Genomic DNA, 54,620 nt, shown 5'->3' on the forward strand with positions numbered 1-54,620 from the left:
CGCCGCGACGAAGGCGTCGGCGATGCCCGTGCCGATCACTCCCCAGCGCAGGGCGGGGACGGAGGCGGGGTCGATCGTTCGCGGAGCGGGGAGGGTGACGGGCACCGCTGAATCCTACGGGCGCGGCCCCGCGGGATCGAGGGACGGGGAGGCCCCCGAGGGCTCCGGCCACGGGATCCCCTCGAAGACCGCCCTCAGCTTCGCTCCGCGGCCGGGATGCACCGCGCTCACCCAGGCGATCCGGCCGAGGAGGTGCGCCCGGAGGTCGGGCACCCCCGCCCGGTTCTGCCCGGCCGGCCCGTGCACGGCACAGTTGTGCAGGATCGCGTGCAGCCGGTCGACGTCGGCCCGCCGGACGGCCGGGTGCGCGTTGACCACGATCCCGGTCACGCTCTGCCGGGTGGACGCGGGGCGCAGCCGCGTCTTCCGCGGATTCACGGCGTAGCCCGCGTCCTCCACGATCCGCGCCGCCCCGCGGGCGAAGGCCTCCGCCCGCCGGGCGAAGCGCGCGTCGCCGCTGAAGGCGAGGTCGTCGGCGTAGCGGGTGTAGCGGGCGCCGGCCGCCTCGGCGTAGCCGGTCAGCCGGGCGTCGAGGCGGCGCAGCGCCAGGTTCGCCAGCGCGGGCGAGGTCGGCGCGCCCTGCGGCAGGTGCGCGAGGGCGAGGGAGCGGCGCAGCGCGGCCCGCTCCTCCGGCTCGCCGCCGGCGGGCATCCGGTGGATCGCGGCGACCGGCACGGCGTGAGTGCACAGCCCGGTCAGCGCGAAGGCGACCGCCTCGGTCAGCCCCTCGCCGCGCAGCAGCCGGAAGACCCGCGCCGCGGTGACCTGCGCGAAGAAGCGCTGCAGATCGAGGGTGATCAGCATCGCCGAGCCCGCGTGCAGAGCCGCCCCGGTGATCGCGCTGCGCCCCGGGACGAAGCCGTGCGCGGCCGGATGCACGGGGGCGAGGCCGACGATCTCGTCGAGGACGCTCCGCTGCACCGCGCGCAGCCGCGAGCGCGGCACCTCGAGCAGCCGCGGCGCCCGGCCCGGCCGCTGCCGCCAGACGTGGTCGTAGTTCTGGAGAGCGCCGGGGTGCGGAGCACCGTGCGGCGTCCGGCGGTTCCACTGCCCGAGGTCGGCGAACCCGTCCAGCTGCGAGGCGGCGAGCCCGAGCAGCCGCGCGAGGTCGTCCCGGCCGTCGATCGCCGGCACCGGCGAGGAGGAGGGCACAGCCCGCGCGGGAACCGGCGCGAGGTGCGCGACCACCGGCTGCGCGCGCTCCGGGAGCAGCCCCGCGACCACCTGCGCGAGCTCGCGCGGCGCGTCGAGCGGCGGATGCGGGAAGGCGACGAGCACCGCGGTGACCAGCGGGCCGATCCAGCGGCGGCGGGCGCCGAGGGAGTCGGCGGCCGCGGCGCGCAGCCCGGCGGGGGTCCACTCCGCGCCGAGGAACGCGTGCGCGAGCGCCTCGACCACCGCGTCCCGTCCGTGCACGACGACCCCCCGCCTCGTGCGCTCCAGCCTAGGCTGGGCGGCACCGCCCCTCCGGGCGAGGCGGACGGGCACGCGCTGCTCCGTCCTCTCCGGGGTCACCCCGGGGCACGTGGATCGACCAGGCATCACGCCGCAGGCACCCACCCGCGCTCCGCGCGGCACAGCGCCCGCACAGCTCGACAGGTCGCCCGGAGGGACGGCCTCGCCGCCCCCGACCGGAGTGGTCCCGAAAACGCACTCCCTCGATCCGGGGGTCGACGCGCGCGGGGGCCCGCTCTAGCCTTCAGGCACGTGCACGTCGTGACGACGCCGTGAACGATCACGGAAGGAGCCCGGATGGACACCTGGAGGCACCGTCTCCCGATCGAGGACTGGACCCCGCTGTTCTCCGGCCCCGTCGACTCCGTGCCCGCCGAGGCGCTCGACGCCGCGGCGCGCATCCTCCGCCTCCTCCCCGACATCGAGCGGCTCACCATCGGCACCCCCGACGGCCCGATCATCGCCGAGCGCGGCTCGTCGGCCTCAGCCTGGCAGGCGGCCGACCGGGTCGCGATGGCCCTGCTCGCCTCCTCCCCCGCGGTGACGGGGATCACCGCCTCCGCGTTCGACGCCCGCGACGGCGTCCGCCACGCCACCCCCGCCGACCCGTTCCTCACCCGCGAGGGCGGCCGGGCCGCGGCCCTGCGCGCCTCGATCGACCTCGGCGAGATCTCCGCCGAGGAGGCGGAGCGCCGGCACGCCGAGCTCCTCGCCGGTGAGGACGCCGACGATCCGCTCGAGGCCCTCTGGGACGCGGACTCCGCCTCGCGCCACTGACGCGCGCCGGCGGGGCCGGTCGCCCCGCCGCTCAGGACCCCCGGCGGTCGAGCCGGTCCAGCCGCGCGTTGTACGCCGCGAGCTCGGCCTCGCCGTCCCGGTCGGCCCGGCGGTCGTAGCGCTTGGCCGTCCGCTCCTCCGAGCGCACCCACTGCGCGACGACGACCAGCGCGATCAGCACCATCGGGATCTCGCCCGCCGACCAGGCGATCCCGCCGCCGACGCCCTGATCCGCGAGCAGTGCCTCCGTGTCGGTGTACCCGAGCGCCGTCCACCAGGGCGCGGCGAGGACGGTGGTCTGCGACATGATCGCCAGGCCGAAGAAGGCGTGGAAGGCCAGCGTCGCCAGCATCACCAGCAGCCGCAGCACGTGCCCCGGGCGGTCCGGCCCCGGGTCGACGCCGATCAGGACCCAGAAGAAGAGGTAGCCGGTCGCGAGGAAGTGCAGGGTCATCAGCACGTGGCCCTGGTGGCTGAACATCGCCCACTCGAACCAGCCGGTGTAGTAGAACGCGACGAGGCTCCCCGCGAAGAGCACCGCGGCGACCGGCGCCTTCGACAGCACGGCGAGGTAGCGCGAGTGCACGACCGCGAGGATCCACTCGCGCAGCCCCCGCCCGCCGTCACGGCGCACCGGCAGCACCCGCAGCGCGAGCAGCACCGGCCCGCCGAGCACCAGCAGCGGCGGCACGACCATCATCAGCAGCATGTGCTGGATCATGTGCGTGCTGAAGTGCACCTGCCCGTACACGCCCGGCCCGCCGCTGGTCGTGTAGGCGAGGGCGGCGCAGCCGGCCACCCAGGCGAGCGTGCGGCCGAGCGGCCAGGCGTCGCCGCGGCGCCGGAGCTTCAGCACCGCGTGCACGTAGAGGGCGGCGCCGACGACGGCGATCCCGAGCCACACCGCGTCGAGGTGCCACTGGTCGAGCATCCGCTCGGGCGTCACCTCGGGCGGGTAGCGGAAGCCGAGCAGGCTGCGCCTGGGATCGCCGCTCACCGGGTCCTGCGAGACCGGTGGCGCGCTGTTCGAGAGCGCCACCGAGACGCCGATCGTCAGCGCCATCACCAGCACCTCGCCGACCGCGACCGCGGTGAACGCGCGGCGATCGGCCGGGTCCGCGCGCAGCCGCGGGATCAGCCGCAGCCGGTGCCAGGCGCCCGCGCCGCCGAGCGCGAGCAGTGCGACGGCCTTCACGATCAGCAGCTGCCCGTAGGGCGTGCCGAGGTCCTCGAGCCCCTCGATCCGGAGCGACGCGTTGACGAGCCCGGAGAAGGCGACCGCTCCGAACGCCCATCCGGCCAGCACCGAGTAGCGCGCGACGACCGTGCCGATCTCGCCGCCGACGGTCCGCCGCAGCAGGATCACCGCGGCGAGCCCGCCCGCCCAGGCCGTCACTCCGATCAGGTGCACCGCGAGGCTGTTCACCGCGTTCGCGTGCTCGTCCGCGCCGGCCGCGTGCCCGGAGAGCGAGAGCGGCAGGAGCGCCAGCACGGCGATCGCGGTCGCCGCCGCCACCCAGCCGAGCCGCCGGGAGAAGAGGGTGAGCAGCAGCACCGCCGTCGCGCACGCCGTGGACGCCACGAGGGTCTGCCCCAGCTCGAGCTGCGTGGCGTAGAAGACGAGCTGGGTCCGGAAGCCCGGCGCGTCCAGCGGCTGCCCGATCGCGTTCGCCGCCGTGAAGACGAGCACGGCGAGCGCCGACGCCACCCAGACGGCCGCCGACCAGGTCGCCCAGCGCAGCGCCCGGTTCTGCGAGTACGAGACGATCCCGGGCGCGATCCGCTGACCGGGCAGGAGGAAGGTCGCGGCCGTGAGCAGGCCGATCGTCAGCGACGCGGCGGTGTCGTGCACGACTCGCGCGATCGGCAGGCCGCGGGTGACCAGCTCGCCGGGGTCGATCAGGCGCGTCTCGGTCGAGAACGCGCCGGTCCACGTCAGCCCGGCGAGCGCGACCGCGACCGCCGCGGGGACGGCGAGCAGCAGGGTCGCCTCCGCCGCGCGGAGCGGAGCGGCGGCCGGCCGCCCGGGCGGGAGGAGGTCGTCGTCGTGGTCGTCGTGGCCGAGGGGCGTGGAGGACGGTGCGTGCGCCACAGCAGTGGCTCCCTTCGCGCGGCCGGTCCGGAGGGACGGGGCATCGCGCACAGACCCCGCCCGCGGGCAGGGGTCGATGAGGACGCGCAGCGCGCGTCGAGGATCAGGAGGCGGGGGCGGCGGGCGGCCCGCGGCGGGGCACGGTGTCGGCGAGCACGTCCGCCACGACCGGGAGGATCGCGCGCGGCGCGGTCGACGAGCGGCGCCCGGTCGCCGCCGCGAGGACGGGGACGGCCGGCACCCGCACGAGTCGCGCGGCCGCGTGGGCCGTCGTCGCGGCGACCGCGATCAGCAGCGCCTCGCCCCGGTGCAGGACGGCGATCGTGACGACCGCCGCGAGCAGGTGCGCGATCCCCATCGAGGAGTCGTGCCCGCCCGCGTGGGCCGTCGCGGCGCTGACGTCGATCGGGCCGCCGTGGGCGTGCGCCGCACCGGCCGGCCCCGCCGCGGCGCCGATCTCGAAGAGCGCGTGGAAGAGCAGCTGGCTCACTCCGACCGAGGCGGCCAGGCGCGCGAGCGAGAGCCCGCGGCCGGCGAGCGCGACGCAGACCGGCACCGACAGCACGAGCGGCACCGCGAGTCCGAGGAGGCCCGGCAGTTCGCCGCCGCCCGCGACGTGCGAGAACAGGGCCGTGAGGGTCGCCACCGTCGCCGCCACGACACCGCGGAGGGTGCGGAGCGAGCGGGAGGACGACACCTCTCCAGTGTCGCAGGCGGATCGGCGCGGGCACCCTTCGCATCCGAGCCGATATGTGCAAAAGTGTGCATACGACAATACGTCCGCGGTCGTCGCGGTGAGCGGAGCACAGGGAGTCGCATGGGACACGACCACGGGCACGCCGGCTCCGCCGCCGCCCGCCACCGGCGCCCCCTCGTCATCGCCTTCGTGCTCACCGCCGCCTTCGCGGTCGTCGAGTTCGTCGTCGGCCTCACCACCGGCTCCCTCGCGCTGATCTCCGACGCCGCGCACATGGGCACCGACGTGATCGCGCTCGGGATGTCGATCGCCGCGATCTCGCTCGCCGCCCGCCCCGCCGCGAAGGCGCGCACCTACGGCTCCTACCGGCTCGAGGTGCTCGCCGCGCTCGCCAACGGCGTGCTGCTCTTCGGCGTCGCCGGCTTCGTGATCGTGGAGGCGGTCCGGCGCTTCGCCGAGCCCCCCGCGGTGCCCGGCGCGCCGCTCCTGATCACCGCCGTCATCGGCCTGGCGGTCAACCTGGTCAGCCTGCGCCTGCTCTCGGCCGGCGCGAAGGAGAGCATCACCCTGCGCGGGGCCTCGCTCGAGGTCCTCGGCGACGCCCTCGGCTCGATCGGCGTGATCCTCGCCGCGATCGTGCTCCTGACCACCGGCTGGGCCTGGGCCGACCCGATCGTCGGCGTGCTGATCGGCCTGCTCATCCTGCCGCGCACCTGGTCGCTGACCCGCCAGGCCCTCGGCATCCTGATGGAGTCGGCGCCCGCGCACGTCGACCTCGCCGCCGTCGAGCGCGACGTCCGCGCCGTCCCCGGCGTGCTCGCGCTGCACGACCTGCACGTCTGGACCATCACCTCCGGCATGGAGAGCGCGACCGGCCACATCGTCGTCGCCGCCGACGCCGACTACCGCGAGGCCCTCGCCGGAGTGCTCGCCGTCCTGCACGACGACCACGGCATCGACCACGCCACCATCCAGTGCGAGCCCGAGGCGTTCCCGGAGCGCCCGCACGCGATCTGAGCGCCGCCCCGCTGCCCCGCCACCCCGCCGTCACTCCTCCGCAAGAGTTGTCGTACTCGACGCCCCACTACGACAACTTCTGCGCAGGGCCGCAACGGAAGCGGGCACGCCTCCGCGAAAGTTGTCGTACTCGGCGCTCCGGTACGACAACTTCTGCGGAGTCGCGAGCACGCCCGTCGCCCTTCCGCCTGTTGACGTCAACATGTACAGTCGGAGGCACCGGGCGTGTTCACGTGAACAGCTCCCCTTTCAGAGTTGAAAGAGAGACGCATCGATGTCGATGTCCACTGCCAGACGCACTCGCCGGAAGGCGGGCCGGATCGCCGCGCTCGCCACGAGCGCCGCCCTCGCCGCCGGAGCGCTGCTCGCGCTCCCCGCGGCGGCCGCCCCCGCGCAGGCCGCCGACGCCTTCCGCATCACCCCCAACCCCGCCGCGGCGGGCGAGTCCTTCGAGGGCTGGGGCACCAGCCTGGTCTGGTTCGCCAACGCCACCGGGAACTACCCCGAGGCCCTCCGCGAGGAGCTGTATCAGAAGGTCTTCGGCGACGACGGCCTCGACCTCAACATCGCCCGCTACAACATCGGCGGCGGCAACGCCTCCGACGTGAAGGACTACCTCCGCCCCGGCGGCGCCGTCGAGGGCTGGTGGAAGCAGAACCCGGCCGGCGACGCCGCGACCTACGGCGGCACGAGCACGAACTACGCCGACCGCGACGCGCTCCTGGCGAAGTGGAACGCCGGCGACGCCTCCTCCTACGACTGGACGAGCGACGAGACGCAGCGCTGGTGGGTCGAGAAGCTCGCCGAGGAGAAGCAGATCTCGCACTGGGAGGCGTTCGCCAACTCCGCCCCCTACTTCATGACCGAGAGCGGCTACGTCTCCGGCGGCTTCAACGCCACCAGCGAGCAGCTGAAGCCCGCCGCAGAGGCGAAGTTCGCGCAATACCTCGCGACCGTCACCACGCACATGGAGGACGAGTACGGCATCGAGTTCGACACCCTCGACCCCTTCAACGAGCCGAACACCAACTACTGGGGCACGCAGCTCACCAACGGCGTGCCGACCGGCGGACGGCAGGAGGGCATGCACATGGGCCCGACCCGCCAGGCCGACCTGATCCCCGACGTGGCCGCCGCTCTCGCCGCGTCCTCCAGCGACGCCGGCATCGCCGCGATGGACGAGACCAACCCCAGCATCTTCAAGACGAACTGGGCCGCCTACTCCGCCGCCGTCCGCGCCGAAGTCGACCGGATGAACGTGCACACCTACGGCACCTCCGACCGCCTCGCCGTCCGCGACCTCGCCAAGCAGGCCGACAAGGACCTCTGGATGAGCGAGATCGAGGGCAACTGGGTCGCGGGCTACGACCCGGTCAACATCGAGAACGGCCTCGGCATCGCCGGCCGCATCAACGACGACCTCCGCGAGCTCGAGCCGAAGGCCTGGGTGCTCTGGCAGCCGGTCGAGGACCTCTACAACATGAGCCCGAAGGGCGAGAACCTCAACTGGGGCTCGATCTTCATCGACCTCGACTGCAAGCCGTACCAGGAGGCAGGGACCGAGGTCTGGAAGTCGGCGCGCCGCGTCGCGGACGCCGGCGGCGACTCCACGAAGGCCCCGGTCTGCGGCGTCGAGACGAACTCGAAGTTCAACACGATCCGCAACTTCACCAAGTTCGTCCACGAGGGCGACCACCTGATGCCCACGAACGACCCCTCCTCCACCGCCGCCGTCCGCGGCGACGGCTCGGGCGCGACCGTGGTGCACACCAACACCGGCGCGACGGCGAAGACCGTCGTGCTCGACCTCTCCCGCTTCGGCAGCATCGCCGCCGGCGCCACGGTCACCCCGTACGTCACGACGCAGGCCGCCTCGGCCGCCGCGCCCACCGGCAACGCGCTCGTCGCGAAGCCCGCGGTCGCCATCGACCGGGAGTCGCGCACCGCGACCGTGACGGTGCCCGCCAAGTCGGTCACCTCCTTCTCCATCGACGGCGTCTCCGGCGTCGCCGACTCCGCCCCCGCGCTGCGCGACGGCCACCGCTACCAGCTGGTCGGCACGCAGAGCGGCAAGGCGCTGACCGGCAACCCCACCGGCGCCGCGACCACGATCACCACCCTCGCCACCGACTCCACCGCCGCCGCGAAGCAGAGCTGGACCGTCCGCGAGGTCGCCCCCGGCGAGCGCGAGGCCACCCGCCGCGTCGTGCTGCAGAGCAGCGACGGCCGCGTGCTCGGCGCCACGAGCGCCGGCACCGACCTGCGCACCCTCTCGGTCGACGCCGCGAAGGCCGACGCCGCGACCCGCTGGATCGTCAGCACCACCGACGGCACCGCCTACACGCTGGTCAACGAGTCGATCGGGCTCTCGCTCGACGTCAACGGCCAGTCCAGCACCGAGAACACCACGGTCGGCGTCTACGGCTCGAACGGCGGAGCGAACCAGTCCTGGACGCTGCGCGACCTCGCCCCGTCCGCCGCGCAGACGGTCGCCGTCCGCACCACCGTCGGCGTCGCGCCGACCCTGCCCGCCTCGATCGCCCCGCAGTACGCCTGGGGCGCCGGCGCACCGATCGCCGTCACCTGGCAGCGCCCGGCCGACTCGGCCTACGCCGCCGCCGGCCGCGTCGAGGTGACCGGCACCGCGACCGACCTCTTCGGCCAGTCGATCCCCGTCACCGCGCTCGTCGACGTCGGCGGCCTCACCGCCACCGACCCGGCGTCGCTCACCGTCGCCGCCGGAGCCTCCGTCGCCGCGGTGCAGGCCGCGGCCCCCACCAGCGTGCCGGCCCGCGTCGGCGCCTCGACCAGCACCTTCGCGGTGCCGGTCACCTGGGACTGGACGCCGCTGACCACCGCCTCGCTCGCGGCGCCCGGATCGGTGACGATCTCCGGCACCGCGACGGCCGACGGCCAGACCCTCCCCGCCACGCTGACGGTGCTGGTCACCGCGGGCACACTCCGCAACTTCAACCCCGATGCGGGCATCGTCGCGACCGCGACCTCGTCCGAGTCGGGCTACGGACCGGAGCGCACCCGCAACGGCGTCGACGGCGACAAGGGCTGGTCCAACTGGACGAGCGGCACCAAGGCCGCGCAGAGCAGCCTGACCTACGCCTTCCCCGCCACCCGCCAGGTGCAGCAGGTGTCGGTGCAGTTCCAGCGCGACGGCGGCACCAGCTGGGCGCAGAGCTACCAGCTGCAGTACCAGGGCGCCTCGAGCACGACCTGGACCGCGGTCCCCGGCTACGAGTCCGCGGTCGCCCTGGCCGCGCCCGCCGACGGCACCGCGCCGACGCTGACCGCGACCTTCGCACCGGTGACGGCCAAGGCCTTCCGCGTCGTGATGAACGCCTACGCCAACACGCACCTCATCGTGTCGGAGACGAAGCTGTACGAGTCGGTGGCGTCGCCCGCCGCGGTCGCCACCCTCGGCGCCCTGCGCGTGAACGGAGTCGGCGTCGCCGGCTTCGAGCCGGCCCGCGGCTCCTACGCCGTGACCGTCGACGGCACGACGATGCCGGTGCTCACCGCGGTGGCCACCGACTCGGCGGCCCGCGTGCGCGTGACGCAGCCGACCACCGCGAACGGCGGAGTGGGCACGATCGCGGTCACCTCGGCCGACGGCACCGTCTCGCAGACGACGACCGTGACCGTGACGCTGAAGGCGCCCGCCGCCCTCGCCGTCGCGGTGACGGCCACGACCCGCTGCATCGCCGGCAAGGTCACCCTGACGGTCACGGCGCAGAACAACGCGACCGTCCCCGTCTCGATGACCGTCGCCTCCGCCTACGGCTCGAAGGAGTTCACCGGCATCCTCCCCGGCAAGAACGCCTCCGCCGCCTTCTCGACGCGCGCCGCCTCGGTGCCCGCCGGCCAGGCCACCGTCACCGCGACCGCCACCGTCGACGGCGCCCCCGTCACCACGGTGGTCCCGGCCGCGTACTCCGCGCGCAGCTGCTGACCCTCATGCTGGCCACGTAGCCGCGCACTGCATGCTGGTCGAGTAGCCGCGCAGCGGCGTATCGAGACCCACCCACCGAACACGTGGATCTCGATACGCCCGCTCCGCGGCCTACTCGATCAGCATGGAGCGGCGGACGGACCCAGCGGCTCATGCATGCTGGTCGAGTAGCCGCGCAGCGGCGTATCGAGACCCACCGTCCTCAGCACGGCGGGTCTGCAGACTCAGGTGCGGAGGGTGGTGGATCTCGATACGCCCGCTCCGCGCGCTACTCGATCAGCATGACCGCGCGAGCGGACCCGGAATGGGCCTTGCACCTCCAGCAGGGCCCCGCACGCGTCCACTCGTCCAGCCCAGCTCCCGCGAACGGACCCGCATCGGGCCCCGCAGCTCCGCCAGACCCCGTCCCACGTCCACTCGACGGCGCCCCATGCTGGTCGAGTAGCCGCGCAGCGGCGTATCGAGACCCACCCACCGAACACGTGGATCTCGATACGCCCGCTTCGCGGCCTACTCGATCAGCATGATTCCGCCCGCGGATCCGGGCGCGATCCATGCCAGAGGACCAGTACCCCTCCCATGCTGGTCGAGCAGTCGCGCAGCGGCGTATCGAGACCCACCACGGCCAGGACGCCGGCGCGTCAGTCCGTCGCCGCGTCGTAGACCGCGAGCAGGCGGTCGAGGAAGGCCTGCACCGTCGCGCGCTCGGCCTCCTCGAGGTCGGCGACGACCGCCTCGACGCCCGCGATCAGCGGGGCGACCCGCTCCTGCGCACGCCGCGCCGACTCCTCCGAGGCCGTCACGATCAGCTTCCGCCCGTCCGTGGGGTGCCGCTCGCGGCGGACGTGGCCGGCCGCCTCGAGGCGGTTCAGCACGAGGGTCATCGCCGCCGTCGAGACGCCGAGGCGCCCGGCCAGCTCGGTCGGCGTCAGCGGACCCGCGGACATCAGGTGCGTCATCGCGTCGAGCCCGACGGCGTCGATAGCGAGCGCGCGGGTGAGCGACTGCTCGAAGAGCCGCTGCCGCTCCGTCACCTGGCGCACGCGGGTCCGGATGCCGAGATCGGGCATGCTGTCACTCATGCCTCCACGATAACGGTGTAGATTGCCAATCTCATTGATTATCAACGAAGGCGGCAAACGTGACCCGTGTCCTGATCTCCGGCGCCAGCATCGCCGGCCCCGCTCTCGCGTTCTGGCTGCACCGCTACGGCGTCGAGGCGACGATCGTCGAGCGCGCGCCCGCACTGCGGCTCGGCGGGCAGAACGTCGACGTCCGGGGCGCCGGCCGCGAGGTCGCCCGCCGGATGGGCCTCGAGGACGACATCCGCGCCGCGACGACCGGCGAGGTCGGCACCCGCTTCGTCGGCCGGGGCGGGCGCACCCTCGCCGAGTTCCCGGCCGGCACCTCCGACAGCGGCGGCGCGACCGCCGAGCTGGAGATCCTCCGGGGCGACCTCGCGCGGCTCCTCGTCGACCGCACCGTCGAGCACACCGAGTACCGCTACGGCGACCGCATCACCGGACTGAGCGACAGTGGCACCGGCGTCATCGTCTCCTTCGAGAACGCCCCCGACGAGCGCTTCGACCTCGTCGTCGCCGCCGACGGCATCGGCTCGAGCACCCGCCGCCTCGTCTTCGGCACCGAGCCGGAGATCCGCTCGCTCGGCCTCGAGACCTCCTACGCCACCATCCCGCGCACCGCAACGGACGACGACTGGTGGCGCTGGTACAGCGCGGCCGGCGGACGCAGCATCACCCTCCGCCCGGACCCGCACGGCACCCTCCGCGTCGCGCTCTCGCAGGTGATCGACCGCCGCCTCGACCGCGCGAGCACCGAGCGCCGCTCGCTCGACGAGCAGCGCGCGCACCTCCGCACGGTCTTCGGCGACGCCGGCTGGGAGGCGCAGCGCGTCCTCCGCGGACTCGACGAGGCCGACGACCTCTACTACGAGCAGATCGGCCAGGTGCACGCCCCGCGCTGGTCGAGCGGACGGGTCGCGCTGGTCGGCGACGCCGCCTACTGCGCCTCGCCGGTCAGCGGGATGGGGACGAGCCTGTCGCTCGCGGGCGCGTACGTGCTCGCCGGCGAGCTCGCCGCGCACGTGGATCTGCGCGACGGCTTCGCGGGGTACGAGCGGATCATGCGGCCCTACGTGACGCAGGCGCAGGCGCTGCCGCCGGGGGTGCCGCGGGTCGCGAACCCGGTGTCGCGGCTCGGAGTGGCGGCGTTCGGGCTCGCGGTGAAGGTCGCGGCGACACCGGTGATCGGGCGGACGATGGGGCGGTTCTTCACGCCGCCCGCCGACGCGATCGCGCTGCCGGAGTACTCGCACCTGGAGCGCTGAGGAGGCGGGATCTCGATACGCCCCTGCGGGGCTACTCGATCACCAGAGGGAGGCCGGCCCACGGGCCACGCGATCAACAGGCAAGGCCCGCGGGCCACCTCCATGCTGGTCGAGTAGCCGCGGAGCGGCGTATCGAGACCCGACCCGTCAGTGCGCCTCGGCCGGCTCGCCGCGCTTCAGGACGCGGCGGACGCCCGTGACGGCGGCGACGACGATCAGGCCGAGCACGAGGCCGAAGATCATCGAGACGAAGGTGTCGGCGATCCAGACGACGACCGGGCCGCCGCCCTCGACCGCGTGGGTGACGGCGTGCACGACGTCGTACGGCCCGTGCCAGAACGTCTCGGCCAGGTTCGCCGTGACGAGGTGCCCGCCGACCCAGAGCATCGCGAGCGTGCCGATGATGCTGATGGTGCGGAAGACGGCCGGCATCGAGGCGACGATGCGCACGCCGAAGCGCCGGACGCCGCGCGCCGCGTTCTTCATCAGCCGCAGCCCGACGTCGTCGATCTTCACTAGCAGGGCGACCGCGCCGTAGACGAGCAGCGTCATGCCGAGGCCGACCACGGCGAGCGCCCCGAGCGTCCCGCCGACGCCGAGGTCGGTGTCGAGCCCGTCGAGCGCGATCAGCATGATCTCGGTGCTCAGGATGAGGTCGGTCCGCACGGCGCCGAAGACGAGCTTCTTCTCGTCGCGCGCCTCCGTCTCGCCCGCCGCGTGGTGCACGCCGAACCACTCGAGCACCTTCTCCGCGCCCTCGAAGCAGAGGAAGGCGCCGCCGACGATCAGCAGGTAGGGCAGCACCCAGGGCGCGAACGAGGAGAGCAGCAGCGCGATCGGGATGATGATCACGAACTTGTTGACGAGGCTCCCGAGCGCGATCCTCCCGACCACGGGCAGCTCGCGCGCCGGGGTCAGCCCCTGGACGTACTGCGGAGTGACGGCCGCGTCGTCGATGACGACACCGGCCGTCTTCGCGCTCGCCTTCAGGGCGGCGGTGAGGATGTCATCGACGACGGCGAGCAGGCCGACCGACATGGGTGCTCCTTAGCGAGGACGGGTGAGAAGCCTCACAGTATCGCCCGCAGCCGACACCTCCGAGCGGCCCGGGCGGCCCGGGCGCCTCAGCGCGGCGCAGGCCCCGTGCTCTCCCGCACGACGAGCTCCGTCGGCGTCAGCGTCACGCCCGAGCGCTCGCCCGACTCCAGCTCGCGCAGCAGGATGTCGACCGAGCGCCGCCCGGTGTCGCCGAACGACTGGTGCACGGTGGTCAGCGGCGGCCAGAAGCTCGCCGACTCCTCCATGTCGTCGAAGCCGACGACGCTGACCTCGCCCGGCACCGCCCGGCCCGCATCGTGCAGGGCCCGCAGCACGCCGAGCGCCATCTGGTCGTTCGCGGCGAAGACCGCCGTCACGGCCGGGTCCGCGGCCAACTCCCGGCCGATCCGGTACCCCGACGCGCTCGACCAGTCGCCGACGAGCGCCTCGGGCACGGGGGCGCCCTGCGCGCGCAGCGTCGACTCCCACGCCTCACGGCGCCGCTCGGCCGAGTAGGAGCGCTCCGGCCCGGCGATGTGGTGGACGGTGCGGTGGCCGAGCCCGAGCAGGTGCTCGACGGCCTGGCGCGCGCCCGAGACCTGGTCGGTGTCGACGACCGGGTAGCGGTCGCCGCCGGCCGAGTCGACGACCACGACGGGCAGATCCGGCGGCAGCACGATGTCGGCCTCGTCGAGCAGGTGCGCCTCCATGACGATGATGACGCCGTCGACCGCCTCCTCGCTCAGGCGGTGGAAGGCGACCGACACCTCGCCCTGGGTCGGGTGCGGCACGGGGATGAGGGTGATCGAGTACCCGGCGTCGGCCGCGGCGACCGCGATGGCGTCCAGGGTGCGCATGTTGCCGAAGGAGGACAGCGTGAACATGATCACGCCGATGCTGTGGAAGCGGCCGGTGCGCAGGGCCCGCGCCGCGCTGTTGGGCCGGTAGCCGAGGGCGCGCATCGCCTCGAGCACGCGCTCGCGCGTCTCGGTGTCGACGTTCTGCTTGCCGTTGGACACCCGCGAGACGGTCTGCCCGGACACGTTCGCGCGTCGCGCGACGTCGGCCATCGACACGCTCCGTCGGCGTGGGACGGCGGTCGCCGCGTTCGTCTCGATGGCCATGCCGTCCCTCCACGAGTCCCGCGCCGGTGGCGGAACAACGTTTCCCCATCGAAACCTAACGGATCGTGCGCGTGTTGACGTCGCCATGCTACGGTGGCGTCCTGCCATGTTGACGTGAACATGTCGGAACCGACCCCGAACGGAATCCCGCCGATGACGACGACGTCTCCCCCTGTCCCGCTGCGCGAGGTCACCCCGCCCGCCGCACCCCTCGCCGTCCCGCGCAGTCGCGCGAAGAGCGAGTGGAAGGGCCTGGCCTTCGTGGCCCCCTTCCTCGTGGTGTTCCTGCTCGTCTTCATCGCGCCGGTCATCTACTCGATCTACCTCAGCCTGTTCCGCGAGCAGCTCATCGGCGGCAACGCCTTCGTGGGCTTCGAGAACTACCTGGCGATCTTCCGCGACCCGAACTTCTGGGAGGGCTTCGGCCGCGTCCTGCTGTTCCTGGTCGTCCAGGTCCCGGTGATGCTGGTCCTCGCGCTCGTCGCGGCCCTCGCGATCGACAGCGGCCGGCTGCACGGCACCGGCTTCTTCCGCATCGTCGTCTTCCTCCCCTACGCGGTCCCCGCGGTCGTCGCGGTCCTGATGTGGGGCTTCATCTACGGCGACAACTTCGGCCTCACCGCCAACGTCAACGACCTGCTCGGCTCCGACCTGATCGCGCCGTTCTCGCGCGACTGGATCCTGGTCTCGATCGGCAACATCGTCACGTGGGAGTTCGTCGGCTACAACATGCTGATCTTCTACTCCGCGCTGAAGACCATCCCCGGCGAGCTCTACGAGGCCGCCGAGATCGACGGCGCCGGCCCGCTGCGCGTCATCCGCTCGATCAAGCTGCCCGCCCTGCGCGGCGCGATCGTCATCGCCTCGATCTTCTCGATCATCGGCAGCTTCCAGCTGTTCAACGAGCCGAACATCCTCCGGACGCTCGCGCCGAACATCATCACCACCTACTTCACGCCGAACATGTACGCCTACAACCTGTCCTTCGCGGGTCAGCAGTACAACGCGTCGGCCACGGTCGCCATCGTCATGGGCGTGATCACCGCGGTGATCGCCTACGTCGTGCAGCTCCGCGGCGCGCGCAAGGAGAACTGATGGCCATCGCAACCGCACCCCGTCCCACGAAGACCGCTCCGGCCAAGCGCCCCGCCCGCCGCGGCTCCTCGGTCGCCCCGAAGAAGTCGATCGCCTTCACGCTGCTGATGTCGGCGTTCATCCTCTACAGCCTCGTTCCGCTCGCCTGGCTCGTGATCAACGCGACCAAGACGCAGGCCGGCCTGTTCTCGAGCTTCGGCCTCTGGTTCGACGGCGACTTCGTCCTCTTCCAGAACATCGCCGAGACGCTCACCTACCGCGACGGCATCTTCCTCCGCTGGCTCGGCAACACGCTGCTCTACGTGGTGGTCGGCGCGGGCGGAGCGACCCTGCTCGCCACGCTCGCCGGCTACGGCCTCGCGAAGTTCCGCTTCGCCGGGCGCAAGGCGGTCTTCGCGGTCGTCCTCGGTGCGATCGCCGTCCCCGGCACCGCGCTCGCGGTCCCGACCTTCCTGATGTTCAGCCAGCTCGGCCTCACCAACACCCCGTGGGCGATCATCATCCCCTCGCTGATCAGCCCCTTCGGCCTCTACCTGGTCTGGGTCTACGCGGTCGAGTCGGTGCCCACGGAGCTGCTCGAGGCGGCGCGGATGGACGGCGCGGGCGAGTTCCGCACCTTCTTCACCATCTCGATCCGCCTGCTCGCCCCCGGCATCGTCACGGTGCTGCTGTTCTCGGTCGTCGCGACCTGGAACAACTACTTCCTCCCGCTGATCATGCTGAGCGACCCGCAGTGGTACCCGCTCACCGTCGGCCTCAACCAGTGGAACGCGCAGGCCACCGGCGTCAGCGCGCAGCCGATCTACAACCTGGTGATCACCGGCTCGCTGCTGACGATCATCCCGATCGTCGTCGCGTTCCTCGGCCTCCAGCGCTTCTGGCAGTCCGGCCTGAGCGCCGGCAGCGTCAAGGGCTAGGCCCTCCCCACGAACCCGTCCCCCCGGTCGGAGCGTCCTGCCCCGAACCACTCCACCCGCACCACCCCACAGCACGAAGAAGTGAAGGGAATCACCATGAAGATCGCCCACTCCGCCCTCCGGCGGACCCTGACGGTCGTCGCGGCCGCAGCACTCGCCGCGGGCTCGCTCGCCGCCTGCTCGTCCGGCGGCACCACCGGCGGCGGCACGACCGCCTCCGGCACCGCGGCCGACCTCGACGCCGCGCTCGAGACCGGCGGCAAGATCACCTACTGGAGCTGGACCCCCAGCGCCGAGGCCCAGGTCGCCGCGTTCGAGAAGGCCTACCCGAAGGTCGACGTCGAGCTGGTCAACGCCGGCACGAACAAGGACGAGTACACCAAGCTCGAGAACGCGATCAAGGCCGGCTCGGGCGCCCCCGACGTCGTCCAGATCGAGTACTACGCCATGCCGCAGTTCGCACTGTCGGACTCGCTGCTCGACCTCTCCCAGTACGGCATGGGCGACCTCGAGGACAAGTTCTCGGCGTCCACCTGGGGCAGCGTCAACATCGACGGCAAGCTCGTCGGCCTCCCGCAGGACTCGGGCCCCATGGCGATGTTCTACAACAAGAAGGTCTTCGACCAGTACGGCATCGCCGTGCCGACCACCTGGGACGAGTACATCGCCGCGGCGAAGTCGCTCCAGGCGGCCGACCCGTCGAAGTTCATCACCGCCGACACCGGCGACGCCGGCTTCGCGACCAGCATGATCTGGCAGGCGGGCGGCGAGCCCTTCACGACCGACGGCACGAACGTCACCGTGAACCTCAAGGACGAGGGCACCGAGAAGTGGACCGGCGTCTGGAACCAGCTCGTCGAGGGCGGCCTCCTCTCCGACATCCCCGCGTGGGGCGACGAGTGGTACAAGGGCCTCGGCGACGGCTCGATCGCCTCGCTGATCACCGGCGCCTGGATGCCCGGCGTGCTCGAGTCCAGCGTCCCCGACGCCTCCGGTGACTGGGCCGTCGCGCCCATCCCGACCTACGACGGCACCGCCGTCAGCGCCGAGAACGGCGGCGGCGGCCAGTCCGTCACCAAGCAGAGCGAGAACCCGGCGCTGGCCGCCGCATTCCTGCGCTGGCTGAACAGCGACGAGGCCTCGGTCGACGTCTTCCTCGAGAGCGGCGGATTCCCGTCGACCTCGGCCGACCTCAGCAGCCCGGACTTCACCGGCGCCGAGTCCGAGTACTTCGGCGGCCAGAAGATCAACGAGGTGCTGACCCAGGCCTCGACGGACGTCCGTCCCGGCTGGTCGTACCTGCCCTTCCAGGTCTACGCGAACAGCGTCTTCGGCGACACCGTCGGCCAGGCGTACGCCAACAAGTCGAGCCTCGACGACGGCATCGCCGCCTGGCAGAGCAAGCTCGTCGAGTACGGCAACGCTCAGGGCTTCACCGTCTCCGAGTAGCACTGTTCTCAAGTAGCACTGGCGGCGTTCGAGGCCGGTCGGATCGCTCCGGCCGGCCTCGACCCGTCTCACGATCCTGAGGGGGATCCCGCATGACCACCGCTCCCGACTCCGCCGCGCCGGCCGCCGCGCCGACCGGCGCGCACCAGAGCCGCTTCGCCATCGGCGCAACCGACTTCGAGCTCGACGGCAGGCCGCACCGCATCCTGTCGGGAGCGCTGCACTACTTCCGGATCCACCCGGACCTCTGGGCCGACCGGATCCGCAAGGCCCGCCTGATGGGCCTGAACACCATCGAGACCTACGTCGCCTGGAACGCGCACGAGCCGCAGCGCGGCGCCTGGCGCGAGGACGCCGGACTCGACCTCGGCCGCTTCCTCGACCTGGTCGCCGCCGAGGGCCTGCACGCGATCGTGCGCCCCGGCCCCTACATCTGCGCGGAGTGGGACAACGGCGGCCTGCCCGCCTGGCTCCTCCGCGACCCCGAGGTGGGCGTGCGCCGCTCCGAGCCGCACTACCTCGCGGCGGTGAGCGACTACCTCCGCCGGATCTCCGCGATCGTGGCGCCGCGCCAGATCGACCGCGGCGGGCCCGTCGTGCTCGTGCAGATCGAGAACGAGTACGGCGCGTACGGCTCCGACAAGGAGTACCTCGCCGAGCTGGTCCGGGTCACCCGCGACAGCGGCATCACGGTGCCGCTCACCACGATCGACCAGCCGACCCCGCAGATGCTCGCCGACGGCAGCCTGCCCGGCCTGCACCTGACCGGCTCGTTCGGCTCGCGGACGGCCGAGCGCCTCGCGACGCTGCGCGAGTTCCAGCCGACCGGCCCGCTGATGTGCATGGAGTTCTGGTGCGGCTGGTTCGACGACTGGGGCACCCAGCACCACACCACGGACGCGGCGGCGTCGGCGAGCGAGCTCGACGCGCTGCTCGCGGTCGGCGGCTCGGTCAACATCTACATGTTCCACGGCGGCACCAACTTCGGCCTGACCAGCGGCGCGAACGACAAGGGCCGCTACGCCGCGATCACCACGAGCTACGACTACGACGCCCCGCTGAACGAGAGCGGCGACCCGACGGCCAAGTACTGGGCGTTCCGCGAGGTCATCGCGCGCTACGCGCCGGTGCCGGAGGAGGTGCCCGCGGTCTCCCCGCCGGCGCCGGTGCTCACCGCGCCGCTCGTGCCGGGCCCCGCGCTGCTCGGACTCGACGCGGTCTTCGGGCCGGCGACGCGCCTGGAGTCGATGGCGAGCTTCGACGACCTCGGGCTGGCCGGCGGGTTCGCGCTGTTCACGACGACGCTGGCGGCGGGCGACGCTCCCGCCCGGCTCGTCGTCGGCGAGGAGGTGCGCGACCGCGCCTGGGTCCTGCTCGACGGCGTTCCGGTCGGCGTGCTCGCGCGCGACGACCACGAGCGGGCGATCACCCTGCCCCGTGGCACCGGCGAGCTGGCGGTCCTGGTCGAGGACCAGGGCCGGGTGAACTACGGCGAGCGGATCGGCGAGCACAAGGGGCTGATCGGCGGCGTGCGGCTGGACGGCGCGGAGCTGGGCGGCTGGGTCGCCCGGCCGCTCGCGCTGGAGTGCCTGCCCGAGTGCGGCCGGGTGCCCGGAAGCGGGTCGTTCGCGGCCGGACCGGGGCTCGCCTCCGGCGCCTTCGAGCTCGACGCGCAGGCCGACCTGCACCTCGACACGCTGCACTGGGGCAAGGGCCTGGTCTGGGTGAACGGCTTCCTGCTCGGCCGCTACTGGCGGCGCGGGCCGCAGCGCACGCTGATCGTGCCGTCGCCGGTCACCCGGGTCGGGCGCAACGAGGTGGTCGTGCTGGAGTTCGAGTCGATCGCGGAGCCGGAGATCCGGCTGCTCGCGCACGCGGACCTGGGGCACACGGAGATCTAGCGGGCGGGGCGGTGTCCGAGGCCTCTGCTAGCCTCGGGCCGCCTCCGCCCCGACGCACGGCGGAGCAGAGGGGGAACCACCATGACGCACACCACCGCCGCCCGAGCCGGAGTCGCCCGAGCCGGACTCGCCCTCACGGGCGCTCTGCTGCTCGCGCTGACCGGCTGCACCGCTTCCGCCGAGCCCGAGCCGACCGCTGAGCCGCTGCCGCAGCACACCGACGCCGAGCTCGCGACGATCTTCGACGACATCCAGTTCGTGCCCGCGGAGTTCACCAGCACCGAGGAGATGCTCGGCTCGGTCTACCCGGGGCTCACCGCGACGGACGCCACCTGCCTCGCGCCGTTCGGCGTCGGCTGGGACGCGGACGACACGCTCACCGACGCCGGCCTCGCCTACGGGACGAGCGCCGACCGCTCGATGACCTCGGTCGTCGCGAGCACCGGCGACGCGGACACCGCCTCCGCCCTCGTCGCCTCCGCCGAGGACGCGCTCGAGCGCTGCGCCGACGGCTCCGAGCTGTTCGCCCTGCAGGGCACCCCCGTGCAGACCACCGTCGAGCAGACCGAGCCCACCATCACCGGCACCGACGAGGCCGTCGGCTGGACCGTCACCGGCGACGTCGGCGGCGCCCCCTTCACCCTCGTCGGCATCACCACCCGCGTCGGCGGCGACGTCGTCGCCCTCGTCGGCTGGGACCCGTCGACGAACACCTCCTACGTCCCCCAGGCGACCCAGCTCTTCGTCGACGCCCTCTAGCAGCGCGGCTCAGTGGCGAGGGAGAGCGCTCGGGCGCTGCAGAACATCAGCTGAGAAGGGGTGGCCTCCGCTGTCAGGCGAGGGACCCTGCTCTCAGCTGATGTTGTGCGGACCCCCTTCCGGTCGAGCAGCGCGCAGCGCGTATCGAGCCGCGAAGCCGCTTCTCGTCTCGGTGGTGAGGGAAAGGACGCGGCGGCGCCGCGCCATGGTGGTCGAGTAGCCCCGCAGGGGCGTATCGAGACCCGCCACCACCAGCAGGGCGGGTCTGCAGACTCGCGTTCCGACGGTGGTGGATCTCGATACGCCCGCTCCGCGGGCTACTCGATCAGCATGCTTCTCCCCGTACGGACTGGGTGATCTTTCCTAGGAGACCCGCGTGGTCGGTGTCAGCTCAGCCAGGAGAGCCGGCCCCCGTGCGGCGCCGCGAAGGCGAGCGGCACCCCGTCCGCCGCGAGCAGGAACGGCGTGCGCTCGGGCGCTGTCAGCGAGGCGGTCCGCTCCCGGAGCGACGGCAGCAGCGCCTCCGCCTCGAGCGTCACCAGGCTCGCGCCCGACTCGGCGACCGTCGCCAGCACCCGCTCCCGCGCGGCCCACGGCAGGTACACCAGCGTCCCGAGCGACACCACGACCGTCCGCAGCCCGCGCGGCGCCGCGGCGAGCACCTCCGGCAGCGCCTCCGCCGCGTCGCCCGCGACGATCGCGGGCGGGTCCTCCCGCAGCGTCGCCACGGCGGCCCGGAGCCGCTCGGTGCGCTCCGGCCGGTCCGGCGGCAGCAGCGCCTCCAGCCAGGCGCGGTCCTCGGCGGAGCCGACGTCGAGCGGACGCAGGTCCAGCCCGCGCCGCCACGCCACGACGGGGAGCCGCGAGGGCGCCGCTCCCCCGGTCACCGCGCACTCGATCACCGGCTCGCCCCGCCCCAGCTCGCCCCGCCCCAGCCGAGTCGTCCCCTCCGCCCCCGTGAACACGTACGAGTACCGCTCCGGCGCCAGGCACAGCCCGGCCGAGGCGCCGATCTCGATCAGCGCGACCGGCTCTCCCGGCTCCGTGATCCGCTCCAGCGCCCCGACTAGCGGGGCGCAGCGCAGCGCCTCGTTCGTCTGGGTGAGGCGCTCCGCTGCCACCGGCGCGACCCGCGGCCACTCCCGCCGCAGCCACTCCGCGAAGCCCGGGCCGTCCACCGCGGGCACCCCGAGCAGCCGCGCCACCGAGAACAGCAGCGACGGCTGCCGGTGGGCGGGCGGCAGCTCGTCGATCAGCGCCAGCAGCGCCCCGTCGCCGGCGACGGCGAGCGCCCACTCGACCTGCAGCTCGGAGGTCTGCGCCAGCTCGACGGCGGCGCGGCGGTAGCGGTCGGCGGTCGGCTCCATGCCTCCATCCTCCGCGATGCCCCGCGAACGGGATCCCCTCAGCACGCCCCCGCGCCGCTACGGTGAGCGGACATCCACCCCTCCGAGAGGACCCCGCCGTGCTCGACGCCGTCATCACCCTCGCCCAGACGTCCCTGCTCAGCCAGAACGACGTCCCCACCGGCCTCAACGCCGCGACCTCGGTCGGCAGCTTCTTCGGCGGCCTGATCGGCTACGTCATCGCCGTCGTCGCACTCTGGCCCGTCTTCACCAAGGCGGGCCGCCCGGGCTGGGGTGCGCTCATCCCGATCTACAACACCTACCTGCTGACCAAGATCGCCGGCTACCACGGAGCGACGGTGCTGCTCTTCCTCATCCCGTTCGTCAACGTGATCTGGGCGATCTTCATCGCCCTCGGCGTCGGCCGGGCGTTCGGCAAGGGCGCGCTGTTCAGCATCGTGCTGCTCTGGCTGCTGGCGATCATCGGCTACCTGGTCGTGGGCTACGGCTCCTCGCGCTACATCGGCGACGGCGGGAACCCCGCCCGCCGCCCGCGCTGACCTCAGCGCTCCAGGTGCGGCGGGTGGTCGCCGTGCCGGTGCACGATCCGCCAGCCCTGCCCGTCGATGCGGCGGTAGACGTGGGTGACCCGGATGATCAGCGGAGCCGTCTCGCGCCCGTCGATCCGCGTCGCGCCGATCTCGCGGCCGACCGTGTAGGCCAGGTCGCCGGCGACATGGATCAGGTCGTAGTGCGGCGTCAGCCCGCCGCCGGCGAAGCGGCCCGCGACCCAGCCGAGCGTCTCGTCGATCGCCGCGCGGCCCCGCTCGATCGTGCCGAACGCGCCGTAGAGCGTCGAGTCCGCGGTGTCGGCCCAGCAGCGGCGGTACGGCTCCGCATCGCCCGCGGCCATCGCGGCGAGCGCCTCGCCGACGGCCACGAGGGCGAGCACGAAGTCGGGCGGCAGCTCGGTGACGGCGGCGGCACCGAGGGCGGAGGAGGCGGCGGCGTCCATGCGCGGGACTCTACTCCCGAGGTCACCCGCACCGCCGGCGGGTCGGCACTGCCGATCCCGATCGCTGTCGGTGGTCGCCGGTAGAACGGACGCATGTCCGGCACCCGTCAGCGCACCCTCCTCGACGTCCGGCGCATCTACGCCGAGCCGGCCGCGCTCGAGCTGCCCCGCGGGCAGGAGATCGTCGAGCGCTGGCCCGCGGCCGAGATCGTGCCGGTCGACTCGCACTGGAACATCCCGGAGGTGCACGGCGACGAGGCGAACGTCGCGCGCTGGGTGCGGATCAAGACGGAGGCGCTCGTCGTGGGCGTCAAGAAGTCGCTGGTCACCCGCCCCAACGGCCGCTCCGCCGACTTCATCGCCCCCTCCTCCGCCAACGGCTGCGCGATGGCCTGCGTCTACTGCTACGTGCCGCGGCGGAAGGGCTACAGCAACCCGATCACGGTCTTCGCGAACATCCGGCAGATCCAGCGCCACCTCGCCCGCCACATCGCGAAGCAGGGCGTGAAGGCCGAGGCGAACCAGTGCGACCCCGAGGCCTGGGTCTACGACATCGGCGAGAACAGCGACTGCTCGGTGGACGCGCTGCTGAGCGACAACGTCCGCGACCTCTGCGACCTGTTCCGGATGTCGCCGACCGCCAAGGCCTCGTTCGCCACCAAGTACGTCAACCGCGAGCTGCTCGAGTGGGACCCGCTCGGCCGCACCCGCCTCCGCTTCTCGCTGATGCCCGCCGAGACGGCGAAGGTCACCGACGTGCGCACGTCGCCGATGGCCGAGCGGATCGCCGCGATCAACGACTTCGTCGACGCCGGCTACGAGGTGCACGTCAACTTCTCGCCGGTGATCCTCACCGAGACCTGGCAGCGCGACTGGACCGAGCTCTTCGAGCAGCTCGACGCGGCCCTGCACCCGCGGGCCAAGGCCCAGCTCGCCGCCGAGGTGATCCTGCTCACCCACAACGCGGGCCTTCACGAGGTCAACCTCGGCTGGCACCCCAAGGCCGAGGACCTGCTCTGGGCGCCCCGGATGCAGGAGTCGAAGGTCTCCGAGAACGGCGCCGTGAACATCCGCTACCGCCGCGACCTCAAGCGCGCGGCCCTCGACCGCTTCCTCGCCCTGCTCGCCGAGCGCCTGCCCTACTGCCGCGTCCGCTACGCGTTCTGATCGAGGGTCCGGAGGAAGAGCGACGCCCCCGCGGCCGCATCGGCGCGCAGCCGCTCCTCCAGCTCCTCGTCGCCCGCCTCCCGCATCTGGGCGGCGAAGTGCCCGGCCCACCGGCCCTGCGGATCGAGCAGCATCGACACCGCTCCGCGGGCGACGGCGGCAGGTGGCCGTCGATGGCTCACCACCGGAACACCTGCGATCGCCCGTGCCGCTTCCCGAGCCCCGCCGGGGTTGTAGAGCAGTACGAACATCAGGTCGTAGGCGTCCTTCGGTGCGGCACGCGCCGCCAGGGCCGCGCATTTCGCAGTGAGGTACCCGCCGAGAACCGCGTCCCACTGCCACCCCGCCGCTTCCCTCCTGGCCTGGAAGCCGGACGTCGCAGCACCCGATCCAGCCAGCCGAAGTCGAGCTCCTCGCGGTCGTAGACGAAGCCGAGCTCGAAGAGGAGATCGACATCGGTGGTCCCCAGGTGAGCGGCGGGCGCCGAGGGGGCGAGGAAGTCCGGGTTCAGGCCGCCGATGACGACGAAGTCCTGCGCGTGCGCTCCGGCGAGCAGCGCGAAACGGACCAGCGCGTCCTCCGCTCGGGCGCGCGCCGCTCTCGTCCTCGCCTCAGAAGCCGATGACCCTCTCCCTCAAGAACTCCGCCGCCTCGGCGCTCCGGCCCCCCGCCCGCAGGAGATCGGCGTAGACGCGAACCGGCGACGCGACCGTCACACCCTGCACGGACGAGGCCGAGGCCAGGATCTGAGGGGGCGAGGCAAGGAGGTGGATCCGACCGCCGGTCTCGACCTCGACCGCGCCCCCTTCGCCATTCAGATCCTGGCAGGCCCGGTCGAAGTCCTCTGCCGTGACGCGGATCAACAGGTCGGGGACCCTGGTGAGGAAGGGTGCGAGCCGATCCGCCGCAGCGCTGCCGGAGGCGCACCACCCGGTGGTCACGGTGCGCTCGACCAGGTCGAGGGACTCCGCCACGTCTCGCCAGGGGACGTGGAACTGGCGCGACTCGTCCGCTCCCGCCGCTCGAGCCGAGTGCCCGGCCCAGTCGCTCAGCAGCCTGCCGGGGTCGCGGAACTCCCGGCCGGCCGTCCTCCCGCGCTCCGGACCCACCTTCGCGGTATAGCCCTCCGCGTCGAGAGCGGCGAGCGCCTTGGAGGTCTGCTGATAGGAGAAGCCCGTGGCGGAGACCAGCTCGGCAGCCCGCGCCGCGGAACCACCCGGCCCTCCCCCACCGCGGACGAGAGCGGCGAGCGCGGCCTCCGCTGTAGCGAGCCTCGCGGCGCTCCACGCCCCGACGCGCGGGGGCCTGCGGCGCTCGGGCGGCAGCCGCACGATCAGGAGATCGGGATCGATCCGGATCACGGCGCTCCCCGACTCGTCAGCCCACGATGCGCCCTGCTCATGCAGGAGTGCGCGTGCGCCGGGCGACATCCCGCGGGCGAGGAAGACGGGCACGTCGTTGCGCCCTCCCGGCAGGTCGCGCTCGCGCGCCCGGCGCACGTCGGCCGGCAGTCCCTCGCCGATCCACACCGGAACCAGCGACCATCGCGCCGGCCGACCGACGACGACCCTGCCCGCGTCCACCCGCGGTGACGCCTCCTCGGGCAGGGCGCTGCGCAGGAGCTCCAGCAGCGACTTCTCTCGTCTCACCACGGTTTTCATCCTACTTGGAGAAAATCCTTCTTTCTCGAAAATAATCGAGTCCAGGCTTCGGGGGAGAGAAGTGCGGTCTGAGTGCGTCGGGGCGCCCGGCATCGCATTCCTGGGAGTCCGCCCGCCGTGCCGCGGCGCCGCTTCGCAAAGCGGATAGCGGCCCCCGTTCCAGGGCCGCTCCCCGTACCTTCGGAGAACGGTCGTTCCTGCGACCACTCGCTCGACTCCCCCCTCCGCCCGGCACCCGGCAGAGGGAGTCGCCGCCAGGGCCCCTCGCGCCCGGCGGTGGGTCGGCCTCCTCCGACTCGCACGACGTCCCGGCGCTCCGCCGGTTCCCCCACGTCCCGTCGCGGCCGACACCGCGACTCCCACACAGAACGGCGGCTCCGCACATGGGCGCTCTCCTCTACGGCACTCCGGCCACCTCCCACGAGATCGACGACCGCGCGCTCGCGCACCTGCAGATCGTGATGATCAACAAGTTCCGCCGCAACGAGGCCTTCGCCTTCCAGCTGGACGCCTCGAGCGCGCACGGCACCGGCCGCCAGACGCTCTGGCTGCACCCGACCATCCCGCTGCAGTTCTCCTTCCACGGCAGCCGCGTCCCCGCCATCAACGCCGCCTGGGTGCGCGCGCTGATGGAGGAGGCCAACAGCGGCCGCGGGCTGCGCATCGTCCCCGAGCCGGCGCAGCAGCCGGACTCCGCCGTCGCCACCGCCGCGGCCTGATCCCGTCACGCAGCCGGGGGGCGGGGAGACGATGATGCACGGCACCGAGCACTGGGCCCCCGACTTCCTCCGGCTCGCCGGGCCGGCGCACCGCGACGCGGACTTCGCCTGCTCGACGACACTCGACGGCGTCACCGGCTCGCTCTGCGTCACCGAGGGACTGCTGGTCCTGGGCGGCACGCAGCCGACCGTCCGGCTGCGGGCGCTCGACATCCGCTCCTGGTGGGACACCTCGACGGGCGGCACGTTCTCGCTCGCCGTCGAATCCGGCGCCCAGCACTCGGTGGTGCTGCTCTCGCAGTTCCGCGGCGCGACGGTGGTCGCCATGACGCAGGCCTTCGGGCCGCGGAAGCGCCGCGCCGCCGCCTAGGTCGTCTCCCCAGGCTGTATCCGCCCAGCGAACTTCCGCGCCGCTGCTCTCGACCTCGATGCGCACGCATGCGACGCTGGGGGTGATGGACGACTCGAACGGCGAGGTCATCCGCTCCGACATCGGCGGGCGGGACTTCGAGCAGGCACGCGCACTGCTCGAGTCGGTGTACAACGGGCACCGCTTCTCGGTGGAGCCGGGCGAGGACTTCTCCTACCGCTACACCTCGGTCGGCGACAGCGACGTCACGCTCCGCGGCAGCCAGTTCGCGGGCTCGATCGAGGGGCGCATCCAGACCGACGGCGAGTACGTCGTCTCCTGGCTCACCGCCGGCGAGGGCGTCACCGACCTCGACCACGCGCCGATGCGCCAGATCTACGGCCGCCCCGCGATCTTCGTCACCGGCCGGCCGAACGCCTTCGAGTTCCACGACTACCGGCAGAACCTCATCCACTTCGACGGCGGCTACCTCGAGGGCGTCGCCCAGGAGGTGGAGGGCACGGCGGGCGGACCGCTGCTGTTCGACACCACCGCGCGCCCCGAGGGCGAGGCGCTGCGCCGCTGGTCGGCGACCGTCGCCGCGGTCGCCCGGGTGATCTACGACGTCGACAGCTCCGCGCTCCTGCGCCAGGAGGCCGACCGCGCCGTCGCCGCGGCGCTGCTCGAGACGTTCCCGCACGAGTCGCTCGCGGCGCCGACCGACCTCGCCGTGCCGCGCAGCGGGCGCCTGCGCACCGCGATCGAGTTCATGTACGCGCACGCGCACGAGCCGATCCGCACCGAGACGATCGCCGAGGCCTGCGGCGTGGGCCTGCGCACTCTGCAGTCGGAGTTCCGCCGCGAGTTCGGCTTCACCGCCGTCGACTACCTGCGCCGCATCCGGCTCGACGCCGTGCGCAAGGAGCTGCGCGCCAAGGCCTCGGGCGAGGTCAGCGTGACCGAGGTGGCTCACCGCTGGGGCTTCGCGCACCTCGGCCGCTTCTCGGCGTCGTACGCGCACCGCTTCGGCGAGCGGCCGAGCACGACGCTCGAGAAGTGACCGGCGCCCGAGTGACGGGCGCCTAGAAGAAGTCCCCGCCGCTGTCGTGGTCCTCGCTCGCGCGGGCCTCCGTGGTGGGCCGGGCCGGCAGCAGCCGCCGCGTCTTGTCGCGCATGGACTCGACCGCCTCGTCGTCGTCGAGGTCGATCCCGCGGTCGAGTGCCGGGCTGGTGAAGAGCTGGCTGGCGGGCCCGAGCAGCAGGCGGGTCTCGCCGCGCAGCCCCTCGTCGGAGAGCCCCGGGACGACGACGAGGTCGGACTTCCCGACGTTCGCCAGGGCCTGGGCGTACTCGACGACCGCGGTGCACACCGCGTCCCCCAGCAGCACGAATCCGCTCGCGTAGTACAGCTTCTGCATCGTCTTCCCCTCTCGCGCGCACGACCGCGCCGAGATCCGACGCTAGAACGCGGCGCTGAGAGCTCCCACCCCCTTGACGGAGGGACCGAGAGCTCCCCTCCCCCTACTCCTCCGCGCCGCCGACGGGCGTGCGGTTGAGCGTGTAGGCCTGCTCGCTGCCGGCCACGCCCGCGACGATCACCGTGATCGGCGCCGTGTAGGTGCCGAGCGGCCAGGTCAGCAGCAGGTCGGCGGTCTGCTCCTGGGTGCGGCCGTCGACCGGGACCCAGGCGATGGTCTTGCGGTACGAGCCGTCGGCGAGGTCGCGGTTGGTGCGCAGCAGGAGCGTCTGCGACCCGTCGGAGCCGACGCTCGAGGAGACGACCGAGAAGTTGGGGCCGTCGGCGGCGGTGATGCGCAGCGGAGTCGCGCGCGAGTCGCCGGAGCCGGAGCGGGTCATCCGCGGCGCGACGGTCAGGGTGACGAGCTCGCCGGCGGTGAGCTGCCCGGTGATCGCGATGGCGAGCGGGCGGTTCACGTTGATCTGCTCCTCGCGGAAGCTCTCGGCGGTGAAGGAGGTGTACTCGACCGAGCGGACCGACGGCGCGGGCGGCGGGGTGGTCGAGGCCGCGGCGAGCGGGGCGGCGGCGGCGACCGCGACGATCGGGACGCTCCAGGCGGCGGCGGTCGTGATCGTGCGGCGGTCGAGGGTGCGGGATGCAGTGGTGCGGCGGGAGGGGGCGGTGGTCATGTCGTCTCCAGACGTCGGCGCGGTGCGTCCCCCTTCCGGGGACACGCGCCCACGCTAACCGACACCTGACGGCCAGCCGAGTCCCTGCGAGCCCTCTCAGCCCGGATGCCACCCCTACGGGGGAGGTGGCGCCCGGGAGCCCCGCCGGGAGCGCTACTGCTCCGCCGCGCGCGCCACCGTCTCCAGCCGGGCGACGTTCTCCGGCCACCACTCGGCGGGGACCGGCGGCAGGTTGTCGCCCGGCGTGCGCAGCCCGACCCGGCCGTCGATCAGCTCGCGCACGATGTCGGCGTGCCCCGCGTGCCGGTGGGTCTCGGCGGTGAGGTGCACGAGGATCCGGTGCAGCGTCACGTCGCGATTCGTCCACCACGGCACGACGCCCGGCGCGTCGAGGTCCAGCGCGGCCACCGTCGCGTCGGAGTGCGCCCAGACCCGGCGGTACTGCTCCACCACCTGCTCGCGGGGCTCCTCCGCCGTCGCCCACATGTCGGAGTTCGGCTCGGACTCGTCCTCCATCCAGGGCATCGGCTCGGGGAACGGCCGGCCGAAGACGGCGCCGAGGTAGCCGGCCTCCGTCCCCGAGACGTGCTTCACCAGGCCGAGCAGGTTGGTGCCGGTGGGCACCAGCGGCCGGCGGAGGTCGTACTCGCCCAGGCCGTCGAGCTTCTGCAGGAGGGCGTCGCGGCCCTCCTGCAGATAGCGGAGGAGAGTCTGCTTCTGATGGGCGCTGCTCGGATCGGCGCTGCTCGGATCGATGCTGCTCATGCCCCCCAGCCTGGCCCGGGCCTCAGAGCACCGCCACCCGAGCGTCCTCGCGCACGACCTCGGTCAGCACGGTGCGCCGGGTCTCGGCGCCGACGGGCGACACCTCGCCGGTCAGCACGACCTCGGCCGTCGCCTCCTTCGAGGCGCAGTCCGGCCCGACCCAGAGCTCGATGAGCCCCGGCTCGACCGAGCGGACGCCGCGCCGGTCGGTGAAGGCGAGCCGCGCGCAGGGGACGTCGAAGCGCACGAGCGCCTCCTCCCCCGCCGCGAGCTCGACCCGCGCGTAGCCGAGCAGCTGCGCGACCGGCCGGGTCACCGAGGCGACCACGTCGCGCGCGTAGAGCTGCACGACATCGACGCCGTCGCGCTCCCCCGTGTTGCGCACCCGCACGGTCGCGGTGAAGGCGCCGTCGGTCGGTGCCTCCGCGGCTCCGGGACCCGACGACTCCAGCGCCAGCTGCGACCGGCTGAACGCCGTGTAGGTCAGCCCGTGCCCGAACGGCAGCACGGGCGTGCTGTCGGCGCTGGTCACGTCGGAGGGCCCGCCGAGGATCGGGTGCAGGTAGGAGAACGGCTGCGCCCCGGCCGAGCGCGGCAGCGAGACCGGCAGCCGGCCGGACGGCGAGACGCGGCCCGAGAGGACGCCCGCGATCGCGCCGGCCCCCTCCTCCCCGGGGAAGAACGCCTGCAGCACCGCCGCGGGGGCGGAGGCGCCGCGGATCGCCCAGTCGATCGCGTAGGGGCGGCCGGTGAGCAGCACCAGGGCGACCGGCGTGCCGGTGGCCACGACCGCCTCGACCAGCTCGCGCTGACGGCCGGGGAGCTCGAGGCTCTCGACGTCGTTGCCCTCGCCGACGGTGCCGCGGCCGAAGAGCCCGGCCCGGTCGCCGACGACGACCACGGCGATCTCCGCGTCGCGGGCGGCCTCGACGGCCTCGGCGATCCCTGCGGTGTCGTCGGAGGCGCTGTCGGCGGAGGGGTCGTCGCCCTCCACCGAGCAGCCCTCGGCGAGGAGCAGCTCGCTCCCGGGGAACTCCGTGGCGAGCGCCTCCCGCACCGTGCGGATCTCGAAGCCGAGCGGCACGCCCTCGTGGTGCGCCAGCACATGGTTGGCGAAGGAGTAGCAGCCCATCAGGGCGGGCGCGCTGTCGGCGTTCGGGCCGATCAGGGCGATCCTTCTCGGCTGAGCGAGCGGCAGCACCCCGTCGTTCGTCAGCAGCACGAGCGACTCCTCGGCCAGACGGCGCGCGATGTCGCGGTGCGCGGGCGAGTCGAGGTCGATCGACTCGGGCGCGTCGTCGAAGCGGGCGTCGAGCAGGCCGAGCCGCTCCTTCTGCGCGAGCACCCGCAGCAGCGCGCGGTCGACGATCGCCTCGTCGGCGCCGCCGGAGCGGATCCGCTCGGCGAGCGGCGCGAGGAACGCGTCACCCGTCGGCAGCTCCACGTCGATGCCGGCCTCGAGCGCCAGCTGCGCGGCCTCGCCGAGGTCGGCGGCGACGGCGTGCATCAGATGCAGGAAGGCGACCGCGAAGTAGTCCGCCACCACCACGCCGTCGAAGCCCCAGCGCTCGCGGAGCACGCCGGTGAGGTAGGCCGGCGTCGCGCCGACCGGGTCGCCGTCGATCTCCGCGTAGGAGTTCATCACCGAGCGGGCGCCGCCGTCGCGGATCGCCATCTCGAACGGCGGGAGCAGCACGTCGGCGATCTCGCGCGGTCCGGCGTGCACCGGCGCGTGATTGCGGCCGCCGCGCGAGGCGGAGTAGCCGATGAAGTGCTTGAGCGTCGCGTCGACGCCCGCCGACTGCAGCCCGCGCACGTAGGCGGTGCCGATCGTGCCGACCACGTACGGGTCCTCGGCGATGCACTCGTCCACCCGGCCCCAGCGGGGGTCGCGGATCACGTCGAGCACCGGAGCCAGGCCCTGGTGGATGCCGAGCTCGCGCATCGACCCGCCGATGGCCGCCGCCATCTCCTCGACGAGCTCCGGGTCGAACGAGGCGCCCCAGGCCAGCGGAGTCGGGAAGGTCGCCGCCTTCCACGCCGCCAGGCCGGTCAGGCACTCCTCGTGCACGATCGCCGGGATGCCCAGCCGGGTCTCCTCGACCAGCCGGCGCTGCTCGGCCCACAGCCACTGCGCGCGCTCGACCGGGTCGACCGGGCGGGTGCCGTAGACGCGGGTGAGCTGGCCGATGCCCTCGCGGGTCGCGTCGGCGTAGCCGGTGGAGGTGGCCATCTCGCCGGCCAGCGGCGCGACGACCTCGCCGCCCTGGTCGACCCAGTAGCCGACCAGCTGGGTCAGCTTCTCCTCCAGCGTCATCCGGCCGATCAGGTCGGCGACGCGCGCGGACGGGGCGGGAGTCTCGGTGGTCGGGCTCTCGTTCATGGGGGTCATCCCTTCACCGCTCCGGTGAGTCCGCCGACGATGCGGCGCTCGAAGACGCTGAAGAAGATCAGCGCCGGGATCATCGACAGCGACACGAAGGCGAGCACCTTCGCCGTGTCGACGGAGTACTGCGACGAGAAGGCCTGCACGCCCAGCGGCAGGGTGAAGCTCGACTCGTCGCTGAGGATGAACAGCGGCAGCAGGTAGCTGTTCCAGCTCGCGATGAAGGCGAGGATGCCCGTCGTGATCACGCCCGGCATCGCCAGGCGGACGACCATCCGCCAGAAGAAGCCGATCCGGCTGCAGCCGTCGATGAAGGCCGCCTCCTGGATCTCGTCGGGGATCGCCCGCAGGAACGGCACCAGGATGATGATCGTCGTCGGCAGGCCGAACGCGATCTGCGGGAGCACGACGCCGGCGAGCGAGTTCATCAGGCCGAGGCTCTTGATCACCAGGTAGAGCGGGGTGATCGCGACGGTCATCGGGAACATCAGTCCGGCCGCGAAGAGCGCGTAGAACACGCCGCGGCCGCTGAAGCTGTAGCGGGCGAGCACGTAGCTCGCCATCAGCCCCAGCACGACGACGCCGAGCGTGGTCGCTCCGGCCGCGATGGCGGAGTTGCCGACCTCGCGCCAGAAGATGCCGCCGGTGATCACGTCGAGGTAGTTCTGCACGTTCCACGGCGCGGGGAAGCCGGACGGGTCGGTGGTGATCTGCGCGTTCGTGCGGAACCCGCCGATGATGATGTACGCCACCGGCGCGAGCATCAGGGCGATCACGACGATCGCGACGACGTAGGCGATGATCGTGCCGCGCCCCAGCGGGCGGCGGCGGGGCTTGGGCGGCCGCGGCGAGAGCGGCGTGGTCGCGGTGGGCGGCTTCGTGCCCGGGGGCACCGCTGTCAGGGTCGTCATCTCTTGGCTCCGGCCTTCCTCGTGTCTCCCGTGAGGGCGCCTTCGGTGTCCCGCCGCAGCACGAAGCGCTGGTAGAGCAGCGCGACGATCAGCGAGACGAGGAACAGGACCACGGCGACCGCGTTGCCGTAGCCGTAGTTGCCGGCGTTGCGGCCGTTGGTGACGAGGTACGTCGCCATGGTCGAGGTGCCGGCGGTCGAGGACACGTACTGCCCCCAGATGATGTAGACGAGGTCGAACAGCTGCAGCGCGCCGATGATCGACAGGAACGCCCAGATCCGCAGCGTCGGCGCGAGCAGCGGCAGGGTGATCCGCCGCTGCACCTGCCAGTAGGACGCGCCGTCGATCGACGCGGCCTCGGACAGCTCCTCCGGGATGCCCTGCAGGCCGGCGAGGAAGAGGATCACGGCGAAGCCGATGTACTTCCACGTGATGATCAGCATCAGGGTCCAGAGGGCGATCGCCGGGTCCGAGAGCCAGTCCTGCTTCAGTGCGCCGAGCCCGACCTTCTCCAGGAAGCCGTTGACGGCGCCGCTGGTCTGGAGCATGAGGCTCCAGCCGGTGCCGACGACGACCTCGGAGATCACGTAGGGCACGAAGATCAGCACGCGGATGATCGACTGCCCGCGCAGCTTGCGGTTGAGCAGCAGTGCGATCAGGATCGCGGCCGGCCCCTGCAGGACGAGCGAGAGCACCACGATCGTGCCGTTGTGGCTGAGCGCCTCGTGGAAGGTCGGGTCCTGCAGGATCGTCAGGTAGTTCTTGAACCCGACGAAGTCGGTCGGGACGCCGTAGCCCTGCCAGCTGAAGAAGCCGTAGTAGGCCGCCATCACGACCGGGAAGATCACGAAGGCGAGGAAGACGATCAGCGCCGGGCCGACGAGGATCGCGACCTCCAAGCGGCCCGACCAGCCCAATCCTCGAGGGCGCGGGCCCCGGCGGCGTCGCTTCGCCGCCGGGGCCTCGGGGCGCGCGTCCTCGCGGAGCGCAGTGGTCGTCACGGTCAGGCCTTGGCCGCGGCCGCGTTGACAGCCTCAACGAGCTGCTCCGGGTCGCTCTTGCCGGCGAGCAGGTCGACGACGGCGACGTTCAGCGCGTTGCCGACGTTCTGGCCGTAGACGGTGTCGAGCCACTGCGAGACGTAGGGCGCCGAGTTGTAGGCGGCGAGGATGTCCTTCAGGTACGGCTCGGTGACGGCCTCCTGCGCGACGGTGTTCACCGGCGGCGCGTTGAAGGCGGCGTAGTACTCCTTCTGCACGTCGGAGGTGGCGAGGTAGTTCAGGAAGTCGACGCACTCGTCGGGCGCCGCGGTGGAGCAGGAGTAGCCGTCGACGCCGCCCATGATCGAGCCGGGCGCGCCGGCGCCGCCGTCCACCTCGGGGAAGGGGAACCAGCCGAGGTCGGGCAGGGGCTTCTCGTCGGGGGTGAGCGAGGCGATGACGCCGGGGTTCCAGGCGCCCATCAGCTCCATGCCGGCCTGGTGGTTGGCCAGGAGTCCGGCCGAGGATCCGGCGCCCTGCTGGGCGGCGGTGGTGAGGAAGCCCTCGTTGAACGGCTCGGTGCCGGCGAAGGACTGCAGGTCCTCGCCCGCCTTCAGCCAGCAGTCGTCCGAGAAGTCCTTGGAGTCGGCCGCCTCGGCCATGGTGTCCGCACTGCACTCGCGCAGGGCGAAGAAGTAGAACCAGTGCGCGGCGGGCCAGGCGTCCTTCGCGCCGAGCGCGATCGGCTGCGCTCCGGCGCTCTTGAGCGCGGTGACCGCGGAGTCGAGCTCGTCGAGGGTCTTCGGCGTCTCGGTGATGCCGGCCTCGGTGAAGAGGTCCTGGCTGTAGAAGAGGCCGCCGGGGAGCACGGCCACGGGCATCGCCCAGACCTTGTCGTCGAGCGTGTTCGCCAGGAACGAGCCCTCGGGGATCTCGCTGCGCGCCTGGTCCGAGATGCCGCCGGTGAGGTCCTTGACCAGGCCGCCCGCGACCATCGCGGCGAGCTTGCCGCCGCCGCGCTGGAGGAAGATGTCGGGGGCGTCGCCCGAGTTGAGCGCCGTCTGCAGCTTGCCGTCCAGGTCCTCGTTCTGGATGGCCTGCGACTCGATGGTGACGCCCGGGTTGGCGGCCTCGAAGTCGGCGATCGTCTTCTCCCAGAACTCCTGGCCGGGGCCGGTGGTGGAGTTCTGCCACAGGGTCATCGCGACGGTGCCGTCGGAGGATCCCGCGTCCTGGGCGGAGCAGCCGCTGAGGGCCGCCGCCGCGCCGAGCAGGGCCACGGTGGCCACCGCCGTCTTCCTGAATGCTGATCTCGTGAACTTCATCGTTCGAACCGTTCTCTTCGCTGAGAGGCGCCGCCAGGGAGAGCGGCGCCGGGGTGCACCCGTCCAGGACGGGCCCGATCAGTCTCAGAGCGGCCGAAAGGATCGGCAAACGTTTTCGAAACCATTTTCCAAGCGCCGGCCTCCGGATCCGGATCGCGCTCTCATCGGCGCGCTTCCGGGGTCTAGGGTCGACCGCATGTCCCTCCGCCCGACCATCCACGACGTCGCCGCCGCCGCCGGTGTCTCGGTCGCGACCGTGTCGAAGGCGATGAACGGCCGCTACGGCATCGCGCCCGCGACGGCGAACCGCGTGCTCGAGATCGTGCGCGAGCTCGGCTACGAGTCGAGCCTGGTCGCCAGCAGCATGCGCTCGCGGCGCACCGGGGTGATCGGCGTGCTGGTGGCCGGCTTCGAGCCGTTCAGCGCGGAGATCCTCAAGGGCGTCGGCTCGGTGCTGCGCCGGTCGCGCTTCGACCTGCTCGCCTACAGCGGCTCGCACGAGGGCGAGCAGGAGGGCTGGGAGCGGCGCTCGCTCAGCCGGCTCAGCGGCACCCTGATCGACGGCGCCATCGTGGTGACGCCCTCGGTGGTGAGCACGCCGTCGGACATCCCGCTGGTGGCCGTCGATCCGCACACCGGCCGCGCCGACGTGCCGACCGTCGAGTCCGACAGCTTCGGCGGCGCCCTCCAGGCCGTGCGGCACCTCGTCACCCTCGGCCACCGGCGCATCGGCTTCGTCGCCGGCCGCGTCGACCTCCGCTCCGCCCGGCTCCGCGAGGCCGGCTACCGCGCCGGGCTCTCGGAGGCGGGGATCGCGTTCGACGAGCGACTGCTCCGCGTCGGCAGCTATCACCACGACACGGCGCGGCTGCCGGCCTCGACGATGCTCTCGCTGGCCGACCGGCCGACCGCCGTCTTCGCCGCGAACGACGTCTCGGCCCTCGCGATCATCGAGACGGCCGCGCACCTCGGGCTCGACGTGCCGCGCGACCTCTCGGTGGTCGGCTTCGACGACGTGCCCGAGGCGGCGCGCTTCGACCCGCCGCTGACCACGATCCGGCAGCCGATGCAGACGCTCGGCGCGACGGCCGCCGAGATGCTGATCACGCTGATGGCGGGCGGCACCCCCGCCTCGCTGCACGTGCAGCTGCCGACCCAGCTGGTGCGGCGCGCGACGACCGCGCCGCCCTCGATGCGGAGGACACCCTGATGCCGGACGACCTGACACCGGGCGACCTGACACCGGACGAGGACGGGGCCGAGCCCCGCGACGCGCACGACGAGCTCTTCGACGCGCTGGTGTTCGTCGACCTGCCCGTGCTCGACGCGCTGCTCGACACCCGCTTCGTGATCGAGCACCCGACCGGGCTCGTGCAGTCGAAGCTCGACTGGATGGACGACATCGCCGAGGGCCTGAAGGAGTACCACGCGATCGACCACGTCGAGAGCGCGGTCTCCGGCACGGCCGCGCACCCGGTGCTCGTCTCGCGCACCCTGACCGAGGCGACGATCGGCTCGCTGCACGCCACCTGGCGGCTGCAGCTCACCAGCCGGCTGGTGCCGGTCGGCGACGAGTGGGTGATCACCCGGACGACCGTCAGCACGTGGTGAGCGCTCGATCCGACTGTCGTCAGGCCTGCAGGATCACCGCGCCGTAGTGCGTGCCCGCGCCGGTGCCGACCAGCAGCACCGACTCGCCCTCCTGCACGCGGGCGCGGTGCAGCGCGAGCGGGATCGCCGCGCCGATCGTGTTGCCGACCTCGGGGAGGGTGATCACCATCCGCTCGCGGCCCCAGAGCCGGGCCATGCCGTCGAGGCCGGCCTTGCTGGTCTGGTGCGGCACGACGCGGTCGATGCCCGGCAGGCCGGTGCCGAGGCCGGGCCGCACCCGCTCGAGGAAGGCCGGGAAGTGCCGGAGCGCGTCCACGAGCAGCGCGCCGCCGTGCATGTCGAAGCGGAAGTCGTCGAGCCGCACCGGGGCGTCCTCGATCCGGATGCGCGAGCCGAAGCCGCGGATCTCGGCGTGCCGGACGCCGCTCGGCCGGGTCTCGAAGCGCGAGGTGACGATGCCCTGGTCCGGCCGCTCGGCACGGCCGAGGACGACGGCGGCCGCCGCGTCGCCGAAGAGCAGCGCGCTCTCGGGCTGCCGGACGTCGATGCCGCGGCTGCCGCCCTCGGTCGAGACGACGAGCACCCGCTCGGCGCGGCCGGTCGCGAGCAGGAAGCCGGCCTCCTGCAGCGCGAAGAGGAACGAGAGGCAGGTCGCGTTCAGGCTGTAGGCGGAGACGTCCTCGAGGCCGAGGCCTGCGGCGATCAGCGCGCCGCCGTCGGGGATCGCCTGCAGCTGGGTCCCGGAGGCGTTCAGCACGACGTCGACGTCGCGCGCGTCGATCCCCGCCGCGTCCAGCGCCCGCCGGGCGGCGAGCAGGCCGAGCTCCAGCGGATCCTCGTCGTCGGCGAGCCAGTGCCGGGTCAGCACTCCGGAGCGGCGCGCCGCCTCCTCCGCGTCGATGCCGCAGAGCGCGGCGACCTCGGCGGTCGGCACGACGCGCGACGGCAGGGCCTCGCCGGTGCCGAGGACACGGACGGGCAGCAGGAGCGGGAGCGCGTCGGCCACGGTCCTGTATAGCGCCGATGAGCCCGCGCCCGCTCGCGCTAGGCTCCGGCGGGACGGAAGGGGGGTCCGGCGTGACCGAGTCGACGAATGGCGCGTTCTGGGTGGTCGTGCCCTTCTACGACGAGGAGAAGCTGCTCGGCGGCGCCCTCGACGCCCTCGCCGGGCAGACCGACCCCGGCTTCACCCTGCTGCTCGTCGACAACGGCAGCACCGACCGCTCCCGCGCGGTGATCGACGCGTTCCGGGCCCGGCGGCCCGACCGCCCGGTCCTCGTGATCGACGAGCCGCAGAAGGGCACCGGAGCCGCCTCGGACACCGGCTTCCGCCACGCCGTCGCGCACGGCGCCGCGACGGTCGCGCGCACCGACGCGGACTGCCTGCCCGCCCCGGACTGGGTGGCGCGCCTGAAGGCCGACGTCGCCGACGGTGCCCGCTTCGTCGGCGGCCGGCTCGTGCCGCGCACCGACGAGCCGGTCTACCGCTGGTACGACGGCGTGATCGGCACCGCGATGATCCGCCTGATGGAGCACGCCCCCGGCGTCTTCTACCGCCGGCCCGGCCAGCGCTACCGGATGTTCATGGCGGCCGGCTCGAACCTGGCGATCGACGCCGCGCTCTACCTCGAGGTCGGCGGCTTCCCGCGCTCGAGCATCGACGACACCGACGAGGACCTGGAGCTGCACCTGAAGGTCTGCCGGGTGATCCCGCGGGCGCAGGCACGGCTCGACCGGAAGGCCGTGGTGCGGATGTCGATCCGCAAGGGCAAGGCGCTCGGCTACCTCGGGATCCTGCTCTGGTACTGGGGCCGAAAGCGCTGGGGCCGCGCGGGCGTCGCGGAGGTCGTCGATGTCCGCTGACGCCCGGGAGTCCGCTGACGCGCGGGAGTCCGCTGAGCAGCCCGGGCCCCGCCGCGTCCTGATCACCGGGGCGACCGGCTTCCTCGGCGGCCACGCGGTCGCCGAGTTCCTGGCCGCGGGCGACGAGGTGATCGCGACCGGCCGGAACGCCGACGCGCTCGCCCGCCTGCGCGCGACGGGCGCCGAGACGATCGCGGCCGACCTCGCCGAGCTCGCGACGCGCGACGTCCGCGCCGACGTGCTCGTGCACGCCGCCGCCCTCTCCAGCCCCTGGGGCCGCTGGCGCGAGTTCCACGCGGCGAACGTCGCGGGCACCGCGGCGATGATCGACCTCGCCGAGCGCTGCGGGATCCGCCGGATCGTCTTCGTCTCCTCGCCGAGCATCTACTCGGCCCGGCGCCACCGGCTCGGCATCCGCGAGGAGGACGTCGACCCCCGCAGCCGGATGAGCCTCTACATCCGCAGCAAGATCGCCGCCGAGCGGCTGCTGCAGGAGGCGCACGCCGCCGGCCGGATCTCGGAGCTGGTGATCCTGCGTCCGCGCGGACTGATCGGCGTCGGCGACCCGAGCCTCATCCCGCGCTTCGTCGCCGCGAGCCGGCGCCGCGGCGTCCCGCTCTTCGACGGCGGCCGGAACCCGGTCGACATCACCTGCGTCGAGAACGCGGCCCTCGCGCTCCGCCTCGCCGCGGACGCCCCGGTGGCGAACGGCGGCGTCTACAACATCACCAACGGCGAGCCGGCCCCGCTCGGCGAGCTGCTCGACCGCTTCTTCGCCGCGATGGGCGAGGAGCCGCGCTACCTGACGGTGGACCTGCGGGTGCTCAGCGCGCTCGCGGTCGTCCTCGAGCGCGTCTACGCGGTGATCCCCGGCGGCGCGGAGCCGCCGTTCACCCGCTACACGGTCGCCACCCTCGCCTACGCGCAGACCCTCGACATCTCGCGGGCGCGCGCCGAGCTCGGCTACGCGCCGCGGGTGCCGCTCGCGGAGGGCCTGCGGAGGGTCGGCGAGCACTACCGGAGCGCGCATGGGTGAGCACGGGCCGGCCCTCCAGGTCTTCGCCTGCGGCGAGACGAGCTTCCCGCTCTCCCGCGTCTTCCGCGGCGGGAGCCCCGCGCGGCGCACCTTCCCCTCCGCCGCCTTCCTCTACACGCACCCGAGCGGCCGGCGCGTGCTCTTCGACACCGGCTACCCGCCGACGCTGCGCGGCACCGGCGCCGTCGGCGTGCTCTACCGGCGGATCCTCCCGGCCCGCGTCGGCGCCGACGAGACGATCGACCGGCGGCTCGCGGCCGTCGGCCTCGCGCCGTCCGACATCGACACGGTCGTGCTCTCGCACCTGCACCCCGACCACGTCGGGGGCCTGCGCTGGTTCCCGGACGCGACGCTCGTGCTCTCGCGCGGCCAGCTCGAGACGATCGAGCGGAGCCGGATCACCGACGGCGTCTTCGCGGCGCTGATCCCGACCCGGGCGGACACGGCGACGCTCGTCGACGACCAGCCGGTGGCGACCACTCCCAGCGGCGTGGCCGGCTACGACCTCTTCGGCGACGGCCGCTTCGTGATCACCCCGCTGCCCGGGCACGCGAGCGGCCACCTCGGCGCGCTGGTCGAGGGCCGCGTGCTGCTGGCCGGCGACGCGGCCTGGGGCCGCGAGTTCCTGACCTGGTCGGACCGGCTGCGCTTCCTCCCCCGGCTGATCAGCCACGACGCGGAGGCGCACCACCGCACGTCGCACGAGCTGGAGCGCCTCGAGGCCGCCGGGCTGACGCTCTGCTTCAGCCACGACCCCTACCCGCCGCGCGTGCTCCTGGCCTGAGCCGGTTGCACCGGCCCGCTCAGCTCGCGAACTCCTCCGGCCGGTCGTGCTCGGCCAGCGAGAGCCGGACCCGCTCGATGTCGGCGTCCGACGGCAGCTCCGAGGTGACCGCGGCGATCGCCGTGCCGACGTCGACGCGGCTGGCCGGCAGCCCGCCCTCCGCCGCCAGGCGCGTCGCGACCTCGGCGACCTCCTCGTCGGAGAGCCGGCGGCGCAGCAGCGCGATCAGCGGCACGAAGTCCTGCTCGGGCAGCCCGGCGGGGTAGCCCGCGCGGAGCCAGCGGACGACGCGCGTGACGAGTCCGGCGCGCTCCGAGGCCGGGCGCTCCGGCTCGGCGAGCTCCTCCGGGCGGGCCAGCGGCCAGCCCGCGCTCGCGAGCCGTGCCGAGACCCGGACGAGGTCCTCGGGCAGCGCGGGGCCGAGGAGCGTCTCCTCGATGCGCTGCCGCATCCTCGCGGCGGAGAACTCCTCGCCGGCCGCGTCGGCGCGCACCGCGTCGGAGAGCAGCTGGCGGACGACCTGCTCCAGCTCGTCGCGGGTCAGGCTGCGCTGGAGGAGGCCGAGCAGCGGAACGTAGTCGGTCTCCGGCACTCCGGAGGGGTAGCCCGCGCGGAGCCAGCTGACCACCCGGGCGACGACGCCGTCCGCGGGGGCGGGAGCCGCCGCGTCGGGCGCCGCCGGGTCGGTCGCCGCCGGGTCGGTCGCCGCCATGCTCAGCCCTTGGGGACGAACGTCGGGAAGACGTGCTCGAAGCTGACGGCCTGGCCGAGGCCGGTCGCGATGATGATGCTCAGGCCCACCGCCACGGCGGCGACCACGATCACGAAGCAGAGCACGCCGAGTGCGCGCAGCAGCGGCGCGGGGAGGCCGGGAGCCTGCGAGGTCGAGGTCGCGGTTCCGGTGGCTCCGTCACCGCCGGCGAGGGCGAACGAGCGGACGCCGACGGCGAAGAGCACGGGCAGGCCCGCGCCGAGGAGCACGGCGATGAGCGCCACCTGGCCGGCGGCAGTGAAGAAGAGGGAGAGCACGGGTCGGTCCTTTCGAGTCGGTACGGAGGGATCCGGGCTAGACGCCGGCGGTCTGCTTCGCCGCGGTGCCCGCGTCCGACCACTCGTCGTTGACGTTGTGCGCGCCGATGCTGTCGCGGCGCGAGCGGACGTAGATGAAGACGGCGACGGCGACGAGGACGGCGGTCATCAGGATGCCGCCGGCGGCCCCGCCGACCAGGTGGCCGATCCACCACATCACGGCGCCCATCAGCGCGGCGGCGGGGAGCGTGATCACCCAGGCGATCACCATCCGCAGCGCCACGCGCCAGCGGACCTGCGCGCCGGGGCGGCCGACGCCGGAGCCGAGGATCGAGCCGGTCGCGACGTGCGTGGTCGAGAGGGCGAAGCCGAGGTGGCTGGAGGCGAGGATGACGGCGGCGGAGGCGCTCTCGGCGGCCATGCCCTGCGGGGTGTCGATCTCGACGAGGCCCTTGCCGACGGTGCGGATGATGCGCCAGCCGCCGATGTAGGTGCCGAGCGAGATGGCGAGCGCGCAGCTGAGCTTGACCCAGAACGGGACGGACTCGGTGTCGCTCCAGCCGCCCGCGGCGATCAGCGCGAGGGTGATGACGCCCATGGTCTTCTGCGCGTCGTTGGTGCCGTGCGCGAGCGAGACGAGCGAGGCGCTGCCGATCTGGCCGATCCGGAAGCCGCGGTGGATGCGGCGGTCGGCGAGGTTGCCGATCACGCGGAACACGAGCCAGGTGCCGATCGCGGCGACCGCGCCGGCGAGCACCGGGGACATCAGCGCGGGCAGGATCACCTTGCCGACGACGCCGTCGAGCTTCGAGCCGTCGCCGGCCCAGTTGACGCCGTTGAGGCCGAGGCCGGCGAGCGCCGAGCCGATCAGGCCGCCGAAGAGGGCGTGCGACGAGCTGGAGGGCAGACCGAGCAGCCAGGTGAGGAGGTTCCAGACGATGCCGCCGATGAGGCCGGCGAGCACGATCAGCAGGAGCGCCGAGCCGCCGCCCTCCAGCAGTGCCGGGTCGGGCGCGCCGGTGGAGTCCTGGATCTTGACGACCGCGTTGGTGACGGTCAGCGCCACCTCGATGCTGAGGAACGCGCCGACCAGATTGAGGACGGCGGAGAGCGTGACGGCCACCTTCGGCTTCAACGCGCCGGTCGCGATGGACGTGGCCATCGCGTTCGCCGTGTCGTGGAAGCCGTTGGTGAAATCGAACGCCAGAGCGGTGACGATGACGAGCGCGAGAAGGATGAAGGGATCCACGGAGGAGATCCTCCCGCCCGCGCGGGCCGCCCGGAAGGGTTCGCCGGGGCGTTCACCGGCTGTTCACCTCTCCGAGCGGCGCGCCGGGCTACCCTGTGCAGTTTCTCAGGGTAGGGGCGTCCCGCGGGGCTCGCTCAGTTCGAGGAGTGCGGCAGCGGCAGCGTGAGGTCCGGCACGTGCTCGGGGTCGGCGTCGGGCTGCTGCTCGGGCTGCTGCTCGGCCTGCTCCTCGCGAGCCTTGTCCTGCTCCTGGTCCTGCTCGTCGTGCGCCGCGCTCGGCAGCGGCGGCGTGAAGTCGGGCGTGACCGACGGGTCGGCCGCGCCGACGGCGATGTGCTCGCGCTCGACCACGTGCTTGGGCGCGGAGGGCGCGCTGCGCTTCTCGGCCTGGGCGGCCTTCTTCGCCGCCTTCTCCTGCCGGCGCTTGAGCGTGTCGGTCTGCTCGGCGAGCTTGCGGGCCTTCTTGCGCAGCTTCTTGCTGGAGTCGCGCACGGCGTCGTGGGCCGCGCGGACCGACTTCTCCGCCTTGGCCAGGGCCTTCTTCGCGCGCTTCTGCGCGGCCTTGTCGTCGGTCTTCTGCGACGACTTCTTCGAATCGGACCTCTTCTTCTGCGCCATGCCGGCTCCTCACACTCGTCGACCCGATCGGTCGTGGGTCCACCGTAGCGAGCGGGCACCGCACGGGGCCTGGGCGGAACGGCCGGCCGGGGAGTACAACTGCCGCATGACCGATGCGATCTCCCCGCGCGACTTCCGCGCCGCCCCCGGCACCGCCGACTGGCGGGTCGTCGGCGACGGCGCCCGCGCCTACTTCCGCACCGGCGATCGCGGGGCCGGCTCCTTCGCCGCGGGGGCCGCCCTGGTCGCCTCGATCGCCGTCCTCGCCGAGCAGGCCGGCCACCACCCCGACGTCGATCTGCGCTACGGCGGCGTCGGCGTGCGCCTGATCAGCCACGACGTCGGCGACATCAGCGAGCGCGATCTGGCCCTCGCCCGGGAGATCTCGGCCGCCGCCCGCGCGCTCGGCCTCCCCGCCGAGCCGGCCGCGGTGCAGAGCCTGCAGATCGCGATCGACGCCGTCGACGTCGCCGCGGTCCGCGCCTTCTGGCGGGCCGTGCTCGGCTACTCCCCCGTCGAGGACGCCGACCTGGCCGGTCCGCGCGCCCTCGGCCCGAACCTCTGGATCCAGCGGATCGAAGGCCCGCGCCCGGAGCGCAACACGATCCACCTCGACCTCTACCTGCCGCGCGACGCCGTCGACGCCCGCCTCGCCGCGGCCCTCGCCGCCGGCGGGCGCGTCGTCGACGACGCGAACGCGCCGGAGTGGTGGACCCTCGCCGACCCGGAGGGCAACGAGGTCGACCTCGCGCCCTGGCGGGACGACAGTGAGTGGAGCGTGTGAGGCCGTGACCCGGCGAGCCTGGTGAGGCAGGCTGGAGTCATGGTCTTCACTCCGAACCCCGGCGGCTACTCCGGCAGGCACGGGCTGCGCCGCCAGATGCGCGGCCCCAAGCGCGATCGCTGGATGTGGTGGCGCCTCGGCTCCGGCGTCGCCGCGACCGTCGCCGGCCTGATCGCCCTGCTGGTCTTCACGAGCGGCCGGTACTGATCGTGTCGCGCGAGCGGGTCACGGGCATCGGCGGCTTCTTCTTCGCCGCGCGCGACCCGGCGGCGCAGGCGCGCTGGTACGCCGAGCACCTCGGCATCGACGAGGTGCCGATGGAGTACGGCGCCCCCTCCTGGCGCCAGGACGCCGGCACCACCGTCCTCGCCCCGATGCCGGCCGGCTCCGAGCCGCTCGGCCTCGCCGGCTGGACCCTGAACCTCCGCGTCCGCTCGCTCGACGCGCTCGTCGCCCAGCTCCGCGCCGCGGGCATCACCGTCGAGATCGACCCGGAGACCTACCCGAACGGCCGCTTCGCCGACCTGCACGACCCCGAGGGCAACCGCCTCCAGCTCTGGCAGCCGGCGGGCGCGGACGCGTAGCGTCTCGCAGTCGCAGGTGCGTCAGGCGCGGTCGTGGAGGGTGATCAGGTAGCCGTCCGGGTCGGCGAAGGTGAAGGTCAGGCCGAAGGGGCCCTCGGCGGGAGCCGACGTGATCGGGACGCCGGCGGCGGCGAGGTCGTCGTGCAGGGCGGCGACCTCGGTCGCGTGCAGCCAGAGCGCGATGCCGCGGCCGGGCTCGGCGGGGAGCTCGGTGCCGGGGATCACGTCACGGATGGCGAACGGGATCGGCGCGGTGTCGAAGACGACGGCGTGCGGCGGGCCGGGGCGGCGGGAGAGGCCGAGGCGGGTCTCGTAGAACTCGGCGGAGCGCTCGAGGTCGCGGACCTGGAGGGAGAGGAAGTCGGGGCCGGTGATCGCCATGGGAGCGCCTTTCGTCGGGGGTGGGTGTCAGTTTTCTTACATGGAGCGTATGTCAGACTACTGACATGAGTCAACAGGGCGAGAGCACGGCACGGATCGAGCTGGACACCTCCGTCGGCTACGTGCTGAAGGAGGCGTCGAGCGCCCTGCGCGTCGCGATGGAGGCGGCGCTGCGGCCGCTCGGGATCACGGTCACCGCCTACTCCTGCCTGGAACTGCTGGCGCACCGGCCCGGGCTGTCCAGCTCCGAGCTGGCGCGGGGCGCGTTCGTGACCCGGCAGTCGATGCACGTGCTGCTGCAGTCGCTCGAGCGCGACGGTCACCTGATCCGGGCCGAGACGGCGCCGAGCGGTAGGGCGCTGCCGATCCGGCTCACGGCGTCCGGCGAGGAGCTCCTCGGCGAGGCGAGCGCGGCCGTCCGGGCGGTCGAGGAGCGCATGCTGACGGGGCTGGACGGGGCGCGGATCCGCGAGCTGCACGCCCTGCTCCGCCACTGCGCGGAGGCGCTCGCCTGAGCCTGCGGCATCGATACCGTGCGCCGCTCGGCATTCTCCCAGTGGCGTTCCGGAGCTGCGCAGGTACTCTGGAGGGTCGCCGCGCGGTCCCCTGAGCCCCGGCTGACACCCCCCTGAGCACCACCTGCTGAGCGCTGCTGAGCGCTCCGCTGCCCCGACCCGCCCTGCCGCGCCCCCGTTCCCCCGCGGCGAACGACCCGGAAAACCACGACTGCATGCACCACTCCGACCACGCCCCGGCCCCCGTCTCCGCCGCGACCGCGCAGGCCCTCCCGACCCGCCGGCAGCTGCGCGAGCAGCGCGAGGCCGAGCAGGTCGCCGCGCGCAGCGTCGCCCGCACCGCCGCCGCCCGCACCGCCGCCGCCCGCAGCACGGCCCGGAGCACCGCCGTCCGCCGCCCCTCGACGCGCCGCGTGTCCGCCTTCGCCGCGATGACCTTCGTGGTCGGCCTGGCCGTCACCTCGACGATGCCCGCCTTCGCCGTCGGCGACACCCCGGAGTCCGCCGTCGCGACCGACACCGCGAACGCCGTCGCCGCGGCCCGCCCGCAGAGCTTCGTCGCCGCGGGCGTCGTGCAGCAGAGCGTCACCCGCGACGCCTTCGCCGCCGAGGCCAAGCCCGAGGTCCTCGTGCCCACCGCCTCGCTCGACGCGATCACCGCCGGCGCGGGCGAGTCGACCGCCGCGGCCGCCGGGGTCTCCGGAACCTGGGTGCTCCCGATCGCCGGCCACATCAGCAGCAGCTACGGCCCCCGCCCGGACCAGCCGGTCGCCGGCGTGAACCTCTTCCACAAGGGCACCGACCTCGCCGGCGCCTGCGGGACCCCGGTCCTCGCGGCCGCGAGCGGCACCGTCGAGGAGGCGGCCTACTCCGGCAGCTACGGCAACTGGATCCTGCTCGACAACGGCGGCGGCATCGAGACCGGCTACGCGCACAACACGGACCTGCTCGTCGACGTCGGCGACACCGTCGTCGCGGGCGAGGTCATCGCGACCCGCGGCTCGACCGGCGCCTCGACCGGCTGCCACCTGCACTTCGAGACCCGCGTCGACGGCGAGGCGGTCGACGCCGTGCCGTTCATGGCCGCCCTGGGCGTGCCGCTGGGCTAGCGCCGAGCCGGAGCGCCCGGGTCAGCCCAGCGGCACGGTGCGCGGGCCGGTCGAGACCGCGCCGGACCAATGGGCGTCGATGGGGTCGGTCGTCACGGTGATGCGCGCGTCCTGATCGACGGCGATCTCCATCGAGCCGGTGTTGCCGCCGCCGTTGCTCGTCGTCCGGGTGGTGCCCGGGTCGTAGACGCAGGACGAGCCGGTGGTCATCAGCCCCTCGACCTCGACGGTCACCTCGGCGTCGGCGGTGTCGCAGACGACCGAGACGGTCACGTGCAGCGGCTCGCCGGTGAGGCGCACGGTCTGCGGCGCGACGGCGCCGGTCTCGTCGACCCACTCGACGGCGGCGGTCGCCCCCTCGGGCAGCCGGACGGGCCCGATCGGGCGGTCGCCCGGCGAGGCCGAGGCGGTCGAGGAGGCCGCGGGCGCCTCCGAGACGGTCGGCGTCGCCTCCGCTCCGCTCTCCGCCGGGGCGGTGCAGGCGGCCAGTGCCAGCCCGGTGAGGGCCAGCGCGGCCCCCGTGGTCATCGTTCTTCTCCTGCTCTTCACGGCTCCCCCTGCTCGTGTCGGCGGTCGTGTCGGTCCCTCCGGTCTACCCGAGGCGGCCGCCGAGCGGGATGGTCTCTGCGGCGGTTGCCAGGGACGCGGAGCACCGGACGCGGCGGTTCCGGGCATCGGATCCACGGAGCCCGCGCCCAGATTCCCGAGTACTACTAGGTATATAGTGCACCTATGGATATCAGCAGCACCCGCTTCACCGATCGCGTCGTCCTCATCACCGGCGGCGGCTCCGGCCTCGGCCGCGCCACCGCCGTCCGCCTCGCCGCGGAGGGCGCGAAGCTCGCCCTCGTCGACGTCTCCGAGCAGGGTCTCGCCGCGACCGTCGAGGCGCTCCCCGAGGGCACCGAGTCGCTCACCGTGATCGCGGACGTGTCGAAGGCGTCCGACGTCGACGACTACGTCGCGCAGACCCTCGCGCGCTTCGGCCGCATCGACGGCTTCTTCAACAACGCCGGCATCGAGGGCCGCCAGAACCGCACCGAGGACTTCACCGCCGACGAGTTCGACAAGGTCGTCGCGATCAACCTCCGCGGCGTGTTCCTCGGCCTCGAGAAGGTGCTCAAGGTGATGCGCGAGCAGGGCTCGGGCATGGTCGTCAACACCGCGAGCGTCGGCGGCATCACCGGCATCGGCAACCAGTCCGGCTACGCGGCCGCGAAGCACGGCGTCGTCGGCCTCACCCGCAACTCCGGCATCGAGTACGGGCAGTACGGCATCCGCATCAACGCGATCGCCCCGGGCGCCATCTGGACGCCGATGGTCGAGAACTCGATGAAGCAGCTCGACGCCGAGAACCCGCGCAAGGCCGCCGAGGAGTTCATCCAGGTGAACCCGACCAAGCGCTACGGCGAGGCCGCCGAGATCGCCTCGGTCGTCGCCTTCCTGCTCTCGGACGACGCCTCCTACATCAACGCGGTCGTGCTGCCGATCGACGGCGGGCAGTCGATCAAGTACTAGTCGCCCACACCCCTTGGGCGTCGCGGCGCGAGAGGATGGTCGGATGAACCCCACCGGGCGCCTCCGCGCCGCGCGCGACACCCTGCTCGAGCACCGCACCGACGCGGCGGCCGCCACGGACGCCTTCCGCTGGCCGGACGTCGGCCCGCACTTCAACTGGGCCGTCGACTGGTTCGACGAGATCGCCATCGGCAACGAGAGGACCGCCCTCTGGATCGTCGAGGAGGACGGCTCGGAGACAACGGTCTCCTTCGACGAGATGCGCTGGCGCTCCGACGAGGTCGCCGCCTGGCTGCACTCCGTCGGCGTCGAGCAGGGCGACCACGTGATGCTCATGCTCGGCAACCGGCTCGAGCTGTGGGAGTCGATGCTCGCGATCATGAAGCTCGGCGCGGTCATCCTGCCCGCCACGACGCTCCTCTCCCCCGCCGACCTCGCCGACCGCCTCGAGCGCGGCGAGGTCGCGCACGTGATCGCGGACGCGACCGAGACCGCGAAGTTCGAGGGCCTCACGGAGGACGTCGGGCTGATCGCGGTGGGCGGCGCGGCGGACGTGCCCGAGGGCTGGCTCGACTACGCCGACTCGATCGAGGCCCCCGGCATCGCGCCGAGGGTCGTCGTCGACAGCACCGACGCCTGCCTGATCTACTTCACCTCGGGGACCACCTCGAAGCCGAAGATGGTCGTGCACACCCACGAGTCGTACCCGGTCGGGCACCTCAGCACGATGTACTGGCTCGGCGTGCAGCCGGGCGACGTGCACTCCGCGATCAGCTCGCCCGGCTGGGGCAAGCACGCCTGGAGCTGCTTCTTCGCGCCGTGGAACGCCGAGGCGACGGTGTTCGTCTACAACTACTCCCGGTTCTCGCCGGTCGCGCTGCGCGAGCAGCTGGACCGCGCGGGCGTCACCACCTTCTGCGCGCCGCCGACGGTCTGGCGGATGCTGATCCAGTCCGATCTCGGTGCCCGCCCGCGCTCTCTCAGCGAGATCCTCTCGGCCGGCGAGCCGCTGAACCCCGAGGTGATCGCGACCGTCGAGCGCGACTGGGGCCTCACCATCCGCGACGGCTACGGCCAGACCGAGACCACGGCGATCATCGCCAACCCGCCCGGCGCCGAGGTCGTCTCCGGAGCGATGGGCCGGCCGCTGCCGGGCGTCGCGATCGCGCTGATCGACCCGGTCACCGGCGAGTCCTCCTCCACAGGCGAGATCTGCCTCGACCTGTCCACCGAGCCGGTCAACCTGATGTCCGGCTACCACGGCGACGACGAGCGCACCTCCCGCGCGCGGGCCGACGGCTACTTCCACACCGGCGACGTCGCCGTCCGCGCCGTCGACGGCACCATCACCTTCCTCGGCCGCACCGACGACATCTTCAAGTCGTCCGACTTCAAGATCTCACCCTTCGAGGTCGAGAGCGTGCTGCTGCAGCACCCGGCCGTCGCCGAGTCCGCGGTCGTCCCGGCGCCCGACCCGACCCGGCACAGCGTGGTCAAGGCCTACGTCGCGCTGGCGGACGGCTGGGAGCCGACCGCCGAGACCGCCGCGGCGATCTTCCGGCACACCGACGAGCTGCTCTCCTCCTTCGAGCGGGTGCGCCGGATCGAGTTCCACGAGCTGCCCAAGACCATCTCGGGCAAGATCCGCCGCGTCGAGCTGCGCGAGCGCGAGGAGCAGGCCTTCGCCCGCGGCGAGGAGCTCGCGGCGGAGTGGCGGAGCGACCGGCTCTAGCGCCGGTCCTGCGTGCTCAGTCCTCCGTCGGGCGGCGGCGCTGCTGCTTGGTGGCGGAGCGCTGCTGCTTGCTCGCGAGGTGGCGGCGGCCGGAGCCGCGGGTGGGGCGGGTCGGCCGGCGCGGGGCGGCGGGCGGGGCGAGGGCCGCGGCGACGAGGTCGCGGAGGGTCGTGAGGGCGACCTCGCGGTTGCGCAGCTGCGAGCGCTCCTGCGAGACCGTGACGGTGATCGCTCCGGAGACCAGGCGCTGGGCGAGCCGCTGGAGGAGGCGCTCCCGCTGGTCGTCCGTGAGCGCGGCCGACTCCGCGACGCTCCAGGTGAGCTGCACCCGGCTGTCGGAGGTGTTGACGTGCTGCCCGCCCGGGCCGGAGGAGCGGGAGAACCGCCACTGCAGCTCGGACGCGGGGATCGTCAGGCGCGCGGACACCTCGAGATCCGCACCCACCTCGACAGCCATGCGGCAAGCCTGGCACGCCGAGCGCGGTCAGGCCGAGGGCGGACGTCCTCCGCCCGCGCCGCCGCCGCCCGAGGGCACCGACCCGCCGGTCGGCTCCGTCGTCGTGTCGACGCGGACCGTGAGGGCGAAGCGGTAGCCGGAGGTGGCGTCGCCGGTCGCGGTCGGCAGCTGCAGCTCGCCGCCGTCGTCGCCGAAGACGTTGTCGTCGTCGAGGCTCACCTGGGCGAGGTTCTCGCTCGAGCCCTCGTAGCCGCTGAGCGCGTAGACCGCGGTGCAGGCGTCCTCGGGGACGGCCAGCTGCGAGGTCGCGATCGCGTTGCCGGAGTCGCTGATCGAGTCGACGTCGGGGTAGACCTCGAAGTGGATGTGCGGCCAGCGGCCGGAGTAGCAGGCCGGGAAGATCGAGGTGTAGCCGACCTCGCCGTTCGCGTCGGCGACCTGCACGCCGCGGAGGTAGGTCTCCTCGGTGATGCCGTCGGAGTACATCGAGTAGCCGCCGGACGCGTCGCAGTGCCAGACGTAGACGGCGGCGTTCTCGAACGGGACGCCGCCGTTCGCGGTGTCGAGGATCGTCAGGGTGAAGGCGAGCGGCACGCCGGCCGCGGTGGCGCCGCCGTCGATGCTCGAGCGGATGTCGCTGCGGACGATGCCGGAGTCGCTCAGCACGTCGGGGCCGTTCGAGCCGTCGCCGGGGTAGGGACCGGCGGTCTCGTCCGGGATCTCGCCGGTGGTCGCGGCGGCGCTGCTGCTCGCGCTGCTCGTCGCGGTTCCGGAGGCGCTGCCCGCGACGGCCGAGCACGCGGCCAGCGCCGTGGTGGCGGCGCCGACCCCGATCAGGCCGAGCACGCGGCGCCGATCGAGCATCCGGCGGCTCAGCAGGGTGCCGACGTCGAAGGAGAGGCCCTGGTCGACGACCTCGTCGTCGGGGCGGACGAGGGCACGGCCCTCGTAGCGGAGGCCGTCGGGGGTGCGGTCGGGCTCGGGGATGCGGGACATCGGGGGATCCTTGTCACTCGGGGGCTCGGGGGAACCCCAGAGTGACCGGCGCGGCAGGCGGGAGCCTTTGCGTCGCCTATGAGCCTCCGATGTCAGTAGCCGCTGGTGTCCCGGCGCGACCGCCGCCAGAAGGCCTTGAGCCGGTCGACCTGCCGGTCGGTCCACGCGTTCGACAGCGCGAAGGCCGCGGCGGCGGGATCGCCTCCGCTGCTGATCCGCTGGATCGCCTCGAGCGCCTGCTGGGTGGGGTCGCGGTCGTCGGGGACTTCGGGATCGTGACGCGACTCGGTCACGATGCGCTCTCCGGGTACGGCGTGCTCGCCGCCGGCCAGTCCGACGCCAGCAGCTCGCCGCGCAGCCGGTGGTACTGCTGCACGGCGCTGAGCGAGTCGGTGCGGAACGCGATCGCGACGGCGGCGTCGCGCCAGTAGCCGTCCCAGCCGCTGTACTGCGCGAAGACGCGGGAGCCGATGCTCTCCAGCAGCTCCCAGGCCCGGTCGGCGGTCAGGTAGCCGGCGACGTAGGCGTAGCGGATCGCTCCGATCGTGCGCTCGGCGTCGCCGGCGAGCAGCAGCACGGGCGGGCGGCCGCCGACCGGCTGCGCGCGCTCGAGCAGGTGGAACTCGCTCTCGCCGGTGAGGGCCGCGATCCGGGAGCGCATCCGCTCGGCGTCCTCCGAGGCGGAGACCTCGGCGAAGCGCGTCGACAGCGGACCGCGGGCGAGGACGTCGGCGACGAACAGCTCGACGTCCTCCGCCGAGGCGATGCGGAAGTCGCGGTCGAGCGCGCCGCGCTGCTCGGTGAGCGCGGGCATCGGCAGCTCCGGCCAGGGCGAGCCCTTGGCGCCGTCGGCGTAGCGGGCGCGCAGCGCGGCGGGCAGCTCGGCCCAGGTGGGCTGGAAGGCGAGCGAGGAGTTCCAGCCGCCGAAGGAGAAGTCGCTGACGGCGTCGAGGGCGAGCAGCTGCTGCTGGCGCAGGGTCGGCGCGGGCGTCCGCGCCTCGGCGCGGTAGGCGAGCTGCTGCCGGCGGGGCGCTCCGGCGTCGCGGATCTGGAAGGCGATCGACGCGAGGGCCAGCCCGAGGACGAGGCCGATGCCGAAGGTGAAGATCGGCAGTCCGGTGCTGCCGTCCGCGCTCGCGAGACCGAGCACGAAGCCGACGATCCCGAGCGGAGCGGCGACGGCCGTGACCAGCAGGGCGCGGCGGCCGATCCCGCCGCCGGGAGCGCGCCGGTGCGCGTCCGCGGCACGCGCGTAGCGCAGGCGGGAGCGCACGGGGAACTCGACGTCTCCCGGGTGATTCTGCAGCGGCACGATCGGCAGCCTAGACGGGCAGCGAGGACGCCGCGCGTGTGGTTGCCTGGGGTCATGAAGCTTGCCGAAGCACTCCTCGAGCGGGCCGATCTGCAGAAGCGGATCGAGGCCCTCCAGTCGCGGATCGTCGCGAACGCCTCCTACCAGGAGGGCGAGGAGCCGACGGAGGACCCGTCGGAGCTGCTGGCCGAGTGTCTGCGCGCGCTGGACGCGCTGGAGCGCCTGGTCACCGCGGTCAATCTGACGAACACGACGGCGACCACGCCCGACGGCACGCGGCTGACCGCGGCGCTCGCCCGGCGCGAGTCGCTCCGCACGCAGCACAGCATCGTCGTGCGCGCGGCCGACGCGGCGGCGGGCGACCGCGGCTATCGGCAGCTGCGCAGCGAGCTGCGGCGGCTGCCGGCGCTGCCGGTGCGCGAGCTGCGCGCGCGGGCCGACGTGCTCGCCCGTGAGCTGCGCGACCTCGACGCGGCGATCCAGCGCACCAACTGGGAGGTCGATCTGCTGCAGGAGTGAGACGGAGCGCCCTGCGGGGCGCAGTCGGGCGGTGAGTCGGTAGGCGCACCGGAGCGAGCACACACCGTCGGGCCGGCGGTCAATCCGGCCCACTGTCACGCGGTGGGCAGCGTACGGCTCCGGCCATCACTCACAGCCCAGCACCGACGACCGGTGACCGCGCAGACAGGACATCTCATCACCACGTGCTGGCCGGGGCGCCGAGGGCGGGTTCGGGGACCTCACCGCCTGTCCTGCGTCAGCGCGCGCAGCTGAGCCGCGAAGAAGGCCAGCGAGCGGTCGACCTCGGGCAGCGCGGGCGTGCGGTTGAGGTGGCCGTGCGGCATGCCCTGCGCGAGGTAGCCGGTCGCGGCGACGCCCGCCTCCGCGAGCTGGCGGAGCAGGAGCTCGGCCGAGCCGCGCAGCTCGTCGAACTCGTTGACGAGGACCGAGGCCGGCGGCAGTCCGTGCAGCGGCGCGGCGCCGGGGAGCGCGTGCGGGGGCAGGTCGGAGAGGCGCCCGACGTAGGTGCGGACCATGTCCTCGATGCCGACGGTCGGGAAGCGCAGCAGCGGCGGGAGCGGCATCAGCTCGCGAATCACGGCGTCGTCGAGTGCGGGGTTGGGGAAGTGCGCGAACGGGTAGGCGAGCAGCACGTGGTCGGGGAGGCGGGTGCCGGCGTCGCGCTCGCGGAGCGTCGCGGCGAGGGCCAGGGCGGCGCCGGCACTGGCGCCGCCGATCGCGACGGGCAGCGCGTCGGGGGTCTCGGCGCGGAGGTGGCGCCAGGCGGCCTGCACGTCGTCGAGCGGGACGGGGAAGCGGACCTCGGCGCTCGCGAGGCGGTAGCCGACCGAGACGACGCGAGTGCCGGCGCGGGCGGCGAGCTCGGCGGAGACGACGTGCGACTCGCGCATCTCGAGGTCGCCGGCCTGGAAGCCGCCGCCGTGCACCCAGAGCAGGGCGGAGGCAGCTGGCTCTGCGGGCGCGTAGATCCGGAGCGGGATCGGGCCGTGCGGACCGTCGATCGCGGCGTCGGAGACGGTGACGCCCTCGGGGAGCGACCACGGACCGGGGTCCTCCT

General features: G+C 73.2%; 57 protein-coding genes (2 of these 57 cut by a window edge). 27 read left to right on the forward strand and 30 right to left on the reverse strand.

What is annotated here, in order from left to right; genetic code table 11:
* Both MT351_RS05350 and MT351_RS05355 read right to left on the reverse strand, forming a co-directional pair.
* Window positions 1-105, reverse strand: partial view of a Gfo/Idh/MocA family protein gene (locus tag MT351_RS05350; protein ID WP_243581464.1) — the 5' portion only. The gene continues 981 nt to the left of window position 1, outside the view; the window shows 105 of its 1,086 coding nt (coding positions 1-105); it begins with the start codon at window positions 103-105; its stop codon lies beyond the left edge, outside the window.
* A 9-nt stretch (window positions 106-114) separates the two neighbouring features.
* The gene (locus MT351_RS05355) at window positions 115-1,476 is read right to left on the reverse strand and encodes a reverse transcriptase family protein (RefSeq protein WP_243581465.1); all 1,362 of its coding nucleotides are present in this window, start codon (window positions 1,474-1,476) and stop codon (window positions 115-117) included.
* Between the two features lie 336 nt (window positions 1,477-1,812).
* Here MT351_RS05355 and MT351_RS05360 point away from each other — a divergent pair, with 336 nt between their 5' ends.
* Entirely contained in the window at window positions 1,813-2,292 is a 480-nt protein-coding gene (locus MT351_RS05360) for a hypothetical protein (protein WP_123444444.1), read from the forward strand.
* Between the two features lie 31 nt (window positions 2,293-2,323).
* Here the strand turns inward: MT351_RS05360 and MT351_RS20235 are convergent, their stop codons facing one another.
* Both MT351_RS20235 and MT351_RS05370 read right to left on the reverse strand, forming a co-directional pair.
* A complete protein-coding gene (locus tag MT351_RS20235) occupies window positions 2,324-4,384 on the reverse strand; it encodes a cytochrome c oxidase assembly protein (protein ID WP_243581466.1) in 2,061 nt (686 codons plus the stop codon).
* Between the two features lie 103 nt (window positions 4,385-4,487).
* The gene (locus tag MT351_RS05370) at window positions 4,488-5,081 is read right to left on the reverse strand and encodes a hypothetical protein (RefSeq protein WP_243581467.1); all 594 of its coding nucleotides are present in this window, start codon (window positions 5,079-5,081) and stop codon (window positions 4,488-4,490) included.
* 120 nt (window positions 5,082-5,201) lie between these two features.
* On the opposite strand from MT351_RS05370, the gene MT351_RS05375 reads away from it, so the two are divergent.
* Complete coding sequence (locus MT351_RS05375) at window positions 5,202-6,098, forward strand: cation diffusion facilitator family transporter (RefSeq protein WP_123731705.1); 897 nt, start codon at window positions 5,202-5,204, stop codon at window positions 6,096-6,098.
* Between the two features lie 280 nt (window positions 6,099-6,378).
* Window positions 6,379-10,062 (forward strand): discoidin domain-containing protein, encoded by a 3,684-nt coding sequence (locus tag MT351_RS05380; RefSeq protein WP_243581468.1) that lies wholly within the window; start codon window positions 6,379-6,381, stop codon window positions 10,060-10,062.
* A 641-nt stretch (window positions 10,063-10,703) separates the two neighbouring features.
* Here the strand turns inward: MT351_RS05380 and MT351_RS05385 are convergent.
* Window positions 10,704-11,144, reverse strand: coding sequence for a MarR family winged helix-turn-helix transcriptional regulator (locus MT351_RS05385; RefSeq protein WP_132435295.1), 441 nt, complete (start codon window positions 11,142-11,144; stop codon window positions 10,704-10,706).
* A gap of 59 nt (window positions 11,145-11,203) precedes the next feature.
* On the opposite strand from MT351_RS05385, the gene MT351_RS05390 reads away from it, so the two are divergent.
* The gene (locus tag MT351_RS05390; RefSeq protein WP_132435297.1) at window positions 11,204-12,409 is read left to right on the forward strand and encodes an FAD-dependent monooxygenase; all 1,206 of its coding nucleotides are present in this window, start codon (window positions 11,204-11,206) and stop codon (window positions 12,407-12,409) included.
* Window positions 12,410-12,556: 147 nt separating this feature from the next.
* Here MT351_RS05390 and MT351_RS05395 read toward each other — a convergent pair whose 3' ends face one another.
* Both MT351_RS05395 and MT351_RS05400 read right to left on the reverse strand, forming a co-directional pair.
* Window positions 12,557-13,447 (reverse strand): DUF808 domain-containing protein, encoded by an 891-nt coding sequence (locus MT351_RS05395; RefSeq protein WP_132435299.1) that lies wholly within the window; start codon window positions 13,445-13,447, stop codon window positions 12,557-12,559.
* An 86-nt stretch (window positions 13,448-13,533) separates the two neighbouring features.
* Window positions 13,534-14,571, reverse strand: coding sequence for a LacI family DNA-binding transcriptional regulator (locus MT351_RS05400; protein ID WP_127888132.1), 1,038 nt, complete (start codon window positions 14,569-14,571; stop codon window positions 13,534-13,536).
* A gap of 153 nt (window positions 14,572-14,724) precedes the next feature.
* Between MT351_RS05400 and MT351_RS05405 the strand changes: the two genes are divergently transcribed.
* The 5 genes from MT351_RS05405 (at window position 14,725) to MT351_RS05425 (ending at window position 20,692) form a co-directional block, all read left to right on the forward strand.
* The gene (locus tag MT351_RS05405) at window positions 14,725-15,666 is read left to right on the forward strand and encodes a carbohydrate ABC transporter permease (RefSeq protein ID WP_123444496.1); all 942 of its coding nucleotides are present in this window, start codon (window positions 14,725-14,727) and stop codon (window positions 15,664-15,666) included.
* On the forward strand, window positions 15,666-16,583 hold the full coding sequence (locus MT351_RS05410; RefSeq protein ID WP_123705797.1) for a carbohydrate ABC transporter permease: 918 nt from the start codon (window positions 15,666-15,668) through the stop codon (window positions 16,581-16,583). Before MT351_RS05405 ends, MT351_RS05410 begins: the two co-directional genes overlap by 1 nt.
* A gap of 96 nt (window positions 16,584-16,679) precedes the next feature.
* Entirely contained in the window at window positions 16,680-18,032 is a 1,353-nt protein-coding gene (locus tag MT351_RS05415; RefSeq protein WP_243581469.1) for a sugar ABC transporter substrate-binding protein, read from the forward strand.
* A gap of 92 nt (window positions 18,033-18,124) precedes the next feature.
* The gene (locus MT351_RS05420) at window positions 18,125-19,933 is read left to right on the forward strand and encodes a beta-galactosidase family protein (RefSeq protein ID WP_132435301.1); all 1,809 of its coding nucleotides are present in this window, start codon (window positions 18,125-18,127) and stop codon (window positions 19,931-19,933) included.
* 81 nt (window positions 19,934-20,014) lie between these two features.
* Window positions 20,015-20,692: a hypothetical protein gene (locus MT351_RS05425; RefSeq protein ID WP_243581470.1), complete on the forward strand. Its 678-nt coding sequence runs from the start codon at window positions 20,015-20,017 to the stop codon at window positions 20,690-20,692.
* Between the two features lie 386 nt (window positions 20,693-21,078).
* Here the strand turns inward: MT351_RS05425 and MT351_RS05430 are convergent, their stop codons facing one another.
* On the reverse strand, window positions 21,079-22,059 hold the full coding sequence (locus tag MT351_RS05430) for a DUF2332 domain-containing protein (RefSeq protein ID WP_243581471.1): 981 nt from the start codon (window positions 22,057-22,059) through the stop codon (window positions 21,079-21,081).
* Between the two features lie 98 nt (window positions 22,060-22,157).
* Between MT351_RS05430 and MT351_RS05435 the strand changes: the two genes are divergently transcribed.
* Entirely contained in the window at window positions 22,158-22,598 is a 441-nt protein-coding gene (locus tag MT351_RS05435) for a DUF5684 domain-containing protein (RefSeq protein WP_207901608.1), read from the forward strand.
* Between the two features lie 2 nt (window positions 22,599-22,600).
* Here MT351_RS05435 and MT351_RS05440 read toward each other — a convergent pair whose 3' ends face one another.
* Window positions 22,601-23,053 (reverse strand): DUF4440 domain-containing protein, encoded by a 453-nt coding sequence (locus MT351_RS05440; protein ID WP_243581472.1) that lies wholly within the window; start codon window positions 23,051-23,053, stop codon window positions 22,601-22,603.
* A 93-nt stretch (window positions 23,054-23,146) separates the two neighbouring features.
* Here MT351_RS05440 and MT351_RS05445 point away from each other — a divergent pair, with 93 nt between their 5' ends.
* Entirely contained in the window at window positions 23,147-24,220 is a 1,074-nt protein-coding gene (locus MT351_RS05445) for a spore photoproduct lyase family protein (protein WP_243581473.1), read from the forward strand.
* Here MT351_RS05445 and MT351_RS05450 read toward each other — a convergent pair.
* Both MT351_RS05450 and MT351_RS05455 read right to left on the reverse strand, forming a co-directional pair.
* The gene (locus MT351_RS05450; protein ID WP_243581474.1) at window positions 24,208-24,405 is read right to left on the reverse strand and encodes a hypothetical protein; all 198 of its coding nucleotides are present in this window, start codon (window positions 24,403-24,405) and stop codon (window positions 24,208-24,210) included. The two genes, MT351_RS05445 and MT351_RS05450, sit on opposite strands and share 13 nt — an antisense overlap.
* 426 nt (window positions 24,406-24,831) lie before the next feature.
* Window positions 24,832-25,974 carry a type IV toxin-antitoxin system AbiEi family antitoxin gene (locus MT351_RS05455; protein WP_243581475.1) on the reverse strand — a complete coding sequence of 381 codons (1,143 nt, stop codon included), beginning with the start codon at window positions 25,972-25,974 and terminating at the stop codon, window positions 24,832-24,834.
* A gap of 290 nt (window positions 25,975-26,264) precedes the next feature.
* Between MT351_RS05455 and MT351_RS05460 the strand changes: the two genes are divergently transcribed.
* From MT351_RS05460 to MT351_RS05470, 3 genes are all read left to right on the forward strand, one after another.
* Complete coding sequence (locus MT351_RS05460) at window positions 26,265-26,600, forward strand: ATP-dependent DNA ligase (RefSeq protein WP_123447516.1); 336 nt, start codon at window positions 26,265-26,267, stop codon at window positions 26,598-26,600.
* 34 nt (window positions 26,601-26,634) lie between these two features.
* Window positions 26,635-26,970 (forward strand): hypothetical protein, encoded by a 336-nt coding sequence (locus tag MT351_RS05465; RefSeq protein ID WP_243581476.1) that lies wholly within the window; start codon window positions 26,635-26,637, stop codon window positions 26,968-26,970.
* Window positions 26,971-27,055: 85 nt separating this feature from the next.
* Window positions 27,056-28,009, forward strand: a complete 954-nt coding sequence (locus MT351_RS05470) for an AraC family transcriptional regulator (protein WP_243581477.1) — start codon at window positions 27,056-27,058, stop codon at window positions 28,007-28,009.
* Window positions 28,010-28,031: 22 nt separating this feature from the next.
* Here the strand turns inward: MT351_RS05470 and MT351_RS05475 are convergent, their stop codons facing one another.
* From MT351_RS05475 to MT351_RS05505, 7 genes are all read right to left on the reverse strand, one after another.
* Window positions 28,032-28,367 carry a hypothetical protein gene (locus MT351_RS05475; protein ID WP_123447513.1) on the reverse strand — a complete coding sequence of 112 codons (336 nt, stop codon included), beginning with the start codon at window positions 28,365-28,367 and terminating at the stop codon, window positions 28,032-28,034.
* Window positions 28,368-28,470: 103 nt separating this feature from the next.
* Window positions 28,471-29,097 (reverse strand): hypothetical protein, encoded by a 627-nt coding sequence (locus tag MT351_RS05480; RefSeq protein WP_243581478.1) that lies wholly within the window; start codon window positions 29,095-29,097, stop codon window positions 28,471-28,473.
* Window positions 29,098-29,250: 153 nt separating this feature from the next.
* Complete coding sequence (locus MT351_RS05485) at window positions 29,251-29,862, reverse strand: DinB family protein (RefSeq protein WP_243581479.1); 612 nt, start codon at window positions 29,860-29,862, stop codon at window positions 29,251-29,253.
* Between the two features lie 22 nt (window positions 29,863-29,884).
* Window positions 29,885-32,245 (reverse strand): glycoside hydrolase family 3 N-terminal domain-containing protein, encoded by a 2,361-nt coding sequence (locus MT351_RS05490; RefSeq protein WP_243581480.1) that lies wholly within the window; start codon window positions 32,243-32,245, stop codon window positions 29,885-29,887.
* A 5-nt stretch (window positions 32,246-32,250) separates the two neighbouring features.
* Complete coding sequence (locus MT351_RS05495) at window positions 32,251-33,159, reverse strand: carbohydrate ABC transporter permease (RefSeq protein ID WP_123705808.1); 909 nt, start codon at window positions 33,157-33,159, stop codon at window positions 32,251-32,253.
* Window positions 33,156-34,076, reverse strand: a complete 921-nt coding sequence (locus tag MT351_RS05500; RefSeq protein WP_243581605.1) for a carbohydrate ABC transporter permease — start codon at window positions 34,074-34,076, stop codon at window positions 33,156-33,158. Before MT351_RS05500 ends, MT351_RS05495 begins: the two co-directional genes overlap by 4 nt.
* 86 nt (window positions 34,077-34,162) lie before the next feature.
* Complete coding sequence (locus MT351_RS05505) at window positions 34,163-35,464, reverse strand: extracellular solute-binding protein (protein ID WP_243581481.1); 1,302 nt, start codon at window positions 35,462-35,464, stop codon at window positions 34,163-34,165.
* 196 nt (window positions 35,465-35,660) lie between these two features.
* Here MT351_RS05505 and MT351_RS05510 point away from each other — a divergent pair, with 196 nt between their 5' ends.
* Window positions 35,661-36,674 (forward strand): LacI family DNA-binding transcriptional regulator, encoded by a 1,014-nt coding sequence (locus MT351_RS05510; RefSeq protein WP_243581482.1) that lies wholly within the window; start codon window positions 35,661-35,663, stop codon window positions 36,672-36,674.
* Window positions 36,674-37,075 carry a nuclear transport factor 2 family protein gene (locus tag MT351_RS05515; RefSeq protein ID WP_243581483.1) on the forward strand — a complete coding sequence of 134 codons (402 nt, stop codon included), beginning with the start codon at window positions 36,674-36,676 and terminating at the stop codon, window positions 37,073-37,075. Before MT351_RS05510 ends, MT351_RS05515 begins: the two co-directional genes overlap by 1 nt.
* Before the next feature lie 19 nt (window positions 37,076-37,094).
* Here MT351_RS05515 and MT351_RS05520 read toward each other — a convergent pair whose 3' ends face one another.
* Window positions 37,095-38,081, reverse strand: a complete 987-nt coding sequence (locus tag MT351_RS05520) for a 3-oxoacyl-ACP synthase III family protein (RefSeq protein ID WP_243581484.1) — start codon at window positions 38,079-38,081, stop codon at window positions 37,095-37,097.
* 71 nt (window positions 38,082-38,152) lie between these two features.
* Here MT351_RS05520 and MT351_RS05525 point away from each other — a divergent pair, with 71 nt between their 5' ends.
* From MT351_RS05525 to MT351_RS05535, 3 genes are read left to right on the forward strand one after another with little or no spacing between them, the layout of a single operon-like run.
* A complete protein-coding gene (locus MT351_RS05525; RefSeq protein ID WP_243581485.1) occupies window positions 38,153-38,938 on the forward strand; it encodes a glycosyltransferase family 2 protein in 786 nt (261 codons plus the stop codon).
* Window positions 38,928-39,974: an NAD(P)-dependent oxidoreductase gene (locus tag MT351_RS05530; RefSeq protein WP_243581486.1), complete on the forward strand. Its 1,047-nt coding sequence runs from the start codon at window positions 38,928-38,930 to the stop codon at window positions 39,972-39,974. The genes MT351_RS05525 and MT351_RS05530 overlap by 11 nt, the downstream gene beginning before the upstream one ends.
* On the forward strand, window positions 39,967-40,758 hold the full coding sequence (locus tag MT351_RS05535) for an MBL fold metallo-hydrolase (protein WP_243581487.1): 792 nt from the start codon (window positions 39,967-39,969) through the stop codon (window positions 40,756-40,758). Before MT351_RS05530 ends, MT351_RS05535 begins: the two co-directional genes overlap by 8 nt.
* A gap of 19 nt (window positions 40,759-40,777) precedes the next feature.
* Here MT351_RS05535 and MT351_RS05540 read toward each other — a convergent pair whose 3' ends face one another.
* The 4 genes from MT351_RS05540 to MT351_RS05555 all read right to left on the reverse strand — a co-directional run bounded on the left by MT351_RS05540 (window position 40,778) and on the right by MT351_RS05555 (window position 43,653).
* Window positions 40,778-41,470 (reverse strand): DUF3349 domain-containing protein, encoded by a 693-nt coding sequence (locus MT351_RS05540; protein WP_243581488.1) that lies wholly within the window; start codon window positions 41,468-41,470, stop codon window positions 40,778-40,780.
* Between the two features lie 2 nt (window positions 41,471-41,472).
* Window positions 41,473-41,787 carry a hypothetical protein gene (locus tag MT351_RS05545; RefSeq protein ID WP_243581489.1) on the reverse strand — a complete coding sequence of 105 codons (315 nt, stop codon included), beginning with the start codon at window positions 41,785-41,787 and terminating at the stop codon, window positions 41,473-41,475.
* Window positions 41,788-41,824: 37 nt separating this feature from the next.
* A complete protein-coding gene (locus MT351_RS05550; RefSeq protein WP_243581490.1) occupies window positions 41,825-43,036 on the reverse strand; it encodes an inorganic phosphate transporter in 1,212 nt (403 codons plus the stop codon).
* 134 nt (window positions 43,037-43,170) lie between these two features.
* Window positions 43,171-43,653, reverse strand: a complete 483-nt coding sequence (locus tag MT351_RS05555; protein WP_243581491.1) for a hypothetical protein — start codon at window positions 43,651-43,653, stop codon at window positions 43,171-43,173.
* Window positions 43,654-43,759: 106 nt separating this feature from the next.
* Between MT351_RS05555 and MT351_RS05560 the strand changes: the two genes are divergently transcribed.
* From MT351_RS05560 to MT351_RS05570, 3 genes are read left to right on the forward strand one after another with little or no spacing between them, the layout of a single operon-like run.
* Complete coding sequence (locus tag MT351_RS05560) at window positions 43,760-44,437, forward strand: VOC family protein (protein WP_243581492.1); 678 nt, start codon at window positions 43,760-43,762, stop codon at window positions 44,435-44,437.
* 39 nt (window positions 44,438-44,476) lie between these two features.
* A complete protein-coding gene (locus MT351_RS05565) occupies window positions 44,477-44,644 on the forward strand; it encodes a hypothetical protein (protein ID WP_243581493.1) in 168 nt (55 codons plus the stop codon).
* Between the two features lie 2 nt (window positions 44,645-44,646).
* Window positions 44,647-45,021, forward strand: a complete 375-nt coding sequence (locus MT351_RS05570) for a VOC family protein (protein ID WP_308197713.1) — start codon at window positions 44,647-44,649, stop codon at window positions 45,019-45,021.
* Window positions 45,022-45,042: 21 nt separating this feature from the next.
* Here MT351_RS05570 and MT351_RS05575 read toward each other — a convergent pair whose 3' ends face one another.
* On the reverse strand, window positions 45,043-45,402 hold the full coding sequence (locus MT351_RS05575; protein ID WP_243581494.1) for a VOC family protein: 360 nt from the start codon (window positions 45,400-45,402) through the stop codon (window positions 45,043-45,045).
* Between the two features lie 65 nt (window positions 45,403-45,467).
* On the opposite strand from MT351_RS05575, the gene MT351_RS05580 reads away from it, so the two are divergent.
* A complete protein-coding gene (locus MT351_RS05580; protein WP_123731675.1) occupies window positions 45,468-45,917 on the forward strand; it encodes a MarR family winged helix-turn-helix transcriptional regulator in 450 nt (149 codons plus the stop codon).
* A gap of 215 nt (window positions 45,918-46,132) precedes the next feature.
* Window positions 46,133-47,026, forward strand: a complete 894-nt coding sequence (locus MT351_RS05585) for a M23 family metallopeptidase (RefSeq protein ID WP_123447495.1) — start codon at window positions 46,133-46,135, stop codon at window positions 47,024-47,026.
* A 21-nt stretch (window positions 47,027-47,047) separates the two neighbouring features.
* Here the strand turns inward: MT351_RS05585 and MT351_RS05590 are convergent, their stop codons facing one another.
* The gene (locus MT351_RS05590) at window positions 47,048-47,554 is read right to left on the reverse strand and encodes a hypothetical protein (protein ID WP_243581495.1); all 507 of its coding nucleotides are present in this window, start codon (window positions 47,552-47,554) and stop codon (window positions 47,048-47,050) included.
* A 204-nt stretch (window positions 47,555-47,758) separates the two neighbouring features.
* Between MT351_RS05590 and MT351_RS05595 the strand changes: the two genes are divergently transcribed.
* The gene (locus MT351_RS05595; protein ID WP_123734567.1) at window positions 47,759-48,544 is read left to right on the forward strand and encodes a glucose 1-dehydrogenase; all 786 of its coding nucleotides are present in this window, start codon (window positions 47,759-47,761) and stop codon (window positions 48,542-48,544) included.
* Window positions 48,545-48,587: 43 nt separating this feature from the next.
* On the forward strand, window positions 48,588-50,276 hold the full coding sequence (locus MT351_RS05600; protein WP_243581496.1) for an AMP-binding protein: 1,689 nt from the start codon (window positions 48,588-48,590) through the stop codon (window positions 50,274-50,276).
* A 16-nt stretch (window positions 50,277-50,292) separates the two neighbouring features.
* On the opposite strand, the gene arfB is transcribed toward MT351_RS05600, so the two are convergent.
* The 4 genes from arfB to MT351_RS05620 form a co-directional block, all read right to left on the reverse strand.
* Window positions 50,293-50,733 carry an alternative ribosome rescue aminoacyl-tRNA hydrolase ArfB gene (gene arfB / locus MT351_RS05605; protein ID WP_132435352.1) on the reverse strand — a complete coding sequence of 147 codons (441 nt, stop codon included), beginning with the start codon at window positions 50,731-50,733 and terminating at the stop codon, window positions 50,293-50,295.
* 27 nt (window positions 50,734-50,760) lie between these two features.
* Window positions 50,761-51,729: an intradiol ring-cleavage dioxygenase gene (locus tag MT351_RS05610; RefSeq protein ID WP_132435354.1), complete on the reverse strand. Its 969-nt coding sequence runs from the start codon at window positions 51,727-51,729 to the stop codon at window positions 50,761-50,763.
* Window positions 51,730-51,821: 92 nt separating this feature from the next.
* On the reverse strand, window positions 51,822-52,022 hold the full coding sequence (locus MT351_RS05615) for a hypothetical protein (RefSeq protein WP_132435356.1): 201 nt from the start codon (window positions 52,020-52,022) through the stop codon (window positions 51,822-51,824).
* Entirely contained in the window at window positions 52,019-53,041 is a 1,023-nt protein-coding gene (locus tag MT351_RS05620; RefSeq protein WP_243581497.1) for a DUF1266 domain-containing protein, read from the reverse strand. Before MT351_RS05620 ends, MT351_RS05615 begins: the two co-directional genes overlap by 4 nt.
* 54 nt (window positions 53,042-53,095) lie before the next feature.
* Between MT351_RS05620 and MT351_RS05625 the strand changes: the two genes are divergently transcribed.
* The gene (locus MT351_RS05625; protein WP_243581498.1) at window positions 53,096-53,560 is read left to right on the forward strand and encodes a DIP1984 family protein; all 465 of its coding nucleotides are present in this window, start codon (window positions 53,096-53,098) and stop codon (window positions 53,558-53,560) included.
* Window positions 53,561-53,781: 221 nt separating this feature from the next.
* On the opposite strand, the gene MT351_RS05630 is transcribed toward MT351_RS05625, so the two are convergent.
* Window positions 53,782-54,620 carry the 3' portion of an alpha/beta hydrolase gene (locus tag MT351_RS05630; protein WP_243581499.1) on the reverse strand. Its footprint extends 97 nt past the window's final position, so only the last 839 of its 936 coding nucleotides appear in the window; its start codon lies beyond the right edge, outside the window; the stop codon is at window positions 53,782-53,784.

Origin of the sequence: Rathayibacter sp. VKM Ac-2926, from assembly GCF_022815565.1 — a bacterium.
Classification (GTDB): Bacteria; Actinomycetota; Actinomycetes; order Actinomycetales; family Microbacteriaceae; genus Rathayibacter; species Rathayibacter festucae.

What these genes read in the sequence shown, in the direction of transcription:
- MT351_RS05360 (WP_123444444.1), top strand. Translation starts at nt 1,813, where the DNA reads ATGGACACCTGGAGGCACCGTCTCCCGATCGAGGACTGGACCCCGCTG.
- MT351_RS05375 (WP_123731705.1), top strand. Translation starts at nt 5,202, where the DNA reads ATGGGACACGACCACGGGCACGCCGGCTCCGCCGCCGCCCGCCACCGG.
- MT351_RS05380 (WP_243581468.1), top strand. Translation starts at nt 6,379, where the DNA reads ATGTCCACTGCCAGACGCACTCGCCGGAAGGCGGGCCGGATCGCCGCG.
- MT351_RS05385 (WP_132435295.1), bottom strand. Translation starts at nt 11,144, where the DNA reads ATGAGTGACAGCATGCCCGATCTCGGCATCCGGACCCGCGTGCGCCAG.
- MT351_RS05395 (WP_132435299.1), bottom strand. Translation starts at nt 13,447, where the DNA reads ATGTCGGTCGGCCTGCTCGCCGTCGTCGATGACATCCTCACCGCCGCC.
- MT351_RS05400 (WP_127888132.1), bottom strand. Translation starts at nt 14,571, where the DNA reads ATGGCCATCGAGACGAACGCGGCGACCGCCGTCCCACGCCGACGGAGC.
- MT351_RS05405 (WP_123444496.1), top strand. Translation starts at nt 14,725, where the DNA reads ATGACGACGACGTCTCCCCCTGTCCCGCTGCGCGAGGTCACCCCGCCC.
- MT351_RS05410 (WP_123705797.1), top strand. Translation starts at nt 15,666, where the DNA reads ATGGCCATCGCAACCGCACCCCGTCCCACGAAGACCGCTCCGGCCAAG.
- MT351_RS05415 (WP_243581469.1), top strand. Translation starts at nt 16,680, where the DNA reads ATGAAGATCGCCCACTCCGCCCTCCGGCGGACCCTGACGGTCGTCGCG.
- MT351_RS05420 (WP_132435301.1), top strand. Translation starts at nt 18,125, where the DNA reads ATGACCACCGCTCCCGACTCCGCCGCGCCGGCCGCCGCGCCGACCGGC.
- MT351_RS05425 (WP_243581470.1), top strand. Translation starts at nt 20,015, where the DNA reads ATGACGCACACCACCGCCGCCCGAGCCGGAGTCGCCCGAGCCGGACTC.
- MT351_RS05430 (WP_243581471.1), bottom strand. Translation starts at nt 22,059, where the DNA reads ATGGAGCCGACCGCCGACCGCTACCGCCGCGCCGCCGTCGAGCTGGCG.
- MT351_RS05440 (WP_243581472.1), bottom strand. Translation starts at nt 23,053, where the DNA reads ATGGACGCCGCCGCCTCCTCCGCCCTCGGTGCCGCCGCCGTCACCGAG.
- MT351_RS05445 (WP_243581473.1), top strand. Translation starts at nt 23,147, where the DNA reads ATGTCCGGCACCCGTCAGCGCACCCTCCTCGACGTCCGGCGCATCTAC.
- MT351_RS05455 (WP_243581475.1), bottom strand. Translation starts at nt 25,974, where the DNA reads ATGCCGGGCGCCCCGACGCACTCAGACCGCACTTCTCTCCCCCGAAGC.
- MT351_RS05460 (WP_123447516.1), top strand. Translation starts at nt 26,265, where the DNA reads ATGGGCGCTCTCCTCTACGGCACTCCGGCCACCTCCCACGAGATCGAC.
- MT351_RS05465 (WP_243581476.1), top strand. Translation starts at nt 26,635, where the DNA reads ATGCACGGCACCGAGCACTGGGCCCCCGACTTCCTCCGGCTCGCCGGG.
- MT351_RS05470 (WP_243581477.1), top strand. Translation starts at nt 27,056, where the DNA reads ATGGACGACTCGAACGGCGAGGTCATCCGCTCCGACATCGGCGGGCGG.
- MT351_RS05475 (WP_123447513.1), bottom strand. Translation starts at nt 28,367, where the DNA reads ATGCAGAAGCTGTACTACGCGAGCGGATTCGTGCTGCTGGGGGACGCG.
- MT351_RS05480 (WP_243581478.1), bottom strand. Translation starts at nt 29,097, where the DNA reads ATGACCACCGCCCCCTCCCGCCGCACCACTGCATCCCGCACCCTCGAC.
- MT351_RS05485 (WP_243581479.1), bottom strand. Translation starts at nt 29,862, where the DNA reads ATGAGCAGCATCGATCCGAGCAGCGCCGATCCGAGCAGCGCCCATCAG.
- MT351_RS05490 (WP_243581480.1), bottom strand. Translation starts at nt 32,245, where the DNA reads ATGAACGAGAGCCCGACCACCGAGACTCCCGCCCCGTCCGCGCGCGTC.
- MT351_RS05495 (WP_123705808.1), bottom strand. Translation starts at nt 33,159, where the DNA reads ATGACGACCCTGACAGCGGTGCCCCCGGGCACGAAGCCGCCCACCGCG.
- MT351_RS05505 (WP_243581481.1), bottom strand. Translation starts at nt 35,464, where the DNA reads ATGAAGTTCACGAGATCAGCATTCAGGAAGACGGCGGTGGCCACCGTG.
- MT351_RS05510 (WP_243581482.1), top strand. Translation starts at nt 35,661, where the DNA reads ATGTCCCTCCGCCCGACCATCCACGACGTCGCCGCCGCCGCCGGTGTC.
- MT351_RS05515 (WP_243581483.1), top strand. Translation starts at nt 36,674, where the DNA reads ATGCCGGACGACCTGACACCGGGCGACCTGACACCGGACGAGGACGGG.
- MT351_RS05530 (WP_243581486.1), top strand. Translation starts at nt 38,928, where the DNA reads ATGTCCGCTGACGCCCGGGAGTCCGCTGACGCGCGGGAGTCCGCTGAG.
- MT351_RS05535 (WP_243581487.1), top strand. Translation starts at nt 39,967, where the DNA reads ATGGGTGAGCACGGGCCGGCCCTCCAGGTCTTCGCCTGCGGCGAGACG.
- MT351_RS05540 (WP_243581488.1), bottom strand. Translation starts at nt 41,470, where the DNA reads ATGGCGGCGACCGACCCGGCGGCGACCGACCCGGCGGCGCCCGACGCG.
- MT351_RS05555 (WP_243581491.1), bottom strand. Translation starts at nt 43,653, where the DNA reads ATGGCGCAGAAGAAGAGGTCCGATTCGAAGAAGTCGTCGCAGAAGACC.
- MT351_RS05560 (WP_243581492.1), top strand. Translation starts at nt 43,760, where the DNA reads ATGACCGATGCGATCTCCCCGCGCGACTTCCGCGCCGCCCCCGGCACC.
- MT351_RS05565 (WP_243581493.1), top strand. Translation starts at nt 44,477, where the DNA reads ATGGTCTTCACTCCGAACCCCGGCGGCTACTCCGGCAGGCACGGGCTG.
- MT351_RS05575 (WP_243581494.1), bottom strand. Translation starts at nt 45,402, where the DNA reads ATGGCGATCACCGGCCCCGACTTCCTCTCCCTCCAGGTCCGCGACCTC.
- MT351_RS05580 (WP_123731675.1), top strand. Translation starts at nt 45,468, where the DNA reads ATGAGTCAACAGGGCGAGAGCACGGCACGGATCGAGCTGGACACCTCC.
- MT351_RS05585 (WP_123447495.1), top strand. Translation starts at nt 46,133, where the DNA reads ATGCACCACTCCGACCACGCCCCGGCCCCCGTCTCCGCCGCGACCGCG.
- MT351_RS05590 (WP_243581495.1), bottom strand. Translation starts at nt 47,554, where the DNA reads ATGACCACGGGGGCCGCGCTGGCCCTCACCGGGCTGGCACTGGCCGCC.
- MT351_RS05595 (WP_123734567.1), top strand. Translation starts at nt 47,759, where the DNA reads ATGGATATCAGCAGCACCCGCTTCACCGATCGCGTCGTCCTCATCACC.
- MT351_RS05600 (WP_243581496.1), top strand. Translation starts at nt 48,588, where the DNA reads ATGAACCCCACCGGGCGCCTCCGCGCCGCGCGCGACACCCTGCTCGAG.
- arfB (WP_132435352.1), bottom strand. Translation starts at nt 50,733, where the DNA reads ATGGCTGTCGAGGTGGGTGCGGATCTCGAGGTGTCCGCGCGCCTGACG.
- MT351_RS05610 (WP_132435354.1), bottom strand. Translation starts at nt 51,729, where the DNA reads ATGTCCCGCATCCCCGAGCCCGACCGCACCCCCGACGGCCTCCGCTAC.
- MT351_RS05625 (WP_243581498.1), top strand. Translation starts at nt 53,096, where the DNA reads ATGAAGCTTGCCGAAGCACTCCTCGAGCGGGCCGATCTGCAGAAGCGG.